This is a genomic window from Mesorhizobium prunaredense (assembly GCF_900156895.1).
GTDB lineage: Bacteria > Pseudomonadota > Alphaproteobacteria > Rhizobiales > Rhizobiaceae > Mesorhizobium > Mesorhizobium prunaredense.
The window spans coordinates 652987-710657 of record NZ_FTPD01000045.1 but is presented as its reverse complement, the minus strand read 5'-3'; the positions used below and the strand labels follow the sequence as shown (position 1 = coordinate 710657).

The window sequence follows — 57671 nt, the reverse complement described above, 5'->3', positions numbered from 1 at the left end:
ACGCCCTTCAGATGTATTTTGCCGTTGGACAGCGTCACGACATTGCCGTTGGCGTCCTCGATGACCAGTGCGCCGAAGCCGTTCGGCCCGCGCTCCTCATCGATCATGCGGATGGTGTGGCCGTTGAAGGATCTGATCATGCGCTCGCGCGGATGCGTCGACGGCGGCGCATCCTTGCCGTTCCAAGTGGCGCCGACGATGACCGGCTGCTCCGGGTCGCCGCCGAGATAGGCGACGATGACCTCGTCCTCCAGTTCCGGCATGAACCAGGCGCCACGGCCGCCGCCGGCCATCAGCGAGGCGACCGGCGCCCAGGTGGTGCGGCTGCGGCCGGTGAGCGCGGCGATGTCGACCTTGATGCGGCCCTGGCCGTCCGGATCCTCGACGCTCTTGACCACGCCGACCATCATCCCGTTGTTGCGGCTCATCGCGTCATCTCCGTTTGTTTGCTGGCGGCTCGACCCGGCGGGCGGTGAAGTTCGTCCGATAGCCGGAGGAATCGAGCGTGTGGGTCGAGGACAGCACCGTGTAGAGGCCGTCGAACTGGACGCCGGTGCGCGTGATGCTGACCGACTTGCCGCCGCGCAGGTCCGGCAGGCCGACCGTGGTGCCGGTCGCCTCGACCATGCGGCCAATGCTCTTCTTCAGCACCTCGTCGGCGCGCTTCTTCGCTTCTTCGACAGTGCGCGCCGGTGGGTCGGTGATGACCTCCTCGCGGTTGGCGGTCCTGGCGACGACGATGTGATCGCGGTTCGGCGCTACGTCCTTGAGGTCGTCCAGCGTGCGGCGTTCCTCGATGCGCTTCTTGGCGGTGCGGTCCCAGCCGCAGACCTTGACGGCGAAAATCTGCTGGGCGCTGGCGAAGGTCGGATGGAAGGAGACCAGGGACTTGCCCCATTCCAGCTCGTAGGTGACGTCGCGCAGCGAATTGGTCGGACCGAAATAGAGGTAGCTGTGGGGTTCCGATCCGCCGCGGTCCTCCTCGCCGGCCAGCACCTCGTAGCCGCAGCGCCTTGCCCGCTCCATCAGGAAGATGATCGGGAACTGGTTGTTCATGTAGATGTTGGGCAGCAGCGGCTCCTTGCCAGCCGCCGCCTTGTCGGTGCGGACCTCGACGCCCAGCCCCGGCCGCCCGGCCTTGTCGTCGGGCTGGCGCTCGAGCAGCTTGGCAACCTCGCTGTCGCGAATGCCTTCCTTCTTTTCCTCCGGCCAGGACCAGGTGTACTGGGTGCGGCGGAAGCGCTCGAGCACATTGAGCCCGCTGACGACGATGCGCGAGGAGCCGCTCTCGGGAAACTGCACGTCGATCGAGGTGATCAGACCGGTCATCATCAGGCGCAGATCGCCCTGATAGCCCATGTAGAGCCTGATCTTGTTGCCCGGCACGAAGATGCCGGCATTAGCCTCGTGGCCGTAGTAAAGCGGCTTCTGGGTGACCGTGTCCCAGTTGTTGACGGTCAGCGTAAAGCCGTCGATCTTCTCGATGCCGTCCTCGTAGCGGACCTCGATGACGTCGCGCACCGGCACCGGACGGCCCTTCACATGCAGCTCGAAGGCCGGCACGTAGAAGGGCTGCGTTTCCTTGTGCAGCGGGATGATCTTGGCGGCGGCGCTCATCTGTTATGGTCCTATCGGGCCGGTACTTCGAGGATCGATCCGGGAGCGAGATCGAACGGGTTCTCGATGCCGTTGTGCTCGGCGATGCGGCGCCAGTCGGCGCCGTCGCCAGCGGTCAGTTCGGCAATGCGGGTAATGGTCTGGCCGGCCTGCACGGCATGCGCCTTTGTGCGGTCGGGCGACAGCAGGCCGAGCTCGGCCAGCTGCTCGGGCAAGGTCTTGTATTCCTTGATGACCAGCGACAGCGTGGCGCGCAGCGGCAGGCCAAGCGAGGAGAACATGGTGTAGCGCTGGCGCACGCTCTCGATGACGCCCTTGAAGCCGTAGCGCGCCTGGCCACCTTGCGCGGCATTGGTGCGGTGGCCGGGAAAGGCGTCGCCACCCCAAGTGAACAATACGATGGGTGGCGCGTGCGTCTCGCTCTCGATCTTGATCAGCTTGTAGAAAGGATCGGTCTTTTCCGTCACCGACTTGGCGTCGGCGCCGGTGCCGCCGTCGGTCGAGTCGAAGAACAGCTCTACCGTCATCGTCTCGGTCTGGCCGCGCACGAACTGCAGCAGCGGCGAGTCCAGCCCCGGAATGGCGATCTCGGCGATCTGGTTCGACTTGGCGAGCGTGTATTCGGTCGGGTTGTAGAGCACGTCGAGCGCGGCGCCGACCGCGGTGCCGTCGGCACGCAGGCGCTGGATCTGTGCCTTGGCCAACCAGCTCATGTCATGCCACTCCGTCCGGGCGGTCGTAGGCGGTGCGGCGCAAGCGGGTCTCGTCGTCGCGGCGCTGGCGCTGGCGCTGCTCGTCGTCGAGGCGCGCCATCACCGTGCGCACGATCTGCGCCTGCATCTGCTCGACGTCGAACAGTGTGACCTTGGTGTTGACCTCCTCGACATGCACGTCCATCGCAACGCTCCTCAGGAAAACAGGTTGGACACCGCTGAAACCAGATTGCCGCCGCCGGCGCCGGTGGCGCGGATGCCTTCATGCGCGATCTCGATTTCCTCGACCGCGATCTGCGACTGCATGGCATTGAGCGACGGGCCGACCCAGCGCACCGGCAGGCCGCGCTTGAAGCGCCAGCTGCGCACCGCCTTGCCGCGCTCGTCCTGAAGGGTGATAACACCGTCGCGGCGCTTGCCGTGTCCCTCGATGAAGTCGTAGTGCCACTGCCACAGATGCGCGGCGGTCACGATCCCGCGCTTCAGGCGGATGTTCGACCACGAGGCGCGGCCGGTGAATTTCAGCAGCGCGCCGTTGTTGCCGCCTTCGGCATAGGTCTCCGGCTGCAAGGTCACATCGAGGCCGCTGCATTCGCTGAATCCCGCCTGGGCCGGAGCGACGCCGAAGGTCGCCTGGATGGTGGCGCCGGCGCTCGCCGTCTCGACCAGTGAGACGGTGAAGTTGAAGCCAAGAACGGGATCCGGACGGGAGCGTGTCATGCCGCGCCTCCTGCCGCCGTGTCCTCGGCGATCCCCAGCCGGTCTTCGGTGCGCGACAGGCGCAGCACGACGAATTCGGCGGGAATGACCGGCGCGACGCCGATCTCGAGGATGAACTCGCCGTGGTCGTAGGAACCTTCGGTGACGATCTGGCGGACGTAGAACGCCTCGTCGGCGGTGCGGCCGGCCAGCCGCCTTTCGTCCCATTCCGTCTCCAGGAACCCTTCGACCTGGGCGAAGACGGCATCGACGAAAATCTGGTTGTTCGGCTCGAGCACCGCCCATTGCAGGCCGCGATAGAGCGAGCGCTTCAGCCGGATGACCAGGCGCCGCACATTGAGGAAACGCCATTGTGGGTCGCTGGACAGTGCGCGCGCGCCATAGATGCGGATGCCGCGGCCAGAAAAGGTGCGGATGCAATTGATGCCGGCGGGATTGAGCCCTTCCTGTTCGGCGGCATCGATCGAACGCGGCAGCGCCGCCGCCCATTGCAGCGCGAGATTGGCGGGCGCCGCCTGCGTTCCGCGGGCGAAATCGGTCCAGGCAAAGCAGCCGGCAGCGTGGCCCGAGGGCGGCACGGCTCGCGGCTTGCCACTTGGCAAGGTGAGCGGGTCGGTCAGCTCGATCCAGGGGAAATACAGCGCCGCGTAGGAGCTGTCGAAACGCTGCCGCCATGCCGTCAAGGCGTCGAGATCGTAGGCGTCGGGACGGTCGCGCCAGCGCGGCACGTCGAGCAAAGCGACGCGGTCGCCACGCGCCTCGCAGTGGGTCACGAGACCGGACTGCATGAAGAAGATGTCGTCGGGTGAGAAGTCGGGCGTCGCTTCGACGACCGGCGGCGGCGGCAGTTCGGCGACGGGCGGCAGCGCCGGACACAGGCTGCACGGGTCGGGTTCTTCCTTGGGCAGCGGCGCGAAGGCGACTGCCGGCATCGGCTCGATCATTGCGTCTGGGACGGCCAGCGCCGCCGGCTCGTCGACCGCCTCGAAGACGCGGACACCGCGCCGTTCCTGCGCGGACGCGTCGCCGACGATCCTTTCAGGCTTCAGCATGGCGATGCCGTCGCGCCCGCCGGACAGGCTACACACGCCATTGCGCAGCAAGGGGAGCAGCGGATCGGGCAGCGCATAGGCGGGGCCGGCGATGCGGCCGATACGGATCAGCTTCGACCGTTCGTTGACCGGCGACAGGTCCGGATCGGCCAGGGTGGGCAGGTCGAGATCGGAGAAGGTCTCCGCCAGCCTGCCCTTCAGCCGTACCGACAGCGCCATGGCGTGCCGGCGCACCCGGATCGGCTTCGTCCCGTTGGCGGCGGCGGCCAGATCGAAGGCGGGCGTGGGCAGGTCCGCGTCCCAAACCAGCCTGCGTTCGCGGATATCGACCAGCTCGATGCGGCGGCGGATGATCGGCGCTCCGTCCTGCAGCACTTCGACGATCGCATCCTTGGCGAACCCGACGATGCGCCCGACCGACAGGAGCCCCGGCAAATCGGCGGCGGGACGCGGTCTGGAGCTTGTCTCGGCGCTGCGCGTATGCCGGACCGAAACCGCCAGGGCATCGCCCCATTGGCCGGGGCTGGATGCCTTGAGCGACAGGAGCGGGTTGCCATCCTCGTCATAGATCGTGCCGTCGGCCGTGCCGGCGCCGGCGGCGAAGGTCATCGCCTTGGTTGGATCGAAGGCGGCATCCAGCGGCGAACGCCAGACGAGTTCGTTGCCAGCGACCGACTGCACCAGCCGGCGGCAGCGATGGCTGGTCGACAAGGTGACCGCCAGTGTCAGGTTGAGCGCCGCGTCGAGCGGCTCGCGCCAGCGGATTTCCTTGGCGACGGAATCGACCAGCACCGGCATGGCAAAGCCGATCTTCCTGCCGGGCTGGGTGACGGCGACGAGACGTCCGGCGGCGAAGCCGCCCGTGTCGGTGACGATGGAGGAGCGTCGATCGGCCGGCTGGGCGCCGGCGGTCGTCGTGGCGACAGACTGGTCAACGATGACGAGACTGCCCTTCACGATGCCAGCAGCCGACAGCACGAAGGAGGACGATCTGTCGGCCGGTTGGGCAAGCGCCAGGTCGAGCCCGGTGCGGACCTCGTCGGCGGCGACGCGCACGACATGACAGCGACGACCGCCATTTTCGAAGAAAGCGCGCACCGCATAGGCAAGGTAAGCGTTCGGCAGGAAATTGCCGAACGTATCGAGGAAGGCAGGCCAGCCGTCCAAGGCGACAGCCTTGTCCACCGGACCCTTTTCGGCGATGCCCACGAAGCCCGCGATATCCATACGCACGCCGACGAGCACGTCCCTGGGGCGGGGCCGCTCGACATAGACGCCGGGTGCGTAGTGGATCACCATGGCGGCCTACCCTGTGACCGTCATTTCGACGCGGTCGACGGCGATCTCGATCATCTCGACGGCGATGTCGTTCGAGGTGGCGTTGAGGCCAGGCCCTTCCCACTTGGTAATGAAGCCGTTCTTGAAACTCCAGCGCAGCTTGTCGGCCTGCAATTCGTCGGTCAGCACCACCGCGCCGTCGCGCAGCTTGGCGCCGCCGTTGAGCACCTCCTTGTACCAGTCGTAGAGATGGTGGTCGGTGGTGATGCCGCGCTTCAGCTGGATGTTGGTGAACTTGCGCAGACCGAAGGTCTTGCGCACGTGCAGGTTCTTCTCGTCGCCCTCGCGGTACTCGACCGGGTCGGTCTCGAAGGTCAGGCCGCTGCATTCGCGGAACGCCGCGCCGGCCACGCCGTCGATCTCGACGCGGAAATTGTAGCCACGGAACGGATCGGGTCTCTCTCGCTCAGCCATAGGCCGCCTCCTTGATCATCACACTTCTTCGGTGAAGGATCCGCCGGCCCACTGGCCGATGCGGATGATGACGAACTCGGCAGGCTTAACCGGCGCTATGCCTATCTCCATGATAAGCCTGCCATTATCGATGTCGTCCAAGCTCATCGTCTCGTAGCCGCAGTCGATGTAGAAGGCGTGCTCCTTCTTGTCGCCGAACAGTGCGCCCTCGCGCCAAAGTCCGCTGAGGAAGGAATCGACGCTGTCCTTGAGCTTGGACCACAGGCGCTGGTCGTTCGGCTCCAGCACCGCCCATTGCGTGCCGATCTCCAGCGACCGCTCGATGAAGATGAACAGCCGGCGCACCGACAGGTATTTCCAGTCGGCGAAGGAGGTGATGCAGCGCGCGCCATAGATGCGCAGCCCCCTGCCCTCGTTGCGGAAATCGCGGAAGACGTTGATGTTGTTGGGCTGCGGATTGAGCACTTCATGCTCGCCCTTTGTGACGATCATCTCCAGGTCGAGGATGTTGCGAACCGTCTCGTTGCCCGGCGCCTTCCAGACGCCGCGCTCGTTGTCGACGCGGGCGCAGACGCCGGCCATGTGGCCGCTCGGGCCGACGGGTCGCCGATTGCCGGCGGCATCGCGCACGATGACGCGGGGGTAGTAGATCGCCGCGTATTTGCTGTCGAACTGCAGGCGCTGCGCCTGGATGTCGTTCAGCGTCGGGGGCGTGCCGCCGGCGACGAGCGGGTCGAGCAGCGCAACGCGGTATTTCAGCCGCTCGCACTGCTCGATCATGGCTTCCTGCACGGCCTGGTCGCCCCAGCCGGGCACGGCGATGATCGAGATGTCCTCGATCTCCTCCAGCGCCTTCAGGCCGGTCCGCTGGCCGGGGCCGAGATCCTGACCGATGAGATTGATGGCCGCCGGTGGCGCGTCGACACCCGGCGTGGTCACGGTCAGGTTCAGGCCATTGTCGCCGGACGGATAGAAGAACGGATTGGTGGTGGCCGGGACGGTGTCGACATGGATCAGCCGCGAGCGCGAATTCACCACGTCGGTGACGAACCTGCCCTGGACGTTCTCCAGCGTCAGGCCGCGATAGGCCTCCAGCATCCCGTCATAGGCAACGCTCAGCGAAAATTCGCACACAGTGATGATGGTCTTGGTGGCCGGGGCAAGCGGGTTGAGGCCGTTTGCCGGGATCACGGCGCCGTCCAGCACGATGATGTTGCCGCTGGCCGAAACGACCTGGCGGTAGAGCTTGGAATTGGCGCCGTTGCCGCGGTCGATCTCTATCCAGGCCTTCTCATAGAAGCCGGCGCCGGATTTCAACTGGATGCGGTTGCTGCCGAGATTGGCGTCGTATTCGGCGCGCACGCCATCGGTATGCGCGGCCTGCACGACAAGCTCGTTACCCCAGGCGCCGGCATCGACGGCGGAGAGCAGGACGCTGGCGGGACGCGGCGTGCCTTCCGCCGCCTGGAAAGCCTGGATGCGGTCGATGCGGGTGACCAACGCCGTCGACCGCGTCAGGAAGGACGCCTTGCCGGCCGGCGTGATGGTGATGTTGGCGTCGAGCGTGACTTCGCCGGTGGCGCGATTGATGCCGCTGGCTGTGACATGCAGCACATTGGACAAATAGGTGACGCCATCCTCCACCATCTGCAGCCGGATTTCCTTGCCGGCTGACAGGCCGCGCAGGCTGACCGGCTTTATGATGGGCTGGCCGACCAGGGCATCGGAACCGGGCGCCAGGCGCGTGACCATGCCGCCCCGCGTCTGCGACGCCGCGTTGACCGCGCCGGCGCCGACAGCGCGAGTGACATAGAGCCGCCGTCCGCCGTTTGCGAAGAACCCCTCGGCGGCCAGGAAAAGCTCCTCCTTGCCGAGCACGGTCGGGTCCGAGGTTAGGAACGGCCGGCCGAAGTTCTGGCGGAACTGCAGCATGTTGGTCACCAGTACCGGCCGCCCCTTCGTCGGGCCGCGGGTGGTGTACCCCACCATGCCGGTGGTGCTGGTCGACACGCCCTCGATGGAAGGCGCCTTCAGGTCCACTTCTTCCAGGAATACGCCTGGCGCGAGATATTCAGGCATGGGCTGGCTCTCCTTCAGTCGAGGCTCGGCGCGTCATGGCGTCATCCTCCAATCAAGTGGCGAAACGGGCTGCGCCCACCGCATCGGCACGGCGCGAGACAGGGCGGCGAAGCCGGCGGCGGTGATGCGCAGCAATGGGCGCTGCAGCCGGCTGAGGCCCTGGATCAGGTAGCGGCCGGAGGCATCGGCGACGATGCCACGGGCGTGGAAGGCCAGAGGGTTCGGCGCATCGGTGACGACGAGGACATCGCCGGCCACGAGATCGTCAAGGATCAGCACCGCTTCGCCGGCAAAGGCGTCGCCCACCGGAGCGGCGGATGGCCCGGCATTGGCGCCTAGCGTGAACGGTGCCGCCGCGTCGCCGCGGCGCACCCCGCGCGCCAGCGGCGCCGTCAGCGTCATCGTTCCGGAGAGCGCCAGGTTGGCGGGATCGTTCGAGACCGACTGGATCTGGGCGAAATGCGCTCGGTGCGCCGGGCCGAAACGCAGCAATTGGCCCGGCGCCAGACCCTGCCGATCGTCGAGCAGCAGGCGGACCGCGCCGGCCGGCGCTTCGTCGCGCGCGGTCTTGACCGGCACGGCGGAAGCGACGGCCGCAAGAGCCTTGCCCCGCACCGTCGCCGCGGCAGTGAGCGCCCGCGCGAGCGGCGAGGACAGGAGAACGGCGCGGCGCGGCGCTGGCAGTGCCGGACCTAAAAGGTCGATGCGCGCGCCGGGAACCGGGTCGCCGGTCGCCAGTGTCATTATTCGGCCCTGCAGGGATACCGGCACGCGGCGCATCGCGACATCGGCGGCGACGACCGGAAACACCGGCGCCGCCGGGACCGTCACCGAAACATGCCGGTCGCGGAAGCCGACGGCGGACAGATCGACTTCCAGGGTGTGCGCGACCGTATGGTCATGGAGCGCGACGTCGGGATCGCCGGCAAGGGCGTAACCCGCGTCATGGCCGGAGGCGCGTAGCAACGCGTCGTCGACCGACACGTCGAACGGCGCCGCCACCGGCGCCGGCTGATCCTCGCAGTCGTCGATGACGGCGCCGTGCACCAGTACCTGCCAGAGCATCACGCGGTCGTAGGTGACGTCGTAGACATGGCCGTTGGTGACGACGCGCGCGTCCATGGCCAGCCTCAACTCACGGCGCCGATCGCGGCGTAGCGATCGGTCTTGACCAGCACGGGCGCGCCGTCGATCACATCGCGATGCGAGACGATCGGCACGTATTGCACGACATAGGCGGCCGACAGCTCGTAAGGCTCCTGCAGCGCATGCCAGATGCGCGTCAGCTCTTCCAGAGAATGCGGCTCCAGATGCACCGACAGCGTGCGCGTGCCGCTGTCGACCAGTTGCGGGACAAGGAAATCGGCACCGAGCAGCGCGTTGTCGTGCATGGCCTGCATGGCCAGGCCGAGCAGCCGCTGCTCGGTCAGCGTATCCTTGGCGAGCGGTGTGACCAGATAGGTGAGGTTGAGCGGCAGCGGCCGCTGCACGAGCCGGTTGGGCGGAATGCGCACCGGCGGCGCATTGACGAGATCCTCGACCCGGCTGGCCCGGTAGAGCCAAAGCGAAACGACGGCCTGCTGCACGCCGGCCAGGCGCAATTCCTTCGGCGAGCGCAGGTCGATCTGCGTGCCGACGAATGGCCCGGCATCGGTGATCACCGAGCGCAGAAGGTTCTGCAGGCTCTGGCTGACGAAACCGATTCCAGACGCGTCCGCCATCGCATCAGGCCTCCATCTGCCGAGGTGTGCAGGTCTGCGCAAGCGCGGCACGCAGGCTCTCCGACGACAGTTCGCCGATCTCGATCACATGCGGCTTCAGCCAATGGATGAAGGCTTTGCCGTCGTTCGACGTCACCGCGAGAACCCGCAGCGCCGGCCGCGACAGCAGAAGACGGACGAAGCGACCCGGTCCGTTATCCTGTGCCGGATGCATGACGATCAGCATGTCGGGAGCGATTTCCGCGACCTGTCCCTCGAGCGGCGCCTGTTTGTCGGCGGGCTCGACGACATGACAGGCCGGGTGGGAGGCGAGGACACCTTCGACAGTGGTGCGGAGCATCGATGGCATTTCCTTGTCAAACAGGATGCGAACGCGTTCCACGGGCGGTGCAGCCTTTCCAAGAGCGCCGCATGCGGCCTTTCCGATACGGTGGGCAACGCTAGGCTTGGCAATGCGCGGCTGTGAATGGACCGAGCGGCTCCGATTTCGATCCAGGCCGGCCGGTCCGTGGATCTGGACCGTTCCTCCTATACCGAACGGGCCGGCCACTTGCGGACACATCAACCAAACGGTCCAGGCCATTAAGACCGTCGGGCTCGTCGCCACGCCGGAACTGTCGGTGATGCGTTGAAGACCGGCCGGGCCGGCCAGATCAGGCCAAGATTACTTACGAGGGCGAGATTTCCGGGTGTTAGTCGGACCGTCGCTCACCCATCTCCCGATATGCTCATGCCGCGTGAGTGAATGGTTCAACCGGCAGCCGACGGAGGCCCGAATTCCTGATCCCCAGATTCGGAAGTAACAAGGGGCCGACCGGTAGCGGAACGTTCCCTCAGGTGACGGTTCGTCGAACAGTTTTCGATAGCCGGACTTCCTTCTCGTGCGGAGACGCGTTGCGTTTCACCAGCAGCGTCAATGCTACGCTTGATTGAGCGCCTGGAACAAGCCTGCTGGAAAATCGGTATTCTTCCTGAGGAGACTTTCTCCGCAATAGGTCTGGCTAGCCGATCATGCGTGACACGGTAAGTTCGTAGCGTAACATATTGATTTAGCTATATTTTTGTGTCGTAGCCCGTCCAACACCTCGTTGGGATGACAGAGCAATTTGGCAAGAAGCGTGCGCCCAAATGTAACCCAATCTACGATTATGCCGCCAAAATCGAATGCCTTTGGCCAGTTCCATCACGCCATCGCCTCGACATCAGGTCGGCCGCTTCATCTTCTTCTCGCCGCTGTTGCTTGGCTACAAAGAGTCTGCAAAAGGTCAAATTTCACCCTCCTTGGCGATGCGGATCGCCTCGTCCTCGTCGCGATAGCCGATGATCGACAGCACCGGCCCGAACACCTCCTCGCGCGCGATCGCCATGTCGGGCGTGACATGGGAAAACACCGTCGGCCGCACGAGATAGCCACTGTCGAGCCCGTCAGGGCGGTCCCGACCGCCGGCAGCAAGCGTGGCTCCTTCGGCGATCGCCGCCTCGATCAGGGCCCGGATGCGCGCCTACTGGCTCTTGTTCACCACCGGTCCAAGCGTCGCCAGCCTCGGGATTGCCGACCTAGAAGCCATCGGCGACTTTCGCGGCGATCGCGGCGGTCTCGTCCATCCGCACCAAGGGCACCAGCATGCGGGTCACCCTGCGGTCCCGTTCGTATGTCTGGGCGGCAAACGCTGACGCGATGGGTGTGCCGAGGGAGAGTGAAATCTCTCGATGCTCGATGGCGTCCAGAACTATGCGCGTAAGGGCATATGGCAACCAACTGGCGCGCTCGAAACCGTGATCCTTCGGGACGCGTTTTAGGCGCTAGGTGGATGCCGCTGACATACTTTGGGAGACACCCCGCCGTCTCCCGCGGTCTCTCCGAATAGTCACCTAGGCCGCTTGGCCCGGGCTACGTCGGCAATGGGAACGCATGGGAATGCGACGCCTCCCGCAAGCGCCGTCGATGACACAGCCTTCGCGTTCGGAGAGCCGCTGGTTGCATCCCCTTCCGCGGGCCGTCAGACTCATGGTCGCGCCTTCCCTCCGGCCTTTTTCTAGCCGGCAGCCCGAGACGGTCCTACCGCGGTCAGAACCCGCTTCAGTCTTGAGGCGAAGTCGCCGTAGAGGTGCGTGACGCGCCGGCATCGACAGACGCTCTCAGTGAAACTCGACTTGTCGATCCCCAAGCCCAGGAGGTCGTCTCCGTCTTCACGATTCGCGGACCCGATCATCCCGACGGAGACTTGATTTGAGGTGCAAGATGACGGAACCACTGTATCTGACGCCGGAGGAAGTGCACCGAACGATTTCGTGGCGCAATCCCAGCCGGGACATTGGCCAACTGGCGAGCAATGCGCGTCGGGCCAGCTTTCGTGAAGATCGGAAAGTCCATCGTCTATCCCGTGGCCGACCTCAACGAATGGGCAAGTCAGCAAACCGTTAGGTGCCATGCGACAAATCGACTCAACGGGAAGGAACGTGAGCAACCGTGAACTTGCTCGAATGGAGGTCGCAAACGCACCCCAGAAACCGCCCTCACTAACGTCGAAATAGGACTTTTATGTTACAATATCAATTAGATACAGAGTTGCAACGGATGGCGCACAATCCCATCCGTCAGGCGACCCGACGCCGTCGCGCGCCGACATCGAGATGACCAAGCTGGTCATCGAGACGGCCAAACCGCTCGGCATCGCCGTGCACGATCACATCATCATCGGCAAAAAGGGTCATGCCAGCATGAAGGGCCGGCTGCTGATCTGACCCCCTGTTTGGACAAGCATCGGCCCCAAAAGCGCCCTGTCTCGTGTTATGACACGCCAGGCAGCGACGGGCGTGCCGCGACAGCGCGGCCTCCGACCGCGACGGCGAGCGCCCTCGAACAACATGGCGCATTGAGAAAGACCCGACTTAAGTCATCCGTCTCTTCGCAAGTGCTGTGATCGCCACCCGGCCACCCCGCTAAAGGGACACTAACCAGGTAACTCAGTCGTTTTCGACGTTCGTGATTCGTTGGTTTAGTGCCGCCACCAGCCGGCGACATCATGTGCCGTGCGGAACAATTGGAAGAGGGTCTTGCCTTTATCGAGCTCCGCTACGCCCGGCGTCATCCGCTGTAGCAGGTTAAGGACCGTTGCCCGGTCCTCGCGATTCGCCGCGAGGCAGGCGTCTTTCCAGGCATCGAGACTGTCTGACAAACGACCGCTCTCTTGCAGTATCAACGCGAGGTCGCCGAGACGCTTGACCAACTCCCCGCCGAATGTCGTGGCACGCAACTCGTCCTTGAACTCAGCAAGCGCCCGAGCAGTAGTCAGCGCTTGCATTGCGCGCTCCCGGAAACCTGGATCCTCCTCCATGACATCGACGCCGCGCAGAATTTCCTCATAATCATTGAGCACAACAGGGCCTTGGCTCGCCAATGCCGCCAGACTAGTTTTCGCAGATTCGCCCAGGGTTTCGGCACAGGACTCTAGCAATTCGACAGTCTGATCTTCCGACATGTTGGAGTAGAGACTCAATTCTCCGGCGATAGCCTGGCAAGCAATGTGAAACACCCTTTCATCGTCCACCTCCTGTGCGAGTTGCATGGCGCGTGCCGGCATTTGCGACCGCGTGAGCACCCGCGCAACGAGGTTCATCACCTCCCCGTGCCGCCCATAGAGCTTCACGAGGATACTCCATGATTCCACCGAGAGAGAACTGCGGACGCGCGGCCCCCTTGGATTGGCCTCCATCCATGCGGCAAGGGCAACCTCAACCGCTTTCTCGGTCCGCCCGATCCGCGCTAGCGTCAAGGCAACCTGCGCGGTGGCCACCGCTTTTTGTCCGTTTGCCCCGATATCTTCACTCAGTGTCTCCGCAACCATCGATCGCGTGCCATGCAGAGCCTCGATCGCGACTGTCTCCGCCTCTTGCACCGCACCGAGAAGAGCGAGGTGATGGGCAATGCGGCTCAGCGATATGGCTTCGGCATTGTGGAACGAAAGCCTCTCCGCTTCTGCCAGCACCTTATCGACAAGATCATGCGCCAGTACGCTGTGGCCACCGTCGAAGGCCGCTTGGGCAATGCGCACCTGGCCGCTCAACTCGTGCTCCGCAGCCAATAGAAGGGCCCCCGCGACGTCGCCGGCCTTTGCAAGCTCCTCCACGATGGTGCCGAGGGCCTGGTAGCGGAAAGTGCGGTCGTCGAGACGTGATACGGCGGCAATCGCTAACTCCAGCTCGGCACGATCGCCTGCCGGGACCAGGATACGCACAGCACTCTGCAGGGCCGCCGGACCGTACAGCGGATCGCACAGCGTCCAAGGATCGGCAAGCGCCCCCCGTACGACGCCCAAGGCCTCGGCATGAAGACCGACCTCCCAGCCAAATTCGCCGGCGCTAAGCAATGTTTCCATTGAATTATGAATGTCGTCGAAGTCGATAAGTCTCGCCTGTGCCAAGGCACGGGACGCGATATCGCGCGCAAGCTGCGAGTCGGATGCTCCAACGGCGATCCTGCCTAGCGATATTAGACCCTTCGCGCGTGGTATACACTCCCGCATGGATTCAATCGTCTCGAAGCTTCGTTCGAAACTGTGGAGATGCGCCCATGCCTCGGCAATATGGCGCAATCCGTAGTCGGAAACCTCGTCCTCAAAACGCCCGCCGTCCCATACCGCACTGAGCACCGACTCGGCTTTTGCTGGCTCGCCGAGACGAACGTAGGCGTGAGCAACGCTAGCATGGATCGCGATTGCGGTATCGATCGAGGATGCGCGATCAACAGCCTCCATCATCGATTCGACACCGGCCACGCAGCCGGATGCAGCGAAGGCGTCGATCAGCCCCGTCAGCAGTCGAATTTCCCCGTTTCTGTCCGAAGGCCTCGACAGAGCGAAGTCCCGTATTTCCGCTATTTCAGCGGGCATGCCCAGCCGTCCCATCGCGCCGGCTATTGCCGCCAAGGCCTCTGCTTCTTCACCGGCGAGGTTTGCGTCGTCCTCAGGGAAGGTGCGCGCGATCGCAAGCAGTGTTTCGAGCACCTCACGCTGTCCGGTGCGGCCGGCCGCTGCCGCAAGCTCCGCGAGGATTCGGCCCATCCAATGACCCATGCTCCCTTTCGATAGAAGGTCCAGCGCTGAGCCGAGCAATTTATGGTCGCCCATTTCCAGTGCGCGCGCGCCGACCGCCCCTAGAGCCTCCGCGCGCGACACCACGGAATCCTCGACCATTGCGGCCTCCAGAGCGTGCTGCAATGCCTCTGCTGCGGTTGCCGCTTCATGCCTATTGCTAGCCGCTTCAGCCAGTCCGGAGAAGGCGATCGATCGCATGAAGGCATCCGGAATGAGGAACGCAATCTCCATGGCCTCCTTGATGCGTCCCGCGCGTGCGAGGAGCCGCGTCAAACCGGGCGGGTAAAGTCCGGTCGTGCTGCGCAGGCAAGCTGAGACATAAGCACCGCGCCAGACCTGCAGAATACCGTAGGAACGGTCCGGGGCCCGCTCATGTGAGCTTCGCGTCGCTATCGAGACGTCCCGCAGAAATGCATTCTTTCCCTGACCCTGGGAAACCTGCAGATCGAGCCAGAACTTCGTCACTAGTTGCTCGAGTTCCCGACCCATTCCGGCGGCATCGAGATGATAGGCGAGGTGTGCGAACGTGTACTGCAGTTCGGCCTCGGACGATCCCGCGGATTGCGGCGCTACCTCGGTCGACATGGAAGCGGCGCAAATTCCGGCTTGGCGTGGGCCAATGTCATCGGGAACCTGGTTCGGAAAGCGTGTTCTGGGGGAAACCTTTAACCTTGCTCAACGCCACTTCAGCGATGCGGCGGTGCATCGGAATGAGGCCCATTCCCTCTTCCGCCAGAAAGTCCTGGAAGCTCGCGTGATAGATGCGGTAGCGCCGCTCCTGGTCCGGCACGGCTTCCTCGTTCAAGAACTGGCGCCATTCACGGATGACGTCGCGGATTCTGGGGGGATCCACTCTCGACCATTCTTGCAGGGCCGAGACCGCAACCGGCTCCCGAACAGTCGCGAGGAACCGCAGGACTGGCTCGTAGATCGCTTCGAACCGCGCCTGGTCGTGGTCACGCATGGCGCGCCAGTGGCGTTGATAGTATTCGCGTAGGCCCCGTGGCAAACTGGCAACAGACTCGACGGTCTCCGGCGAGATCCGTCCAGTGCGGATATCCTCCAACACGTGAACCAGGTACATGAAATTACCCTGGCTCTTCTCCGTCAGCTGTTCGGCGAGTTCTGTCTCGGAGACCTTCCATGCAGCGAGCGCGCCACCCATCTCGGCCCTGTGGGATTCCAGAAAATCGCGGACATAGTGGCCGACGTCTGCGAGGTTCCTGGGATCGTCGTCCCGCAAGTAGATGTCTTCGCGGTTCCGTACGTCCAGTCGGTAATCCATCTGCTCGCGCGACGTCACGACGAAGAAAACGCCCCTCGGGAGAGATTGCGGTAAATAGAGGCGGTTGGCCGAGGGCGTTAATCCGGCATCCTCGGCCTCATCGAGCGCGTCGACCAGCACCACGATGGGTGTTCCTTCGGCCTTTTGCGCCGCCTCCGAAAGCAATTGGCTGAGATAGGCGCTGTCCTGGCTGGCCTCGGGGGGCAAGGAGTTGTGGCCGAGCTGGTAGCGAATGATCAATTGGGCGCAGACGTTCTCTAGGAATGCACGGGCCGAGCGGATGTTCTGCGGTCCCACATTGAAATGGTGGACGTAGCCCCGGGTCCTCACCAGTTGGCTGACCAGGGCGGTCTTCCCGATCCCGGGCTCGCCGCGGACCAGGATGTACCCGGACTCGAACTTCGGATCTTCGAGCAGGTCATCGATCGCGCGAAAAACAAATTCGCGGCCGACAAAATGCAGGGTCCGCTCCTCCACCAACCGCTCGAAGTTGAGAGCCTTAAGGGCCGGTGACGAAAGAGGCGGCACCTTGTCGAGCAGCCTAAAAATGTTGGTGACCCATGCGCCGGGGCTGGAATCCAAGGCATATGGCTCAATGCGCCAGCCGTAATGGGCGATAGCGAGGTCCAGCGCAAAACGGAAGGGCTTGTCGCGCCGCTCCAGTTGCGCGCGCCCCGTGGCGACGGCTTGGTCGAATGAGAGCAACCCATCGGTCCGGTGCTGCATTTCAAGCGGACCGGCCAGGTCGTTGAACTGCGCGCTCTGTGCGAAACCCGTGCATTCGACGGCGAGAAAATCCCCGGCGTCGACCAGGCTGCGAAGCGCTTCCGCGTCGGTGACTGGCTGTTCCTCGAATAGATTGGCCCCCGGCCGGTAACCGTTCCAGTCGCGCAAGCCATGCGTCAGCGAAACGGCGGCCAGGGCATGACCCTCGATGACGACTAAGACCGGCAGCAGCTCGGAGGCAAGGCACAACCCGCAGAACAGCAAGGAAAGGTCAAGGCATGTCGCCTCGCGCGGTTTTATGAGTATCTCTTGCGGCGTACGAATAGTCTGCAGCGCTTGCGACGGATGGTATTGCTCCAAAGCATATCGGATGGAACGTTCCTTCAGCGCATCGTAAATGGCCCGAATGACCTTGGCTTGCCACCCGGCCTCTTGGCTCAGATCGAAACGGTTTACCGGCAGCGATAGAAGGCGGCCGGCGAGCGGCGTGGCGTATCGTGCCAAACCGCGATCATCCTTGCGCGACCACTGTGGCCAGCTCCCAAAGCCTCCGGTTTCCTCCGTCATCTGCCAGCTCCTGCCACCTCGAAAAGGTCGCGCACGGGCTGCGGGGCCAAGGGGCCGCCCTCGGCCGTGCGCACCTGGATCCGGTAGAGTCCAGGCGGCAAGCCATCGAGCGTGACGGCCCAGCCGTCTTCGGATTCATTAAAATCGATAGTTTGCTGCGATGCCAGCGCGTCGACCGGTTCGATCAGCCCCTGCACCTTCCCGAATACCTGCTTGGCGTCGAGCAATTTCGCTCGAAACGTGACAGGTTCGTCGGCCAGATACAAATCCTCCAAATCGAGGGAGAGGGCAGCCTGCCCTGTGGTCGTGATCTTGTCCTCCGGTCCCCTGATGTTGCGCATGCCCCGCACCTGCGTCTGCTCGAGCCGCCCCTGCAGGTCGTCCAGTACCGACCGGTTGCATTGCAGCGAGCCGTGCCGCTCCGGCACGAAGCTATTGTGGTGGGCGTCGGAGAGTTCAATCGGAATTGCCGAAGCGCGCGGGACGGTACCATCGCCGCCGTCCAATCCGGCGTCGATCCATGAAGGCATCGCGAACTCGACGGTGACTTTCCCATCCTTGAGAATTGCGGACTGCTTGGTGGGCTGCCGCGTGCCAACGACGGGCATAGTCACGTATCCGCTGTCCCTGTAAGTCGGATTTTGCTGGTGCTCCTCCACTTTCTTCTCGATCTCCCTGTGGAATCGGAGTGCGTCGGCCGCCAGGACGGGGTCGATCCCCGGGAGATGGCCGGCTTCGGCAACGCGCACGTATTTGTCACCACTCCACAGTGCTTCGTAGATCGGCAGCAGCTGGTAGACCGATGGAAACGAGCGCATCGCTTCAGTGAGGTCAAGAAAGAGTCTCTTGTAACCGTTCGCCAGGAAGTCGAGGGCGTTGAAGGAGCCGCGATAGGGCGTTCCGAAGGTGATCAGCGCCCGGCAATTTTTCCAGCCTTCCAGCACTTCGAGATAATATCGGGCCACCAGACCACCCATGCTGTGGGCCACGAAGATGACGCGAGCGTTCGGGTTATGGCTGTACTCGCGCCACCGGCGCAGGCGATCGTTCACCAACTGCTCGAGCCGGCGTGCATTTACGCGGTTGTCCAACCGCCAGTCATACGGAAACTCAATATAGTTGGCCGCATGATCCTCCGTCACACTGCCGCCCACCACCTCAAATGCTTTCCCGATCATTCGCGAAATGGAGGTGTATCCGTCGATCTTGACGAGCCCCGGGACGATGTGGGCATCGTCGATCACACGCGTAGCGACTATGCTGTCCGGCTCGCCGCTTTTGAGTCGGAGATCCTGCAGGCTGCGCCCACCGCTCGTCAGCGCACGCCAAGCCGCTTGCCCGGACACGGCCCAGACATCCCGGCCTCCCTCCTGCAGCACGCTGCCGGTGATTCCGGGCAACATGACGATCATGTCGCTGAGCTTTCGGACCATAGTCTGCGCCCCCGGGTAATCGGCTGAACTATCAACTTAGGACGTAAGAAGGTCGGTCGGCAACGCCCTTCGAGATTGTTGCGGAAGATGCGACCCTGACATAGAATCAGGCCTCGCGCGAGGGTGGCACTGCCAATATTTGAAGGCCGGAATTGGAATGTCCTGCTCCGGTGGGGATCATGCGATTATGAGAATTTTCGCCCTTGCGGACCGCGACGACCGAGTACCACAGCAGCTGATCGACCTTCCCTCAGGGGTTCCTTCATGCCAGAAATCGATCCGCCCACCCGTCAGGTTACCCCTCCGGTAGAGAGCGACACCGAAGGGAACCCTAATCCCTACAAAGAGCTGACCGACTACGAACTCTCTCATCTCTCGCACCACCTCTGCGCGCTGGAGGCCTGGGCTCCGCTCGAGCGGTTGCTCACCGATCTCCTGTTCCTCTCCGCAAAGACCGAAGCCGGAATGGTCGATGGATTGCTGCAGGACTATGAAATAACCCGCCTCGCGCTCGGAAGTCGCTGGCATGAGGATCAACCGATCGCGGTCTTCGATCGGTTCGTTTCGCGCGAAGCGCATTTCCTCCGAACAGCGCCAGAGACCCTATACCAGCAGGCTGCCAATACCAGCGACGTAGCCATACAGGAGGCCGCGGCACTACTGCCGTTAGTAGCGATTGCGCGGCCATCGTGGCTGCGCAAGACCAGAGGCGCGCCGCACCCCCAGCACACCGCACAGGTCATCTCGCTGGCCTTTTGGCGCGAAGACCGGTACCTGGCAGTCTCCAGCCTTGGACGTGAAGTGTGGATCTGGGATTTGGTCCGAGGAGAGCTTTCACGACGCTGCCAAACGCCGCCCTCCGCCGCGAAGTCACTGGTGGTCTCTCCGGACGGCAGGTTCCTTGCCGCCGGTTTCGGCGCCGCTGAGCCCACACCGCATGCATCCGGGGCGATCGTCTGGGACCAGACCGGTCGAGCGCACAGATTGTATGGCCTTGGCGACTTCGTTTATCACGTACGCTGGCGATCCGATGACCATCTGATCCTCGGAGCCGGCTTGCCGACGGGTTCGGAGGCGGCCGGCACACTTTGGCTGGCAAGCCTTTCCACGGGAGCCTGCACCGAAATCGGCCAGCAACTGGCCTCGCGTCCTCTGGTATTGACCTGGGATCCGGTTCCCGGGCGGGACGACCATGTTATGATGCTCAGCATGGATGGTGTCGTTTGCTATCTGACGCCAGATCACGTTCCGATAACCCAGGAAAAGACCAGCGAGATCTTTTCCGAAATCCATCTCGAGAGGAAGCACGATCCGGACCAGACTCATGCCCGCATGGTCGAATTCGACGACCGCATCGACGCCCTGCGCCCGATCGTGTCCAAGATATGCGCCCCCTGTACGGGGACGTTCGGATTTTCCCACGCCGCGCAAGCCGTCGGCCGGAATGCGATCTGTGTCCTCGGCGAACCTCCGATTCCTCCCGAGATGACACCGTTCCACCAGTCGGTACCTGACGGGATCTATCTTTACGACTTCGACCGAGGAACGGGCGGCAGCCTTGGGTTCAATCCAGAGGCGTTGGACCGCGGCTTCCGCGTCAATTGTCTCGCGGTCGAACCCGGCGATTCCGACCGGGTGTGCTTGGGCACCGCCCATGGCGTGGCAGAGCTCATATCGATCGCCGAAGATGGCGGTTCTCCGAAGCAGATCCACAAGGCAGACTATGCCGTGACGGCGATCTGCTTTTCACAATCGGGCAAGCTGGTCGCAGTTGGCGACAGTTCCGGCCAGATCTCGGTCTATGACCAGCGAAGCTCTTCGCTCGTTTTCGAGAGCCGGCGCCGAGAAGAACCGAGCGCCGCACGCATCGTCGAGAATGATTTGCTGCTGCTTTACCAGAACCGACTGGTCGCCGTCCCTCTCAATCGTGCCGATGATGTAGTTGAGAGCATCGCGCTGCCAGACGGAGAAGTCGGGGTCGACTTCGACGCGCAAGGCTCGCTCGCCGTAATTCTCTCCGGCCGTGTCCTGGGCGAAACGCGAACGTTGAAATTTTTCGTTCACATCGTGGATCTGGACAGCCGAAAAATCATCCTTTCTCAGAACATCCCGGGCGACATTCCACTCCCACCCCGCTCCCTGACCGACGCCGACCAATCGGACTACCCAAACCGGATTCTCCTGCGGGTGAGCGATGGCGCCGTCAATCTTCTGGTCGGCTCGCCCAGAGGTTTGATCGAATACCCACTCTTCGCGCCGATCACCGCGAACAGCCGCTCCTTCTTGCTGCCGTACGACCGCAACTCCATGCCAAAGCGGACGATCACCGTGATGCGCGTCGGCATGCTGAAAGCGCCCCTTGAATCGGCCGCTATCGCACCCGGCGGAACCGCACTGTTCTGTGGATACGCGGATACGGAAGACCATCCTCGTGTCAGCGGTAAGATCTGTCTCTGGGATTGCGAAACCGCCGAACACTCGATTGAGCAACGGTTCAGCGGCTCGGTCCACGCGCTTTGTACAACGCTAAATGGCGTCGTGATCGTCGGGACGGACGACAACGAAGCCAGTGCCTGGCGCTTCGACGGAGGCTGGCAGCGGATCGCAGGGTTACGGCACGAAGTCGCCGTGATGGCGGTCGCATGTGCTGAGGAACAAGGGCTGGTCTGTTCGGTCTCGCGCGATGGCATGTTGATCGTGTGGCGCCTTCTGACCGGCGAGCCGCTGCTAAGAACGTTCGTCGATGTTGAGCCCAAATTCGCGGGATTTCTGGCGGACGGAAAGGCCGTTTGCGTCATCGATCGTTCCGGTGAGATACATATGTGGAAGATCGAGGGGTATGACCAACTCAATGCCGGCGGAGTGACACCTAAATCCGCTTCCAGGAAGAACCTATACCCGCTAGCGCAGCAATGCCTTCATGTCGCCGCGCATTTGAAGCGCATACAAACGATCGGTGAACACGGCGATCGCGAATCCGCACTCGCGCTCCTTAAAGCGCTACCCGATATTGCCAATCGCGATCAGATATATGCGCATTGGCGTGCCGGCATTTTCCAAGCATAAATGAGCTGAGAACCGCGATAGCCGTACGCCACCCGCTGGCCCTGATCTACGTGGAGTTTGCGTTGGCGCAAGGAAACTCGACGGATTGCCGACAAAAAGTCAGCGGCGAGCGCAACGCCATGGTGCACAAGGCGCATAAAACTCGCTGCATGCCCGGCAGACGCCGACATAGACTGAGGACGAAAAGTGCCTGTCACTGGCGCCGACTAACGAATGGTCGAGATGGAAAATCCATTTCATTCATTGTCTGCCAACGAGAGGAGAAACCTCCTCTACCATTGTCGCGAGGGTGGACTGCTGGACGCCATCCACAACGTGCTTCATACAACAAATAGAGGCTCTAGCGCGTGGTTTGAACTACACGATCGTCTGGGTACTCTTGCGGATTATTTGCAAGATTTGTCATTAGGGTATGAGATATTGAAAGGTCGACCAGCGGAGGCATGGCATGGCAACTTTGAACATATGTCCTTATACACTCTTGCCGCATCCAGTATTCGTAACTTATCTGAAAATATACCAATAGGACTTATCGCGGCTCTCATTGATACCAGGGAGTGGAGCTCAAGCCAATGTTTGGATCACGCAAGATCCGTCACTAATAAGTATCAGAGCCCGATCGCCCTGGCGGTCGCTATAAATTACGTTCCCGAAGCCGAAACCAAGGGACTTATCACCGAGATTGTAGACCGCGTTCAACGTATAACTATAGCTGTAGACAGAAGGTTTTACGAAGAGCGACCCCCTGACGACCCCCGTTTGCCAGTGTTGATTGCAGTGATCAGAGCTATGGATGAGAGGTTCGTCCAAGGCGTGATCCCACTCCTGAAACTGATACCCCGATGGCAGATAGACATCGCCGCAGCAGAATTGGCTTCAGCTCTTCCGGTATCATACCTCCCCAGCATACTCAGGTGGCTACCAGAAATGGAACCATGGCACGCAGCAGATCTTCTGCTCGAAGTGTCAGCGCGGCTCCAAACTCCGAGCGTCAGGAAACTGGCCTTCGATGTAGCGTTGCGTAACATCACTTCGGAGCAATCATGCGGCGAAAAGCAAGTCATTGAGTTGCTGATGCTTTTAGGAAGGGCTGGACGACGCGAATTGCGAACGAGATTGATGGCAATGGACGCTAAGACGCGAATACAGCCAGGTGGGCTATTCGCGCTTCTGAGATTTTACCGAGAGATCACCAGCGATGATTTGGACAAGCTGCGGCGAAAATGCGTGCTCGAAACGAGCGAAACAAACGCATTGGAGTTTACACTCCAAGTATGTTCTCGAGACACCGATCTTGGTCATGCTGTAGAAGCGATCCGTCAGCTGCCAACTTCGACGAAGTTTGGGCCGGAGGATGCCTTTGATATACTTAAGCGCGTCGGAACAATCGCGGACGGCGCCATCAGGTCGAATGCAATCCTGGCGGCGGAGGAGATAGCGTTTACGACCCTTGACTGCACCTGGCGGAGCCGCGCTCACGTCTTGGTCGAGCTGAGCAGCGCAGCCTCACCTCGGCAAAAGCAGCGGCTGTTGCAACGTGCGCTTGAAGAGGTTCCAAAGGTAGAAGATGGGAAGAAACGCGCATATGCCTTGCGTAGCGTCATGCCGCACTTGACAGAAGGCACCTTTGAGTCCTGCCTCAGAATATTCAACACGTTGCCAGACGAAGACAAAGCGCCTGCTTTCGACCCACAGCACCATGCCAAGTTCTCCGCGTCGGCGACAAGAGATGAACCTGATGGCATCGTTGCGCAAATGGTAAGGCTCGCTGGCTCGGAGCGAGTCGAGATGCTTGTTGACGAACTACTAAGTATTCGCAACCCGGCGAACCGTTCGATGGCGCTGCTGCCGGTGCTTCCCCATCTGTCCATGCCGGTCAAGGAGAAGGTAGCGACTGCTGCATTGGAGGCGTCTAGGGCAGTAAACGACGGGGAAGAAAGGGATCACCTCATTGCATGGCTTCGACTATTCGAGCCGGACCCCCGTAACACTCGGGACGATATCGCCTTGCCATTCGAGTCCTACAGTTCGTGGTCGGGGAAACTTGTGAGGAATTATGACGGTGCGGTCGAGTGGCTTCGAGCGCTGCCTGAGCGTGGGCCGCAAAGGGAGAACCTAGCTAAGTGCTATCTAAGGAGTTTTGTCCGAAAGGGAACGTTCTTCTTGGAGGGGCGAGACGGCAAACCAGCGTCAAACCACCGCCTCCTCGAACTGATTCCGTACTTGGGTCGCCATGCGCAATTGGCGGTTTGTCGTATGCTCCGGGCGAAACTTAGAACAGTGCCAAAAACAGCAAGGCCAGGACTAACTGCCGAGTACCTCGAGTACATTCCGCCAGCCGTGAAAGCTCAGGTTCATAATTTGGCTGCCGCGCGTAAGCGGGTTTCCGTTGCTTTGCCCAGCTCGTCACAACTAGCTGAGAGCGTTGGGTTGTCATTTCGCACGCTGGTGCGTGAATATAGGATTATGCTTCAGAATGTGGTCGCGACGAAGGACAATTCCTCAGACTGGACAATGAGAGAGAGCGTCCTTCGCGCGGCCAGATCTGCGGGCGAACTTGGGCAACAACGAGCATTCGCGGAGGCTCTTTGCGCAGAGCTCAGCAAAACAGGACGTTTGGAAGATTTCCCCGATCACCTGAGAACACACATTTCGATGAAGCGCCGCAAGCAGATTGCGGTGGCGGCGCTGAAGCAAGCTCGCGAGGAGTACGAGGACGAATATGCCGAGACTGATGAAGCGAGAGCTGCCGAGTATTTTGCTAGCGCAGGAATGTTCGATCAGTCGTATAAGGTAATCCGTGCAATGAATCGTGAAAATGTACAAGCTAAAATGCTGGCGGTGATTGCTCCGCACTGCGACCCATCTAAGAGATTATCTCTGATTCAAGAAGCATTGCTCATCATCGACACCATTGACGAAGAGGATGACAGACGTACGCCCCTGCAACACATCGCGATATCGTTTGGTTTCCTTGCTGAAAATGAAAAGTCAACTCTTCTGGAATTTTGGTTAGAAAGGCTGTGGCTACACAGCAGAGAAGTCGTTCTTGCAGAGTTCCGGATCGTTGCCGCCCTCGCGTATGAACTGTGCGGAATAGAGGCAGTGAGGAGCGCCCTTCGGTCCGTGAAGACCGCGACCAACTGGTGGCCGTGAGTTCCGTTGCGAACAGCTTCGCTTGGTTGTGCACGCGACGCTTTAGACAAGCATGACCGACGATCCGCTCGTTGGCAAAGCCGCTGCCCCATCATGCTGTCCGATCGGTTCGCGATACGCGCCCTTTCGCAGCTTCGGCTCGACGCGGGCCTCCACCTTCGGAGGGCTTGGTGGGTACATCCCCTGCCCCGCCCGATCCGACCAATGGTCGCCCCTTCCCCCGACCTTTTTCTAACCGGCAGCCCGAGACGATCCTACCGTGGTCAGAAGCCGCTTCTGTCTTGAGGCGAAGTCGCCGTAGAGGTGCGTGACGCGCCGGTATCGACTGATTTTCTCAATGAAGATCGCCTTGTCGCCCCCGAGCGCGGGAGGTCGTCTCCGTCCCACCATTCGTGGACTCGACCATCCCGACCGAGCCTTGATTTGAGGTGCAAGATGATGGAACCACTGTATCTGACGCCGGAGGAAGTGACAGAACGATTTCGCGGCGCAATCTCGACCGGGACATTGGCTAACTGGCGCGCGATGCGCATCGGGCCAGCTTTCGTGAAAATTGGGAAGTCAATCGTCTATCCCGTGGCCGACCTCAACGAATGGGCAAGGCTGCAAACCGTTGCATGCCGTGCGACAAATCGACTCAACGGGGAGGAACATGAACAATCGTGAACCTGCTCAAATAGAGCTCGCACACGCACCCAAAAACCGCCCTCACCAATGTCGGAGTTGCTTTTTTATTATGCAATATCAACTAGATAATGAGGCTCGACGGATGACGCATAATCATCCGTCAGGCGACCCGACGCCGTCGCGCGCCGACATCGAGATGACCAAGCTGGTCATCGAGACGGCCAAACCGCTCGGCATCGCCGTCCACGACCACATCATCATCGGCAAGAAGGGTCATGCCAGCATGAAGGGCCTGCTGCTGATCTGACGCCCTGTTTGAACAAGCATCGGCCCGAAAGCGTCCCGTCTGGTGTCATGACACACCAGGCAGCGACGGGCGTGCCGCGAGAGCGCGGCCTCCGACCGCGACGGCGAGCGCACCGACAATCAGTATTGCCGCGACCGCAAACGTGATGCGCATACCGGTGGCGACGGCGTCGGGCCGCGCCGTTGCGATGTCGATGGCCTCTGAGGCGAATGCGAACACAGCGCCCATGACGGATGCGCCGGTGACGAACCCGAGATTGCGCGACGAGTTGAGCAAGCCGGAAATGACGCCCCGCTGGTCCGGGCTGATATCCGACATGACAGCGGTGTTGTTTGCCGTTTGAAACAGCGCATAGCCAGATGTGATGACGGCGATCGGGACGATGTAGCCAGGGATGCCTGACATCGCCGGCATCATGGATAGGATGAAGCAGCCGGCGGCTATTGCGATGAGCCCGACGATGGTCATGCGCCCAGCGCCAAAACGGTCGGCTATGCGACCAGCCGGCACACCGGTCAGCGCGGCGACAAGCGGACCGACCGACATGACGATGCCCACAACAGCCGCGTCGAGCCCGAGCGCGCGAGACAGATAGAACGGCCCGATCACCAGCGTCGCCATCATCACCGTCGCAACGAGCGCGCTCATGGCGAGGCTCGCACTCAGCATCGCATTGCCGAACGCGGCCAATCGGATCAAAGGCGACGCCACTCTCGCCTCGACAAGCACAAAAAAGCCGGCCGCGAAGACTGCAGCCACCAACAGAGCCAGGTTGAGCGGACCAAAACTGCCACGTCCGATCGTCATTGCGAGCGCATAGGCGCCAAGCGTCAGGGCAAGCAGCAGCGTGCCGACAACGTCGAAGCCGGCCCGATCCGTTTTCAGCCCGCGGCAATCAGCCGGCAGATAGCGATAGGCGAGACAAAATGCCAGCAAGCCCAGCGGCACGTTGACGAGGAAGATCGCCCGCCAACCGGCTCCGGCAATCAGCAGACCGCAGAGCGAGGGACCGAGAGCGGTGCCGATCGCCGACATCGTTCCGAGCAGCCCCATGGCGCTGCCGGTCCTTGCCTTCGGCACTATCTCACCGACAAAAGCCATGGTGAGGACCATCATGATGGCCGCCGCCAAGCCCTGGGCCGCCCGGGCTGCAATCAGCAGCCAGAGCGTCGGCGCCACGCCACACAGGACCGAGGCCACCGTAAACAGGAACAGCCCGGCCAGCAGCAGCCGCCGGCGACCGGTGATGTCACCAAGCCGTCCGACGCTGACGATCAGGGTGGTGATGGCGAGGAGGTAAGCCAGCACTATCCACTGGACCGCCTGGAACGAGGCGTCGAACGCCTGCGCCAACGTCGGCAAGGCGACATTGGCGATGCTGATGCCGAGCGAGGACAGCAACATCGATAGCGAAAGGCTGGCGAGCGCCCACCGAACCGCAGGTGCCCGTTCTGGATTTCCGGCGACGGCCCGTCCTGCATCGATTGGCTTCAACATGAACTCCGTTTTCTGGCGCGACTCCCGCAACGGAGCTGGCAGACAGGTAGTCCTTTGCTTGATATGGCGGAAGGCGCATCATTTGCACTTGACCATTGCGTTTGACGCCATGTCAGATCGTGCCGGCCATGCTACGATCAGCATGTGTCACATCCCGATCTCAATCTGCTTGCCACGCTTGACGTGTTGCTGACGGAAGGCAGCGTGGCGCGCGCCGCCAGAAGGCTGCAGCTGAGCCCGTCGGCGATGAGCCGGGCGCTGGCGCGATTGCGTGAGACGACGGGCGATCCGCTGCTGGTCAGGGCCGGACGCGGCCTCGTTCCGACACCTCGGGCCCTCGAGCTCCGCGAGCGCGTCGGTCGGCTTGTGCAGGACGCCGAAGCCGTTTTGCGCCCTGTTGAGATGCTCGACCTGAAACGGCTTGTGCGGACCTTCACGCTCAGAAATCAGGACGGCTTTGTCGAGAATTTCGGGCCGGATCTCATTGCGCGCGTCGGCGAACAGGCACCGGGCGTGCGCCTGCGTTTTGTATTGAAGCCGGACAAGGACAGCACGCCTCTGCGCGACGGCAGCGTAGACCTGGAAACCGGCGTTGTCGGAAAGACCACGGGACCGGAAATGCGCGCGCAAGCGCTGTTCCGTGATCGTTTCGTCGGCGTCGTGCGGACGGGACATCCGTTGTGCGAGGTGACGATCACCCCTGCCCGCTACGCAGCTGGCCGGCACATCCTCATCTCCCGTCGCGGGCTCGACAGGGGACCGATCGACGATGCCCTTGCGCCGTTGGGGTTGAAACGGGAGATCGTGACGGTCGTCGGCGGCTTTTCGGAAGCTCTGGCTTTAGCGCGTGCCTCGGACCTGATCGCCAGTGCTCCCGAACGCTATACGGGAAACCTGCGCGATGGAATGTTCTGGTTCCCTCTGCCGTTTCCCCTGCCGGAAATCACGGTCTCACTTTTGTGGCACCCGCGGCTGGATGCAGATCCGGCGCACCGTTGGTTGCGCGGCTGCGTTCGAGACGTTTGCGCCGGAACAACCCACTGGATCGCTTAAAGCGCAGCGGTCAAGGCGAGCGTTGCTGATCCGATCACCGGCAACTAGGGATTGCAGGTGCCGGCGATCCGGCCGGCCGCCTTGCTGAACCCGGTAAGGTCGAAATCGGCCTCGTCTCGCCCGACAGCAGCCCAAACCGCCAGGACAGCAAGCCGGTCTGCGAAAACCAATCGCCTGATCCCGTCGGCACCATCCCGAACCAGCCTCCTCGCCCGCGAGGGGGCGGCTTTCACTATTCGGCAGGAAGCCGTGTTGTTCGGCGCCCCAGCAGGTTTTTTCTTCGCGGCAGCCTTCTTCTTCTTGGGTTCTTCCACATCATCGCCCTTGCGTTTTCGGCTGACGGGAAGACCGCACTAGAATTTCGACTGGAAATCGAGCTATGATGCATTTGGCATTTCCTGAGACGGATTCGCGCCCTTGGAATGCCGGGAGGAACGGGATATGGCCATAGCGCTTGTACTCGTTTTGGTAGTTGTGGGCTCAGTGTTGTTCCACTTCCTGAGCCCATGGTGGTGGACGCCGATTGCCTCTAACTGGGACTATATCGACAACACCATCATCATCACCTTCTGGATTACCGGCGTCGTCTTCGCCGCCGTCGTCCTATTCATGGCTTATTGCGTCTTCCGCTTCCGTCATCGGGAAGGCAACCAGGCGGCATACGAACCCGAGAACAAGCGGCTCGAATGGTGGCTGACGATCGTCACCGCGATCGGCGTCACCGCCATGCTGGTTCCCGGCCTGTTCGTCTGGAACCAGTTCGTCAGCGTCCCGAGCGACGCAACAGTGGTCGAAGTCGTCGGCCAGCAATGGCAGTGGAGTTTCCGCTTGCCCGGCAAGGACGGCAAGCTCGGCACGTCCGACACCCGCAACGTCAGCCCTGAAAATCCCCTCGGCGTGAACGCCAGTGATGCCAACGGCCAGGACGATGTCGTCGTCGAAGCCGCCGATCTGCATCTGCCGGTCGGCAAGCCGGTCAAGATGCTGCTCCGCTCGATCGACGTGCTGCACGATTTCTACGTGCCGGAATTCCGCGCCAAGATGGACATGATCCCGGGCTCGGTCACCTATTTCTGGTTCACCCCGACCAAGACCGGAACTTTTCAGGTCCTGTGTGCCGAACTTTGTGGCCAGGGGCACCCGTTGATGAATGGCGTGGTCATGGTCGACACGCCGGAAGACTATCTGGCGTGGCTCGGCGAACAGCAGACTTTTGCGCAATTGTCGGCCCCCCAGCAGGTGGGCTCGGCAGAGTAGACGCCGGCAAAGACGGCGATCTGGGTTGAAATTGCGGCACGGCTCGAAACTGTCGAGTCAGGCCGAAAAGGGCACGGAGGTGTTCCTATATGGTCGATGTCACACCTGCAGATGCGGTACCGCCGGCCGAAGTCGCGGAGATGGAACTCTATCATCCGCACAGCTGGTGGACGAAGTACGTCTTTTCGCAGGACGCCAAGGTCATCGCCATCCAGTATTCGGCGACGGCCACGGCAATCGGCATGGTGGCGCTGGTGCTGTCCTGGATGATGCGACTGCAGCTCGGCTTCCCCGGCACGTTCGACTTCATCACCCCGGAAGCCTACTACCAGTTCATCACCATGCACGGCATGATCATGGTAATCTACCTGCTCACGGCACTCTTCCTCGGCGGCTTCGGCAACTACCTGATCCCGCTGATGGTCGGCGCGCGCGACATGGTCTTTCCCTATGTCAACATGCTGAGCTACTGGATCTACCTGCTCGCCGTGCTGGTTTTGGTGTCGAGCTTCTTTGCGCCCGGCGGACCGACCGGCGCCGGCTGGACGCTCTACCCGCCGCAAGCGATCATGACCGGCACACCGGGCGGCCAGGACTGGGGCATCATCCTGATGCTCGTCTCGCTGATCCTGTTCATCATCGGCTTCACCATGGGCGGCTTGAACTACGTCGTGACGGTGCTGCAGGCCCGCACACGCGGCATGACGCTGATGCGCCTGCCGCTGACCGTCTGGGGTATCTTCACCGCGACGGTCATGGCGCTGCTCGCCTTCCCGGCGCTGTTTGTCGCCTGCGTGATGATGCTGTTCGACCGTGCGCTCGGCACCAGCTTCTTCATGCCGGCCATCGTCGAGATGGGCGAACAACTGCAGCACGGCGGCGGCAGCCCGATCCTGTTCCAGCATCTGTTCTGGTTCTTCGGCCACCCTGAGGTCTACATCGTGGCGCTGCCGGCCTTCGGCATCGTGTCAGATCTGATCAGCACCCATGCGCGCAAGAACATCTTCGGCTACCGGATGATGGTCTGGGCCATCGTCGGCATCGGCGCGCTGAGCTTCGTGGTCTGGGCGCACCACATGTATGTCAGCGGCATGCATCCCTATTTCGGCTTCTTCTTCGCCACCACGACGTTGATCATTGCCGTCCCGACCGCGATCAAGGTCTACAATTGGGTGCTGACGCTGTGGCGCGGCGACATCCACCTCACCGTGCCGATGCTTTTTGCCCTGGCCTTCATCGTCACCTTCGTCAATGGCGGGCTGACCGGACTGTTTCTCGGCAACGTCGTCGTCGACGTTCCGCTGTCGGACACGATGTTCGTCGTTGCCCATTTCCATATGGTCATGGGCGTTGCCCCGATTCTGGTGATCTGCGGGGCGATTTATCACTGGTACCCGAAGGTCACTGGCCGGATGCTGAACGAGGCGATGGGCCAGTTCCATTTCTGGGTCACCTTCCTCGGCGCCTACCTGATTTTCTTTCCTATGCACTACATCGGCCTGATGGGCGTGCCGCGCCGCTACAACGAACTGACCGCCACGACGGTGATGACCGAGTCGGCCCACGACCTGAACGCGTTCATCAGCATCATGGCGTTCCTCGTCGGCTTCGCCCAAATCGTGTTCCTGTTCAATCTGATCTGGAGCATCCGCCACGGCCGCGAGGCCGGCGGCAATCCGTGGCGCGCCACGACACTCGAATGGCAGACGTCCGAAACACCGCCCGCCCATGGCAATTTCGGCAAGGAACTGCCGATCGTCTATCGCTGGGCCTATGACTACAGCGTGCCGGGCGCCAAGGAGGACTTTATCCCGCAAAACATGCCGGGCTCCTTCGGATCCTCCAGGGAGCCGGCATGAGCGTCATTCTGGTCTTCCTCCTCGTCATCGTCGGCTTTGCCGGATGGTGGCTTTCCCATCAGCGGCTGATGGCCAAGCCATGGCTCGAGCAAGGTGTGATCGGGGATATTATCGGCCCGGAAGGATCAGCGCTGCCGACCGCCAAGATCGGCCTCGGCGTCTTCCTCGCCGTCGTCGGCTGCCTGTTTGCGCTTTTCACCAGCGCCTATTTCATGCGCATGGCGCTGTCGGACTGGCAGGCGCTGCCGCTGCCGCGCGTGCTCTGGTTCAACACCGGCGTGCTGGTCCTGAGCAGCATCGCGTTGCAATGCGCCTCGGTCGCTGCGCGCCGGGGCGAGATCGACGCGGTCAGGCTCGGCCTCGTCACGGCTGGGCTCACCGCACTTGCCTTCCTGGTTGGACAAATTGTGGCTTGGCGGGAACTGACCGCCGACGGCTACTTGCTGACCGCCAACCCAGCCAACAGTTTTTTCTACCTGATAACCGGGATGCACGGCCTGCACATACTGGGCGGGCTGGTGGGCCTGGGCAGAACGACCGCCGGCGCCTGGAACGGAGCACGGCCGGAGCGGCTTCGCCTCGGTGTCGAACTGTGCGCCATGTACTGGCATTTCCTGCTTTTCGTCTGGCTCGCCATTTTTGCACTTTTGGCCGGCTGGGCCGCGACTTTTATCGAGATTTGCCGACAGTTGCTGACCTAGGAGGGCCGGACGGATGGCAGACGCGACACTGACGCATACCGGCCAAGCACAGCCGCGACCGGCGGGCTTGCAAGGCGTCGCCGCCGACTGGTCCTCGGATCAGCGCGCCTTCAAGAACGTGTCCTGGGGCAAGGCCATGATGTGGATCTTCCTGCTCAGCGACACCTTTGTCTTCGGCTGCTTCCTGCTCTCCTACATGACCGCGCGCATGTCCACCCGAGTGCCGTGGCCCAATCCGAGCGAGGTCTTTGCGCTTCACATTGGCGGCTCGAATATTCCACTGATCCTTATCGCGATCATGACCTTCGTGCTGATCTCGAGCAGCGGAACGATGGCCATGGCGGTGAATTTCGGCTACCGCCACGACCGTCGCAAGACGGCGATCCTGATGCTTTTGACCGCAGCGCTCGGCGCAACCTTCGTCGGCATGCAGGCCTTCGAATGGACCAAGCTGATCACCGAAGGGGTACGGCCCTGGGGCAATCCGTGGGGTGCGGCGCAGTTCGGGTCATCCTTCTTCATGATCACCGGCTTTCACGGCACCCATGTGACGTTCGGGGTGATCTTCCTGATCATCGTGGCGCGAAAGGTCTGGCGCGGAGATTACGAAACCGGGCGGCCCGGGTTCTTCACCAGTCGCAGGGGCCGCTACGAGCACGTCGAGATCATGGGGCTCTACTGGCATTTCGTCGACCTGGTTTGGGTGTTCATTTTCGCATTCTTCTATCTTTGGTGAGAGGCAGACATGGCTTTGGTGAGAGGCAGATATGGCTGAAGCAACCGCAAACGGCCTGGGGCAACATACGCTGCACGGAGTTCAAGCGCATGATCCGGCAGCAACCGGCATCGCGCCTGCGGAGGTTCATCAGGAGCACCCGATCAAGCTCTATCTGGTGGTCTGGGCATGGCTGTTCATCCTCAGCGCCTGCTCCTATCTGGTCGACTATGTCGGCCTCCAGGGCTATCTCAGATGGTCGCTGATCCTGATCTTCATGATGCTCAAGGCTGGGCTGATCGTCGCGGTCTTCATGCACATGGCCTGGGAACGGCTGGCGCTGACCTATGCGATCATATTGCCGCCGATCCTGGTGCTGGTATTCGTGGCAATGATGGTCTTCGAATCGGAGTACACGCTTTTCACCCGGACGCTGTTTTTTGGGACCGAGCCCTGACGCGCAAATCCGGGTTCGGGCGGCATTTCCCGTCAAGGACAGGAGGGGCTGTTCGCGGCCCGCTCTGCCTTGCCTTGAAACGGTCGACAGCTGGCCCATTTTTGTCACCACCGGAAAACGACAGAAGGAGAACGATTTTCGTCGTTTCTCCGTCGCGAACTCCAGGAAGGGAGGCCCAAGATGACGATCGCAAACAGATTGAAGGACTTTATCGACGAGAAAGGAGTTTCCTACGACACCGTCGAGCACCACCGCACGTCGACAAGCAGGCAGTCCGCCTTAGCGGCGCATGTGCCCGGCAGCATAATGGCCAAATCGGTGGTGGTGCACCACGACGGTGGCTATGCGCTGGCCGTGGTCCCCAGTACGCACAGGATCGAGCTCGGCACGTTGCAGGACGTGATGCACCAGCGTATCGGGCTCGCCTCCGAGGACGAGGTGGTTTCGCTCTTCGAGGATTGCGACACCGGCGCCATCCCGCCGATCGGCGCGGCCTACGATGTGCCGGTGATTGTCGATGAAAGCCTCGGCAATGCCGGCGATATCTATTTCGAGGGTGGCGACCACAGGACGCTCGTCCATGTCAGCGGCAAGGATTTCCGCAACCTGACCAGCGACGCACAACAAGCCCGCTTTAGCTACCCGGCTTACTAAGCGCTCTTGCCAACCTGCCGCAGCGGCCTCTCGCCGGTGCGGCAGGGCAGAATTTTTTCAGTCCGCCGGTCTGGTGGAGGCCGGCGATTCCACGACTTTCCGATAGACGTGCCAGGTGGCGTGGCCGAGGATCGGCAGCACCACCGCCAGCCCGGCAAACACCGGCAGCGAGCCTATGATCAGGGCGACGGCGACAATCAGGCCCCAGACAGCCATCACGATCGGGTTCGCCAGCACCACCCGCACCGAGGTATGGATGGCTTCGTAGGCGCCGACGTCGCGGTCGAGCAACAACGGGAACGCGACGACCGTGGTGCACAACACGACCGCGGCGAAGACGAAGCCGATCGCGTGGCCAACGATAATCAGCGTCCAGCCGCGTCCGGTGGCGAATATTTCACTGATGAAGCTGGACAGTGATTCCGGCGGGGCCGAGCCGAACACCTGCTGATAAAATATCTGCGCGGTCAACAGCCAGGCGATAAAGATCGCAAGCAGCATGATCCCGACCGCCGCGATGGCCGGCAGCGCTGGAGAATTCCTGACCTCGAAAGCGTGGCTCCATGAGGCGTCGAGCCCGGCCTCTCTCCGCCGGCTGATCTCATAGAGGCCGAGCGCCGCGAATGGACCGATCAGCGCAAAACCAGACACCAGCGGAAACAACAGCGGCAACGCGTTGTTGCCCGACGTCCAGACAGCGAGCACGACGCCGACAAGCGGATAGATCAGGCAGAGGAAAACGATGTGCGACGGTTTGACCATGAAGTCGTCGACACCACGCTTGAGCGCGTCGAAAAGGTCGGAAACGCCGATCTTTCGAATTCTGGTGTGCTCCAGCGTCTCGCTGGCGCCTGCAATCACGTGAAAACTTGCCATGACCATTCCTCCAGACAGGTCCGGTAAGGTCGCGATTTCACGGTGCGTTCAGCGTGACTGGCCACGCAAAATCGCAACCTGCACCATGATCAACATACGCTCTTGCATGGGATTTGTCGCTGCCCTTTATCCGGGAGGACGGCCTCGGTGATCAGGCTAGTGGTCGAAGACTGGCGCTTAGTACCGGCGTCGTAAGCCCGCTCAGGGTGGTTTCTGCCGTACTTCTCGTCTCTGCGAGATGCATCATTTGGAACATCCAGTCACGACAAACTTATGTTATGCTTATTTCTCCGGCAGCCCGGCAGCAATGAGATCGGCGATCTGGCGGTTGAGGATGGCTGGGTCGCTGGCGAAGGCGATTTCATGCCAGCGATGGGCGGTGAAGCCGGGGATCATTCTCAAGGCCTTCCCGATCTCAGCCTTCGCCTCATCGGGCAAGCCGAGCCGCACCGCATTGATGGCCCGCAGCAGCGGTGCATTGACGAAGACATCGCCTATTTCTTTCATGGTCTCGCGCGACTCGACGTATCGTTCCGCAGCGGTCTCCGCCCAGCCTTTGTACATCGCGTACATGGCAATGAGCGCTGGGTCGTTCCTGATCGCGAAGTCGGCCCAGTCGATAGCCTTGTCATAGTTTCCCACAAATGTGTGAAACTGCGAACAGTCGCCGCGCAGAAAGGCGTCGTTCGGAGCCAGGGCCACTGCAAGTTCCGCTTCCTGCACCGCGGCTTGCAAATCGCCTTCGAGGGTGTGGACATAGGCAAACAAATAATGAGCCAGCTTCTTCTCCAAGGGAGAGAGCCCCTTGATCGCGAAGGCTTCGCGAACGAGTTGGCCTGCCCGGCGGATATCGTCGGTCGGTGCACCGCTCCAACCATTGACGACTTCAAAGGTGTGATAAAAGCCGAGCTTGATACGGAGCAGTGCCGAATCGGGAAATTCGGCAAGGCCCTGGGTCCAGATGCGGCCAGCTTCGGTATTTCCCTCGGGCGTGAGTTGCATCAGCAGATCGTGGCCGCGCAGATAATAGTCATACTCCCGAAGATTGGCCGTATCCTGGCCCCAGGCTTCGCGGTATTGGGCCCGCTTGAGTTGTCCCTTCTCGCCGGTCAGCGCGCCGATGATCTTGCCCGTCACCTCGTCCTGCAGCGCCCATGGATCGGTGCCGGTCTTGTCGAAACGCTCGGCCCAGACATGCTCGCCGGACTTGGCGTCGACAAGCTGCGCGACAATGCGAACCTTGTCGGCGTCCTTTCGGACACTGCCTTCTAGCACGTAGCCGACGCCGAGCTCCTTGCCGACCTGCCGGATATCGGTGGCCCTGCCCTTGTAGGTGAAGGACGAATTGCGGGCGATCACCGAAAGATCTGGCGCGCGGGCCAGCATCGAGATGATGTCTTCGGCAACGCCGTCGCCGAAATAGGTGAGGGCTGGATCGCCGCCCATGTTGTCGAAGGGCAGCACCGCGATCGAGGGAATGGTGGCCGAGGCCGTTGGCGCATCAGCAGGCGTAGTCCCGACGAACCACATCGCCGCCAATGCCGCAATCGCGGCGAGCGCGGCGGCCCATGGCGCCAGTCGCCGGGCGGAGACGGGTGCGCGGCGCTTCACCAGTGCGCCGTCGAGCTTGGCCCTGAAGGCCTGGATCGGCTCCGCAATGTTTTTGACCCGTTGCGGGCCCATCGGCTCGAAGCCGAAGGCGAGTTTCTTCTCCACCTCCTTGGCGACCTTCCCGGAAACCCAAATGCCGCCCGGCTCGGCGAGCTGCTCCAGACGCGTGGCAATGTTGACGCCCTCGCCGAAGCGGTCGTCTCCCTCAACAATCATCTCGCCTAGATTGATGCCGATGCGCACCTGGATGCGCTGATCGTCCGGCACCTCGGCGTTGCGCTCCGCCAGTCCGCGCTGGAGCGAGGCCGCGCATTCGACTGCATCGACCACCGAACCGAATTCGGCCAGCATGCCGTCGCCCATGAGCTTGAACACGCGCCCGTGGTGCCTCGCGATTTCGGGTTCGAACAGCTGCTCGCGCCCGGCTTTGAGCCGCTCATAGGTGCCCTTCTCGTCGCGCTCCATGAGCGCCGAGTAGCCAACCACATCGGCAGCAAAAATGGCGGCGAGCTTGCGATCCACAATCGCGTTCTCCAGTCGGGCCATGCCGGACAAGGGCACCATAGCAGAATTCAGAAGCTTTGTGTTGCCGCAAGGACCCTTGCTGTGGATGCACCGGAAGGTCTGGAATGGGGTCATGGGCGTGAGTTCGGCCGAGGACGAGCAAACTTCCGCAAAGGGTCACAGAACAGGTATTCCGCACCGGGTACCGGGCGTCAGATTTTTGCCACGTGGTTCCCGCCTGACATAAGAGTCCGGCTTGGGGTTCCCCTTTGCGACTGGGCATGCGAGCCTGACTCAACCGTCATCAGCGGTTCGCCTTCCACTTCACACCGACCTCATGCTCGTGGCTCAACGCGGTCGAGGGCTTCTTGCAAAACTGTCGAAACGTCGCCTCAAGCGGGGCGTCCTTCCACTCCGTCGTCGACCTCCAGGCCGCGATCAACCGCTTCCTCGCAGAGCACAACCAGCAGCCCAGCCCTTCTCTTGGACTGCCGACCCCGACAAGATCATTGCTGCCGTCAAACGCTGGCACCAAGTGTCAGATTCCATCCACTAGCCCTAACGGCCTTTGTTCGATAGTCTCAAACTGGGTTGAAGGGGGTGAAGGTCATGGATGGAAAGACCGTTCTCATACTCGGCCTTGGCGTCGTTATTCTGCTGTTTTTGGGATTTTGTGCACTGCCGACGTGAGGCCTGAGCAGGTCATTTCGTCAATTTCCGGCCATCAAATTTCCGGCTGACATGACGGCACGCATTGCAACGGTATCGGCAAGCAGCACGGCAAAGATCGCGAAAAGATAGAATATCGAATAGGCAAACAGCGCCTTTGCGCGTTTCATCTCCCATCCTTCAGCCCACCTTTTGTCGACCAGAAGCTTCCAGGCATGCCAGATGAAACCCGCGCCCAATGCGGCCGAAACAATCCCGTACAATCCGCTCGCGAATCCGAAAGCCCAAGGGAGCACGCCGATTGGTGCCAGGATCAGCGAATAGACGAAGATTTGTTTCCTGGTCGAAACCTGGCCGGCCACGTTCGGCATCATGGGAATGCCGGCCGCGGCATAGTCGCCGATCTTGAACAGCGCGAGCGCCCAGAAATGCGGCGGCGTCCAGAGGAAAATGATCATAAACAGGACGAGACTTTCAACCCCGACAGCGCCGGTGGCGGCCGCCCACCCGATGACAGGAGGAAGGGCCCCTGCGGCGCCGCCTATGACGATGTTCTGCGGCGTCGAGCGTTTCAGCCACATCGTGTAGATGACGACGTAAAAGAAGATGGTGAAGGCCAGCAGCGATGCGGCGAGCCACCCCACCAGCACGCCGAGCGTCATGATCGCAAGTACGGAAAGCACCAGGCCGAAGCCGAGCGCTTCGCCTGGCGTGACCCGGCCTGACGGAACCGGCCGCTTTGACGTGCGCGACATCAACGCGTCAATATCGGCATCGTACCACATGTTGAGTGCCCCGGCCGCTCCCGCTCCAACCGCAATTGCACCAATTGCAATCACGGCGATGACCGGATTCATCGCCCCGGGCGCCACCATCAGGCCGACGAAAGCGGTAAAAACAGCAAGGGCCATGACGCGTGGTTTCAGAAGCGCGAAGAAATCACTGACCGTCGCTTCCGAAATTGGGATACCGGTATCCTTGAGGCCGCTTTCCCGAGCCGACATCTCAGGCGACTACCGATTGGCACACGCAATCTGGCCGGCCCATCGGCCGGCGGAAGAGCCAGGCTACTTCCTGGTGGAAGAACCGGGTTACTTCCTGGTGGAAGAACCGGGTTACTTCCTGGTGGAAGAACCTGGTTACTTCCTGGAGGAAGAACCAGGTCATTTGGAGAATTGCTTCAGATAGGCGATGACGTTGGCAAGATCCTCGTCCTTCTTGAGACCGGGAAACGCCATCTTCCCACCTTTGATCATGGCCTTGGGATCGCGAAGATAATTCGTCAGCGTGGCGTCGTCCCATTTGACGCCGGATTTACCCGCCTCGGTCATGGCTTTGGAATACTTGAACCCCGGATGCGTGCCGGCCGTCCGGCCGATGACGCCGCTCAGCGACGGCCCGACCTTGTTCTGATCCTTGTCAACGACGTGACAAACCTTGCATTTGGCAAAGACCTTCTCACCCGCGGCGGCATCCTGTGCCTGGGATTGGCTCGTGACGAAGATCGCAACGGACACGACTGCGAAAAACGCGATTGCACGCATGGCATATCCTCCCCGATCGCCAAATCTGCTGGACGATCTGCGCGTGCCGACACGGCATGCGCCCCTTCACGACAGAGCGGAATATCCGCGTCTCCCGCATGGAATTGCGGCATTTACATACCACAGAATCTGGCCAGCAGATAGAAGAAGTCGATCCGCACGATCGCCGCTGAGGCGACGAGGCAGGCCGATCGGCGTCGAGCGCAACCGGAACGCATACCGGGTAAAGGCGTTAGACCAGTTACGGTCAAACATCTGGAAGACAAAAAAATCAGAGAAGTGTCGATGAACGACAGGAGCGACCTGGAGGTGCGCCACGGCACCCGGACGATCGACGGGGACACCGTCTTTTACAGAGAAGCGGGTCCTGAAACCGCGCCGGTGTTGCTGCTTCCGCATGGCTATCCCTGCTCATCCTTCCAATATCGCCGGCTGATGGCGGCGCTCGCCGATCGGTGGCGGACGGTCGCGCCGGATTTCCCCGGCTTTGGCTACAGTGGCGATCCGGCACGGTTCGGTTATGATTTTGATGCCTATGCAATTTTCCTGGAGCGGTTCACCGACGCGCTGGAGCTCGGCAGCTACGCGCTATGGCTGCACGACTACGGCTCGCAGATCGGCCTGCGCCACGCCATAGCGCACCCATCGCGGATCAGGGCCCTGATCATCCAGAATGGCGACATCTACGCCGATGCTCTTGGCCCGAAATACGAAACGATCCGGCGCTTCTGGCGCGATCCTTCACCAGCCAACCGTGCACCGCTCGAACAGGCGGTGAGCGAAGACGGCTTTCGCGCCGAGTTCGTAGGCGAAGTCGATGACGACGTCGCTCGACGTGTCCCGCCCGATCTGTGGAAGTTGCATTGGCCGCTGATGGATACGCCTGTGCGCCGTGCGCTTTCAGTCGGACTGATGGAGAAGCTCAAGGCTAATCTCGACTGGTTCCCTCGTTACCAGGCATACCTGCGCGAGCAGCGGCCACCGGCAATCATCCTTTGGGGACCGAAGGACGAATACATGCCCGAGCCGGCAGCGCGCGCCTATCTGCGCGATCTCCCCGAGGCCGAGCTGCATTTGCTGGACGACGCCGGGCACTGGCTGCTGGAGACACACTTCGAGGTCGCCCTGCCACTGGTGCGACGGTTTCTGGGCAAGGTCCTGCATTAATCGCCCGCACAACACCGCAGCGGATTCCGCCCCATCCTCATGACAACCCATCGAGAGGAGCGCACTCCATGATCGACAACGCCACAATCGCCCGGATCTGGCGGGGAAGGACACGCCGTGATCTGGCTGACGCCTACGAGCCATATCTACGCCGCGAAGGCATTCCGCCGCTTCAGGAGAAGGCACTGGGCGTGCAGTTGTTTCGCGAGGATCGCGAAGAAGAGACAGAGTTCGTGACGATCTCGTTCTGGCCTGATGTCGAAGCAATGGCGAGCTTCACCGGCGGTGACCCGCATAAGATCCATCACCTGCCGCGTGACGAAGAGTTTCTCGTCGAGCTGCCCAAACGGGTCACCGTGATGCGGATCCTCGTCAATCAATTGCCGCGCGAATAGGGCGGCAGCGGTGGCGGCAACGGCCTTGCGACGTCGGCGGCACACCCAAAAAAGGCCGCCTCGAGGGCGGCCTTTCACATCCAGCAGAATGCCGTGTTATTCGGCGTCCTTGGCAGCTTTCTTCTTCGGCGCGGGCTTCTTCTTGGGCTCTTCCGCATCGTCGGCCTTGTTGGCGTCGGCCTTCTTTGCTGCGGCTTTCTTCGCCGGCTTCGCCTTGGCCGTCTCGCTGTCCTCGTCGTCGTCGGCCATCAGTTCTTCCTTGCTGACCTTGACGTCGGTGACCGAAATCTGGCTGAGCAGATGGTCGACCACCTTCTCCTCGAACAGCGGCGCGCGCAACGTGTTCAGCGCTTCGGGATTGCTGCGGTAGAATTCGAAGGCTTCCTGCTGCTGGTTGGCCGGATAGCGGCGCACCTGCTCGAGCAGGCCACGCTGCAGTTCCTCGTCCGACACGGTGACGCCGGCCTTCTCGCCGATTTCGGCGAGAACCAGGCCGAGACGCACACGGCGCTCGGCAAGCCGCATATATTCGGCGCGCGCCTCTTCTTCCGTCGTCTCCTCGTCGGCGAAGGTGCGGCCGGCGGCTTCCAGATCGCGGTTGACCTGGTTCCAGATGTTGTTGAACTCGGCCTCGACGAGCTTCGACGGCGCCTCGAACGAATAGGCGGCGTCGAGCTGGTCGAGCAGCTGGCGCTTGATTTTCTGGCGCGTCATCGAGCCGAACTGGTTCTCGATCTGGCCGCGCACCACCTCACGCAGGCGCTCCAGCGACTCCAGGCCGAGATTCTTGGCCATTTCGTCGTTGATCTCCAACGCCCCGGGCTGGGACACTTCCTTGACGGTGACGTCGAAGGTGGCTTCCTTGCCGGCCAGATGCGCCGCCTGGTAGTTTTCCGGGAACGTGACCGTGACCTGCCTCTCGTCGCCGGCCTTGCTGCCGATGAGCTGATCCTCGAAGCCGGGAATGAATTCCTTGGAGCCGAGCACCAGCGGCTGGTCCGTGCCGGCGCCGCCGCTGAAGGCTTCGCCGTCGATCTTGCCGACATAGTCGATCGTCACGCGGTCGCCCTCGGCGGCCTTGCCGGTCTTCGGTTCGTAGGTGCGCGCCGATTCGGCGACACGCTTGACCTGCTCGTCGATTTCCGAATCCGGCACGTCGAACACCTGACGCGTCACCTTGATGTCGGAGAAATCCTTGATCTCGATCGGCGGAATGATCTCGTAGTTCAGGCGGAACTCGAAGTCGGCGCCGCCGGCCAGGATCTTCTCGGCCTCCTTCTCGTCCTCGGTCATGATCACTTCGGGCTGCATGGCAGCCTTTTCGCCGCGGCCGGTAATGATCGATCGGGTCGAATCGTTGAGGATCTCGTTGACCACTTCGGCCATGAACGACTTGCCGTAGACCTTGCGCAGGTGCTGCACCGGCACCTTGCCGGGGCGAAAGCCGTTGATGCGGACCTTGCTCCTGGCATCGGAAAGCCGCGCCATCAGCTTGGCTTCCATGTCACCGGCCGGCACGGTGATCTTGATCTCGCGCTTGAGACCGGAGTTGAGCGTTTCGGTGACCTGCATCATAGAACCTTCGTTTCCACCAATGAGGCAGCCAAACGGCTCTTGCCGTTTACAGCCTGCCGGTATGATCTTGCCGGGAATGGCTTTTGGTGCGGGACTTGGCGATCTGTCCACTCAACGCGGCTCAAATCGTCCAGAAACACGCTCCAAAATGTGAATAAGTCTTTGTTTTTCCGACTTCTTATCACATTCTGCAGAAGTGGATCGTCGCATCCCGTCACGTTCGACACGCCTTTTGTCACAGGCGCGGCCGATTTTCAACCATCTTCGCGTCTACAGCGCCGCGCGTCATCTTGGACGCGCACAGGATGCTGGAGCACCTTGATTTTGGCGCATGATCCCCAAAAATACGATTTTTCGTTTTTCGGGATCATGCGCCGGCGAACGGCCGCTATTTTGACCGCGACATTGACAGAATGATGGCTGCCTGCCGGGCAACGCGGATGCGGCGGAATTGCTGGACGCGCTGGCTTCAGGTTCCACTCCCTCTTGGCTCCCGCTGGTTTAGCCACCCCGAAGTCGTCAGCCGCTCAGCGCAGCGGTCCTGATGCAGAGAAGCCCGCCACCTTACGAGTGACGGGCCGGCCGCGAGGCCAGGAGAGTGTTGTCAAAGCCTGCACGGCCGATGCGACACTCCCGTTTGCGCAACAGTCTTCTCAGCGGCGTGCGATCAGCAAGCAAAGCTCACGTAGGTCGCGATCGTATGTGCCGCTGCTCCCGAGCACGTCGACGCAGCGCTTCTTCATCCGTGTCAACTGGCTGCTGGACATCTGCGCGACCAGGCTCACTCCGGGAGCGCCGGGGGTTCCAGTAGTCCCGGATGTTCCAGCAAGGGTCCCGCCGCCGACGCCTACACCGACGCCGACGCCGCTCGTCCCACCAACATTGGCACCCACACCCGCTGCAACGATGCCGGTGCCGCCTACATTTGCGCCTGCGCCAGCAGTGATACCACCGGTGCCGCCGGCATTGGCGCCCAGGCCGGCCGTGACGCCACGCGTGCCGCCGACATTGGCACCCAGGCCAGCCGTGACGCCACGCGTGCCGCCGACATTGGCGCCGGCACCAGCGCTAACGCCCCTGCTGCCGCCGATCGAGGCGCCGGCGCCGGCATTCACCCCGCTTCGGCCGCCGATCGAAGCGCCGACACCCGCGATAATGCGTTTCTTGCCGCCGATCGATTTGCCGGCTCCCGTATTTAGCCCGCTGCTACCGCCGATCGAAGCGCCGACTCCCGCATTGACGCCGCCACTGCCGCCAATCGAGGCGCCGAGACCGGCGTTTACGCCGCCTCGGCCGCCAACCGATGCGCCGGCGCCGACGGTAATGCCGCCTGCGCTGGAGGGAAGAGAAAGAGATAAAACAAGTGCGCCACAGGCCAAAGCTGCGGCGAAGCTGTTAACGACGTTTGCCATGACACTCTCCTTTGGTGATTACCTCGCAGCAGCAGTTTCAAGGCCACTACTTTAGCAATAACGAACCCACAGGGTGTTTGAATCGCTAACACGAAACAATGTTTGCGGTCGTGACTTACGGGTAGAAAAATATTCCGAATCAATTTGAAAGAATTTGAATACATCCTTGGGCAGGAAGACCGGCCGCCGACGAGTTCGTTCGCGCCGCCGTCGCCTACTTTGGACAGAAAGTCCGCGCCGTGGCCGCCGACGGCACCATTCGGTGTTCATCTTGGTGTTCAGCTTGCGAGGAGACTGAATGTCCGCCACAACTTTGTGCTCCAGCGGCAGACATTATATGACCGTCAGTTGAGCGCGATGCCGATGCACGGCGCGGCGTTTGCCCACGGTCCACGGGCTGGGACTTGCCCAAGCGACCGGCGTGGACGCCAACGCGAGGCCCAAAAACCTCGAAAATCTAAGTGTTGAACTTGTGACATGGGTTGTGACATAGACATGTCACGGTGACACGAAGCCAGCGGGTATGGCGGAATTGGTAGACGCACCAGATTTAGGTTCTGGCGTGAGAACGTGGGGGTTCGAGTCCCTCTACCCGCACCACTGCTCCCCTCGAACAGTGGATTAAGGTCCACTACCGCAAGGCGTTGGGGGTCGAATCCGCCTGCGAGGCGATCACCGCCGGCATCGCCATCGCGGCATCGAGGCAGCGGTCACGAGAATCGTCATGTTTGATGCTGTCCGAGCCGGCCACGCTTTGCCAATTCCAATCCGGGCCAATACTAATAGAGCGGTTCCTCGAACAGCGTCTTGTCGCCGTCCATCAGCGCCTTGATCTGCGCGGCGCCATCGGCTGCGATTGCGACGCGGACGCCGAACGGCCGCACCCGCATGTCGTTCTGGATCGCCATCCCCTCGCCTTCCGGCAGATAAAAGCGTTCGATGCCGTAATCCGGCGCGATCGTCGTGGCTGCGCTGAAATCCCACCCTTCTGACACATGCCCGACGATATCGACTTCATCGGATACTGCCGGCGCAGGCGCTTGCCCGAACCGGGCCGTGGTTGCGCCCCAATAGCCGTCGGCGCCCTGCTTCAGCCTGACCACGATCGGCGTATCGTCGCTCGTCAGTTTGCCGGCCGGAATGTTGGCGATCAGCTTCACCGGTAGGCGCGAAATATCATAGCTGAGCATAATATAGTCGCCGCGCAGGAGATCGCGCGGATCGATCGGTTCGACCCTCAGCAACACTTGCTTGCCGTCGCGCAGGATTGCCGCCCGGCCGGCGATGATCCAGCTCAGGAAGCCGATCTGGACGAGCGCCAGCACCAGCGCTGAAATGATCAGTTTTTTGCCGGTCATCATGCCGCCGCTCCTTCTATGTCGGGGGCCCTCATGCGCTTTTCCACGCGGAGGATGACAAGGGCAAGCAGGCCAAGAAGCACAGCGGCTGCAAGGAAGAAGCCTGCCGTGTCGAGCATCGACTGCAGCATCACCACATAGATGATGGCGAGTTCGAAGGCGAAGCCGGCATAGGCAACCCAGCGCAAGCCCCTGCTCTCGCGGCCGCCCAGCACGATTGCCGCGACAATGCCGGCAAGCGCAACGGCCGAGGCAATGCCGAAGCCGCTGTTATTGCTTTCACCGGCCAGCTCGAACTGGATCATCGCCAGGCCGGTGAGAAACCCGATCAGCGCGTGCAAGGGCAGACGGCCGCCAAGCTGCAATATCCGGTCGACGGGCCCGGCAGCGAAGATCGCAGCCGCGAAAAGCAGCGCCGACACGATAATGAGCGGGACGGCGACCTGCAGCGTTTCGTATTCCGTAAACAGCAGCACGAGATAGAAGATGATCGACAGGATGATCAGATGCCGCGCCGCCTGGCTGCGGGTCCAGAACGAAATGGCGAACAACACGATCGCCATGACGACGAAGTGGTGCGGAAATTCCGTGCGCCTGAAATAGTCGAACCCTCTCAGGAACAGCCATGCGTCGGCAATGCCGACAGACGCGACGGTCAGCGGGTTCGAGCGCAGCGCAACTGCCGCCACGGCGGTGCCCGCGCCCCAGGTGATCAAGGCCGACGCTTCGTCGCCTGACAAATGATACATCTGGCCGATCAGCGCGATCGATCCGCCGAATGCCGCTGCGGCGACGATCCAGAGTGCCTCGCCGATTGCAGCATGGTCGCGTGTCTTCAGCACGGCGCCGCCGACATAGCCGGCAAAGATGATAGCGAAGAGCGCTGCCACCCGCGCCAGCCGCGGGATGGCTTCCCAGTTGGCGGCGACGAAGATCAGGACGGCGGCGCCAAAAAGCAACGCCGCCATCATCGCCAGAATCGAGCCGAAGCTCAGTGATTTGCGCTCATTGGCCTCGACGTCGCGCGTCAGCGCGTCGGCCGTCGAGGTGTCGATCAGTCCAGCCTGCAGCCATCGTGCGATATCGGTCCTGACGCGTGACGAATAACTCGCCATGCCTTTCTCCCCCAGCTTGCTCTTTTTTTCAGCCGACCCGGCCAAACCGTTGACGCTACGGCATTTTCCGATTCGGGCCTATCTATGTCGAAGACGTGATTTGGCGGCGATGGTGCATTGCACAATTTGCATTGCTGCTATGCACCAATAGCGCTTTTAAATCGATATGACCCGACCTATCTTCAGGCCGTAGACAAAGACGGAATGATCCGGAAGAAAGACGAAACGAGAAATACCATGAACCTCATCCGCAACTACCGCAACTGGCGCCGCTACCGGGACACCGTTTCCGAGCTGAGCCGCCTGAACAACCGCGAACTGACCGACCTCGGCATCAGCCGCAGCGACATCCACTACGTCGCCCGCAAGGCGGTCTAATCCTCTTCGGACCGCAAATGGTCCGAACCAGTTTGACTTGAAAAGAGAACGACAATGAACCTGATCCGCAACTATCGTAACTGGCGCGTTTATCGCTCGACGGTTACCGAGCTGGGTCGCCTTTCGAACCGCCAGCTGCATGATCTCGGCATCGTCCGCGAAGAGATCAAGAGCATCGCCCGCAAGGCGATCTAGTCAGAATTTCGCCAGGGTCGACCTCCTCCCCGACCCTGACGGATACGGTCAGCCTTCACCTCCTCCCGAGGGTTGACCACAAAAACGGCGCCCGCCGCACCTCCTCCCGCGGCGGGCGCTGTTTCCCCGGGGCGAATTGATTTCCTCCCCAGGGCGAAACAAATTTGGTCCCAGGGCGAAACAAATTTCGTCCAATAGGGTTTCGCCCCCTTTCATCAGGCGAAAGGAATTTCGTCAAAGCCGACCTCCTCCCCGGCGATGACGAATACGGTCGATCTTCACCTCCTCCCGAGGATCGACCAGCAAAACGACACCCGCCGGATCCTCCCCCGGCGGGTGTTGTTGTTTTTCAGGGGCGACGCACTCTCTGAGAATCGTTCTGCGAAAATCGTTCTGGCGGGGAAGTCCCTGTCGTCAGTCGAGCGCACCGCTTTCCAGCACGCCCCGCTTCTTCCACTGGCTCAGCGGAAAAATGTCCGGTGCGCCGCCCATCGGCGCATACCAGGAATCCACCACCCACTCGGTGCCCCTGTGGTCGCTGATCACCGCCGTCCAATGGGGATAGCGCCCGTCGACAAACAAGCCTCGCGAGGCCCTGTCCTCGACCTTGTGGAACCTGAGCAATTTTCGCTCGGCAAGATACACCAGCAGCGCATGCGTATTGGTCGATTCGTCGACACAATCCATCTGGCCCCTGATGCGCGATGCGCCGAATTCCGACTGCGGCAGATCGCGAATGCCGGTGGCCCGGAGAATGCGCTGTTCGAAATAGCGAACAGCCTTCGAAATAGCGGCACGCTCGGCTTGCGGCGAACCGGCGCCGGCACGCAGGATAGAGCGGAAACGCGCGCCGTCACCGGGGCCAAGCGCCAGCATCGTGCGATAGTTGCAGCTGTATCCGTGGCAGATGGGGATCCGCTTGGAAGCCGTCGCGGCCAGTTCGCCGGCGGCCGCTGATCCGCCCACGGCGATCACGACTGTCAGAAATGTCGCTCTGGCAAAGATCCCAAGCATCCCATCCATTCTCCGACAGTAGACGATTGCAGCACTTGGCGGCAACAACGCGGCCGGCTCGTGTAATTGCAATCGCAGCTACAAAGGATTATTTCGGCGCTCATGAACAAGAACCCCATTCACGTCATCGGCGGTGGCCTGGCCGGTTCTGAAGCCGCCTGGCAGGCGGCCGAAGCCGGCGTTCCCGTCGTGCTGCATGAAATGCGTCCCATCCGCGGCACCGACGCGCACAAGACGGATGGATTGGCCGAACTCGTCTGTTCCAATTCCTTCCGCTCCGACGATGCGCAGACCAACGCCGTCGGCCTGCTGCACGCCGAAATGCGGCTGGCCGGTTCGCTGATCATGAGCGCCGGCGACGCCCACCAGGTGCCGGCCGGCGGTGCGCTGGCTGTCGACCGCGACGGGTTTTCCGGAGCGGTGACAAAAAAGCTCGAAGCGCACCCGCTCATCACCATCCAGCGCGAGGAAGTGCCCGGCCTGCCGCCGGCGGATTGGGACCAGGCGATCATCGCCACCGGACCGCTGACCGCACCTGGGCTCGCCCAATCGATCGCGGAAGTGACCGGCGCCGATGCGCTCGCCTTCTTCGATGCCATCGCGCCAATCGTCCATTTCGACACGATCGACATGGACATCTGCTGGTTCCAGTCACGCTACGACAAGGTCGGACCCGGCGGCACCGGCAAGGATTACATCAACTGTCCGATGGACAAGGACCAATATCTCGCCTTCGTAGGGGCGCTTCTCGAGGGCCAAAAGACCGAATTCAAGCAGTGGGAAGGCACGCCCTATTTCGACGGCTGCCTGCCGATCGAGATCATGGCCGAGCGCGGCGTCGAGACGCTGCGCCATGGGCCAATGAAGCCGATGGGGCTGACCAATGCGCACAATCCGTCGGTAAAGGCCTATGCCGTCGTGCAGCTTCGCCAGGACAATGCGCTGGGCACGCTCTACAACATGGTCGGCTTCCAGACCAAGCTGAAGCACGCCGAGCAGGTGCGCGTGTTCCGCACCATCCCGGGCCTCGAAAACGCCGAGTTTGCCCGCCTCGGCGGCCTGCACCGCAACACCTATATCAATTCGCCGACGTTGCTTGACCACTCGCTGCAGTTGAAATCACGGCCCGGCCTGCGCTTCGCCGGCCAGATTACTGGCTGCGAGGGCTATGTCGAAAGTGCCGCCATCGGCCTGCTTGCCGGGCGTTTTGCCGCCGCCGAGCGGCTGGGCCACGCGCCGGCGCTGCCGCCGATGACCACAGCCTTTGGCGCGCTGCTCAACCATATTACCGGCGGTCACATCGTTTCCGACGACGAGCCGGGAAAGCGCTCATTCCAGCCGATGAACATCAATTTCGGCTTGTTCCCTCCGGTGGAAGCTCCGAAAGCCGAGGGAAAACGCCTGCGCGGCAAGGACAAGACCGTCACCAAGCGGCGTGCGGTGACATCACGCGCGCTGGCCGACTGCCGCAAATGGCTGGGGCTGGCATCATCGGCGGCGGAAGCGGCGGAATAGTCCGCCTGTCTGTTCTTGTCGAGGATAGTAGGATACTATCCTACTATCCGTCAAAGGGAGCAATTTCATGGAGCCCGCCGAGAAACTGTCCGTCACCGTCACGCCCGCTATGGCGCGCATGATCCGCGAAAAAGTCGAGGATGGCACCTTTGGATCGGCGAGCGAGGTGATCCGCGCAGCACTTCGCGCGTTCCAGCGCGAAGAGGAAGAACACGCCCAGCGTATGGCGTCGATCAGGGCGCGTGTGAAAGCGTCGATCGAGGACACGAGGCCCGCTGTTCCGCTCGAAGAAGCAATCGACAGGGTAAAGAGCCGGATTTCGCAACGCGCGCGAGACAATGATGATACAGCGTCTCGCCGTCGTTCTTAGCGAAGAAGCTATTACCGATCTCAAAGCGATGGCTGCCTATATCCTTGAGAGCAGCGGCAGCGAAAGCATCGCAGATGGTTTTGTCGATCGGATTAAACAACGCTGCCAGAGCATCGGCAATGCGCCTCGCGGCGGCCGGTCGCGCGACGACATTGCGCCGGGATTGCGAACGGTTCCGTTCGAGCACTCCGCCATCATCGCCTACATTGTCAGCGACGATCTCGTCCGCATCGTCAACATCTTCTATGGCGGTCGCGACTATGAGGCGCTGATGCGCGATGGCGGGTCGAGCGACCCATCGTGACAGACGGCTGCCGTGATAGTTCCGGCTTTCCGGATCCTTCATGCTTGTCAGCTTTCAGGCGTCCGGCCAGCCTCGCGTTGCGCGGCGCAACAGCAGCCAATGCCGGCGCCAGGCCGAGAGCCGCGCCGTGTCGTTCAGAGGTGACTGACGAGAACTTTCCATCTTGCCGAGATAGGCGCGCGACAAGGCCAGCGGCAAAAATGCTGGTCTGAGCGAAACCGGCAACGCCGACGCGCCCTGCTCGAATGCCGCAAGATGTTCTTGCGCCAGCGCGATCATCGCGGCGACGGCGCGTTGTGCTCCAGGCCCGTCATCGCCCGCAACGAACTCCTCGGACGACGACCCTGCCGCAGCCAGAATGTCGGCCGGGACAAAGCATTGCCCACGCTTGCGATGCAGCGGCAGCAGCAGCAAAAGGCCGGTCATCGCTTGTGCGCAACCTGCCCTGCCCGCAAGTTCGGCAAACTGCGGTGCTGCGACGGGATCGAGCACCATCGCTGCAAGCTGGATGAGCGCCGCCGCGGTCTCGCCGCAATAGCCTTCCAGATCGGTGCGCGACGGCATGGGGTCGTCATAGAGATCGAAAATACGGGCTTCGAGCATGTTCTCGAAGGCAGGCTTCGGCAGGTGGTGGGTGGAAATCGTCGCCTTCAACGCGTCGGCGACGGGATGGCCGGTGCCTGCCCCGGTGTCCTCGGCTGCGATGACATCGCGCCACCATTGCAGTCGCACCTCGCCCGGCAGGGCCTCCCGGATACGGTCGCGAATGCCTGATATCTCGGCATTGAAGGCGTAGAGCGAAAACAGCGCGTCACGCTTGTCCTCGGGCGCATAGAGCGCGCAGACATAGCGATCACGATCGGCGGCGCGCACCGTTTCCATGACGATTTTGGCGTTTTCGCTCACGTCACTCGACGGCAATCAGTGCGGCGGCCACTGCACGGTTTTCCGCCAGGAGAACATTGTAGGTCCGCACGGCAGCACCAGTCGACATCGGATCGGCCGCAATGCCCACCGCCTTCAGCGCAGCACGCAGCGCCGCCGGCAACGGCCTGAGTTCCTTGCCGGCGCCGACCAGCAGGATCTCGACCTGGTCAGCCTCGTTGAGCAGCTTGGCGAAATCCGCCGGCGTCAGTGCCAGGGGATCAGCCGGCTCCCAGCCATAGATGCCCGACGGCAGGCACAGGAGCGAGCCGCGATGCGACATGTCGGCGAAGCGAAACCCGCCATTGCCATAGGCCTCGATCGGCGCACGGCCGGGGAAATGCGCTTCACGGATGACAATGCCTTTGGTCATCCCGTTGGCCGCCCGTCAGGTTGCTATGGCTTTGCCGCCGCTCACCGGCTTCTCCACATCGGCCGTCGCGGTCTCCGGCCGCAGCTTGAACAGGATGAGCAATGGCGCGGCGATGAAGATCGACGAATAGGTTCCGAAGACGACGCCGAACAGCATCGCCAGCGTGAACGAGCGGATCACCTCGCCGCCGAACAGCACCAGCGCCAGGAGCGCGAGCATTGTCGTCACCGAGGTCAGCGTCGTTCGCGACAGCGTCTCGTTGATGGCGTTGTTCAACAATTGCGGCAGCGGCATCCTCTTATATTTTCGCAAGTCTTCGCGAACACGGTCATAGACGACGATCGTGTCATTGAGCGAATAGCCGATGATGGTGAGTATCGCTGCAAGCGACGATTGGTTGAATTCGAGACCGGTGATGACGAAGAAGCCGATCGTCATGACCACATCGTGGACCGTGGCGATGATGGCGCCGACCGCGAACTGCCATTCGAAGCGAAACCAGACATAGACCAGGATTCCGAGCAGTGCGACCAGCATGGCGATGGTGCCTTGCTTGGCGAGCTCGCCGGAAACCGTCGGTCCCACCACCTCGACGCGGCGGAAATCATAATGGTCCTGCAACTCGCCACGCACCTTGTCGATGACGGTCTGTTCGGCGTTCTCGCCGCCCTCCTGCGTACCGACGCGAATCAAGACGTCGTTCGGGTCGCCGAACTGCTGCACCTGCACTTCACCGATGTTGAGTTCCGAAAGCCTGCCGCGGATGTCGGCAATATCGGCGGTGCCATCCTTGGCCTGAACCTCGATCAGCGAACCGCCCTTGAAGTCGATGCCGTAATTGATGTCGACGGTCATGAACAACACGACCGCCAGGATCGACAGCACGCTGGACAGCGCGAATGTCCAGCGGCGGATGCCCATGAACGGAATTCGCGTGCCCGGCGGGACGAAGGTCACCGGCGCGCGCGGCAATTCCTTCGGGCGGGCGCGGCGAAGCCAGATCGACACCAGCAGGCGGGTGAAGGTGAAGGCGGTGAAGACGGTGGTCAGAATGCCGATGGCGAAGGTTACGGCAAAGCCCTTCACCGGCCCGGTCCCCAGCCAGAACAGCACCACGGTCGCGATCAGCGAGGTGACGTTCGAATCGACGATGGTCGCCAGCGCTTTGGAAAAGCCCGTGTCGATCGCCTGGATTACCGAGCGACCGTTTCGTCGCTCCTCGCGGATGCGCTCGTAGATGAGAACGTTTGAATCGACCGCCATGCCGATGGTCAGCACGATGCCGGCGATGCCGGGCAATGTCAGTGTCGCGCCAAGCAACGACAATAACCCGATGATCATCGCCACATGCACCGCCAGCGCGATGTTGGCAATGAAGCCGAGAAAGCCATAGGCCACGAACATGAACACGACGACGAGGATGGAGCCGATCACGCCGGCGACCTTGCCGGCGTGAATGGAATCCTCGCCGAGCCCAGGGCCTACCGTGCGCTCTTCGATCACCGTCAGCGTCGCCGGCAGCGCGCCGGCACGCAACAGCACGGCGAGGTCGTTGGCGCTCTCGGCGGTGAAATTGCCTGAGATCTGGCCGCTGCCGCCAAGGATCGGTTCGCGGATCTGCGGCGCCGAAATCACCTGATTGTCGAGGATGATGGCAAACAGCTTGCCGACATTCTGCGAGGTGGCCTGGCCGAAACGCGCCGCTCCCTTGGAATCGAAGGTGAACGAAACCACCGGCTCACTGGTCTGGGAATTGTACGTCGCCTGCGCATCGACGAGATTTTCGCCAGAAACGATGACCCGGTTCTCGATCAGATAGGGAACCGGCGGATCATCCTGCGAATACAACACCGAGGATCCGGCCGGCGGACGACCGTTGAGCGCGTCCTGCACCGGCATCGACTGGTCGACCATCTGGAAGGTCAGCTTGGCGGTCTGGCCTAGAATGTCCTTCAGCCGTTGCGGATCCTGCAGGCCCGGCACCTGGACCAGAATGCGGTCGTCGCCTTGGCGTTGCACGATCGGCTCGGTGGTGCCGAGTTCATTGACGCGGCGCTCGACGACTTCGAGCGACTGCGCCAGCGCCGTCGACGTGCGATATTTGATGCCGGCATCGGTGAAGGCGAATTTGAGCAGACCGGGCTCGGAATCGTCCAGCGACATTTCCTGGACGGAGCCGCCGCTGAACAGGCCGGCGGCCACCGGGTCGGTCAATGTCTTCAGCGCCGTCTTGGCGGCTTCGACCTGACCGGGATCGGTGATGCGGACCTGCACGGCCCGGCCTGATCCGGCAAGGCCGGTATAACCGATCTTGGCATCGCGCAGCCGCGTCCTGATTTCGTCGCGCGTCGTCTCCAGCCGATCCTTGATCAGATCGTTCGGATCCATCCTGAGCAGGATATGCGAGCCGCCCTGCAGATCGAGGCCGAGCGTCATCTGGCGCTTCGGCACCCAGTCGGGAAGCCTGGCGAGCGTGCTTGCCGAAAAAAGATTGGGCGCAGCGAGGATCACTGTGGCGGCCACCGCCAGCCAGATCAGGATCATCTTGAAGCGCGAGAAGTAAAGCATATGGCGTCGTCCGTCACGGCGTTCGGGCGGATCGTTCCGCCTGGAATTGGGTTATTTCTAGGCGCTCTGGTTCGCGACTGGCTCGCCGTGGTCCGCACATAGGTTGATGTCGAGCACAAGACAGTTCACTTTGATGCTGCCATCGGGCTTTCTTCAACTATTGTCAATCTTGCCGGCATGGGACCAGCGCGCAATGGCATCACGAGATCGTTGGCGCCCCGTGATACGGGCGGCCAGCCAGATCTGAGTTGTCCTGAAGCGCGAAAATACAGCAAATGGCGTTTGTCGGTCTGGGTGTATCCGCAGATCGTTCGCCGACAATCGGTTTATTTCTTGGCGTTCTGGTTCGCCACTGGCTCGCCCTTTACGCGCACATCGGCGATCGTCGAGCGCAGCGCCGTTACCTTGGTGCCACCGCCGAGATCGATCTCGAGCTCGTTGTCGTCGATCACCTTGGTCACCTTGCCGACGAAACCGCCGCCAGTGACGACCGTATCGCCGCGGCGCACCGCCGCCAGCATCTCGCCGCGCTTCTTCAACTGCGTGCGCTGCGGCCGGATGATCAGAAAATACATGATCACGAAAATCAGGACAAACGGCAAAATGCTGATGAACATATCCGGGGAGGTGCCGACGCCTTGGGCATATGCCGGTGTCACGAACATCGAAGTACTCCTGAATTTTGAAAAACAGCCGCCAAACGGGTAATTTGGCGGCCCCGTGAAATTTGGCCGGAATATAGTCGGTAAAGTTGCCAATGCAACTGCGGCCGAGCATTTCAGCTGCTTTTCCGGCTGGTTGAGCCGTGTTAGAGCATGGTCCCGAAAGATGAAGCGCGGTTCTCGGAAAAGATCGTGCCCTAACAAAAGGTTGGAGCCGGTTCCGAAACCGCCGTAATCGATAGGTTCCGTTGCTTCCTGAATGCCAGAACAAAAGACAAGAATGACCGACAGCACCATCGAAGCCCTGAACAAGAAGCTCGACCGCCTGATCGAGGCGGTCGCCCGCCTCGCCCCGCCCCCAGTGCCGGAAACCGATCTCGGCGGGGCCGACTGCTTCGTCTGGCAGGCTGATCCCGGCTATCTGGAGCCGGTGCGCAAGGTCAACCGCGTCGACATCGGTCTGATCCGCGGCGTCGACCGCGTCCGCGACATACTGGTCGACAACACCGAGCGTTTCGCCTCCGGTTACGCAGCCAACAACGTGCTGTTGTGGGGCGCACGCGGCATGGGAAAATCCTCGCTGGTCAAGGCCGTCCATGCGGCTGTCAACGCATCGGCAAAGCTGGATTTGCCGCTCAAGCTCATCGAGATCCACCGTGAGGACATCGACACGCTGCCGAAGCTGATGGCGCTGCTGAAGGCAGCGCCTTACCGTTTCATCCTGTTTTGCGACGACCTCTCCTTCGACCACGACGACACGTCCTACAAGTCGCTGAAGGCGGCGCTCGAAGGCGGAGTCGAGGGGCGCCCGGCCAATGTGATCTTCTACGCCACGTCGAACCGGCGCCACCTTTTGCCGCGCGACATGATCGACAATGAGCGCTCGACCGCCATCAACCCGTCGGAAGCGGTCGAGGAAAAAGTCTCGCTCTCCGACCGTTTCGGCCTCTGGCTCGGCTTCCACAAATGCTCGCAGGACGAGTATCTCGACATGATCGACGGATATGTCCGCCATCACGGACTCGCCATCGATCCCGAGACGCTGCGCGCCGAGGCGCTGGAATGGGCGACGACGCGCGGCAGCCGATCGGGCCGCGTCGCCTGGCAGTACACCCAGGATCTGGCAGGCCGGCTCGGCAAGTCGCTCCAAGATTAGACCATGATCCCGAACCGAAGGTCAGCGTAGCAAAAAGTGGAGCCCGGTTTTCGGACAAGATCATGGTCCGGAAAAGCCACTGAAAAAGCCCGCCCCTTGCGGAGCGGGCTGAGCCGGCGGGCCGGACTGGAGGTCAGGCGGACCGCAATCGCTTTTCTTGTTCTACTCTATTCAAGATAGGTCGAAGGATCGTCTTGCCTACTCCAGATAGGTCGAAGGATCGACCGGCGCCGAATTCTTGCGCACTTCGAAATGCAGTTTCGGCGAGTCGGTGGTGCCGCTCATGCCGGACTGCGCGATTTCCTGGCCGCGCTTGACCTTCTGGCCGCGCTGGACCTCGATCGAACGGGCGTGGCCATAGACTGTGACCAAACCGTTCTCGTGGCGCACCAGCACCGTATTGCCGAATTCCTTGAGGCCATCGCCGGCATAGATGACGACGCCGTTCTCGGCCGCCTTGACTGGCGTTCCTTCCGGCACGGCGATGTCGACACCGTCCTTGCCGCCGCCGAAACTGGAGATCACGCGACCGCGCACCGGCCAACGCATCTTGCCGATACCGGTGGCGTTCGGCGCGACTGCACCGTCGTCCTCGGCCTGCTGGATGACCTTTTCCTTCTTCGGCGGCGTGTAGGCGGCGAGCGTTTCCGACGGCGTGGTCTTTGCCGCAGGCGGGGTGGTGGCAGTCGTTACCGGATCGACCTTTGCCGGCTTGGCATTTGCCACCGTCGCGGTGCCGCCGGTCGGCACCTTCAATGTCTGGCCGATCTTGAGCAGACCGTCCTGCATACCGTTCGCCTGCTTCAACGCAACCACGCCGACGCCGGTCTTCCTGGCGATGGCCGACAGCGTATCACCCTGCTGGACGGTGTAGGAGCCACCGGCACCAGCCGCCTTGGGTGCGGTATCCTTCGGCTGGCTTGCTGCGGCCGATGCTTCCACCTGCGCGGCGGACTTGCCCTCCTTGAGCTTGGGCTGCTGCGGCAGCACGGCGACCATCTCCGGCGCCTTGGCCGGCACATCGTGTTTTGTGTCGTTCGCAGGCTTGGCGTCGGCAAGCTTCGGCGCCGGTTTCTTGCCCGAATAGGCATAGGCCGGGATGACGATCTTCTGGCCGGTCTTCAGCCCGTTGGTCGCGCTTAGCCCATTGACCTTCATAAGCGCGTCGGCGGGCACGCCGTAGCGCCGCGACAGGCCGGAAATGGTCTCGCCTTCCTTGACGATGATCTCGGTGGCACGCGGCTCGCCGCCCGCCGTCGCCATGCGCGGAGCATCGGGCCGTGACTCTTTGAACGGCTTTGCCACAGTTCCGGTCGCAGTCCGGTCGACCCGGGGAGCGGCTGGCGCCGAATCGGTGCGGGCCGGACTGGCGGCGGGCGCCGACGCAGTGGCCGGCTGCGCCTGCTCGACCGGCGGCAATTGCTGTGTCGTGACCGGCTCGAGGCTTGAACGGCTTACCGACTGGCTGTGGCTGCCGTCGAGCGGCGCGGCTGAAACCGCGGCGGCATCGCCGGGATAAGGCTGGGCGGCGTCCTGCTTGTCGATGATGGCGCGCTGGTTGTTTGTCGACGACGTGAAGACGTCATCGACGCTGTTGAACCGCGAGACCTGGGAACTGCATCCCGCCGCGGTGCCCGCAACCATCAGGACGGCGATACCCCGCGCCAGGTTGCGTCCGTTTGCCTTCAAAATACTGAATTGCATCGCATTTACCCGCAGATACCCGGTACAGACTGACCGTGATTAAAGCGCGTTAATGTTACCGGCCGGTTAAACCTCTAGAATCAGACGCAAATTTTCTTAAAATATTTAAAGCTGCTCGGACGGGGCGCGATTCAGCTCAGGTAAGCCGGAGACGGACCAGACAGGTGAGTTG

At 61.7% G+C, this 57671-nt stretch carries 50 protein-coding genes, 1 tRNA gene and 3 pseudogenes (1 of these 54 running past the window's edge); 23 read left to right on the top strand and 31 right to left on the bottom strand.

Annotated features, from left to right (window positions below):
• From BQ8794_RS27185 to BQ8794_RS36815, 12 genes are all read right to left on the bottom strand, one after another.
• On the bottom strand, positions 1-428 hold the 5' portion of the coding sequence (locus tag BQ8794_RS27185; RefSeq protein WP_077381621.1) for a phage baseplate assembly protein V. The gene continues 88 nt to the left of window position 1, outside the view; only the first 428 of its 516 coding nucleotides appear in the window; it begins with the start codon at positions 426-428; its stop codon lies beyond the left edge, outside the window.
• Between the two features lie 4 nt (positions 429-432).
• Positions 433-1617, bottom strand: a complete 1185-nt coding sequence (locus tag BQ8794_RS27180) for a phage late control D family protein (protein ID WP_077381620.1) — start codon at positions 1615-1617, stop codon at positions 433-435.
• 11 nt (positions 1618-1628) lie between these two features.
• Complete coding sequence (locus BQ8794_RS27175; RefSeq protein ID WP_077381619.1) at positions 1629-2330, bottom strand: CIS tube protein; 702 nt, start codon at positions 2328-2330, stop codon at positions 1629-1631.
• Position 2331: 1 nt separating this feature from the next.
• The gene (locus BQ8794_RS27170; protein WP_077381618.1) at positions 2332-2514 is read right to left on the bottom strand and encodes a hypothetical protein; all 183 of its coding nucleotides are present in this window, start codon (positions 2512-2514) and stop codon (positions 2332-2334) included.
• A gap of 11 nt (positions 2515-2525) precedes the next feature.
• On the bottom strand, positions 2526-3050 hold the full coding sequence (locus BQ8794_RS27165; RefSeq protein WP_077381617.1) for a phage tail protein: 525 nt from the start codon (positions 3048-3050) through the stop codon (positions 2526-2528).
• Positions 3047-5401 carry a phage tail sheath family protein gene (locus BQ8794_RS27160; protein ID WP_077381616.1) on the bottom strand — a complete coding sequence of 785 codons (2355 nt, stop codon included), beginning with the start codon at positions 5399-5401 and terminating at the stop codon, positions 3047-3049. The genes BQ8794_RS27165 and BQ8794_RS27160 overlap by 4 nt, the downstream gene beginning before the upstream one ends.
• A 6-nt stretch (positions 5402-5407) precedes the next feature.
• On the bottom strand, positions 5408-5854 hold the full coding sequence (locus BQ8794_RS27155; protein ID WP_077381615.1) for a phage tail protein: 447 nt from the start codon (positions 5852-5854) through the stop codon (positions 5408-5410).
• 18 nt (positions 5855-5872) lie between these two features.
• Positions 5873-7933, bottom strand: a complete 2061-nt coding sequence (locus BQ8794_RS27150; protein ID WP_077381614.1) for a phage tail sheath subtilisin-like domain-containing protein — start codon at positions 7931-7933, stop codon at positions 5873-5875.
• 33 nt (positions 7934-7966) lie between these two features.
• Complete coding sequence (locus BQ8794_RS27145; protein ID WP_077381613.1) at positions 7967-9055, bottom strand: hypothetical protein; 1089 nt, start codon at positions 9053-9055, stop codon at positions 7967-7969.
• Between the two features lie 8 nt (positions 9056-9063).
• Positions 9064-9654, bottom strand: coding sequence for a Pvc16 family protein (locus BQ8794_RS27140; RefSeq protein WP_077381612.1), 591 nt, complete (start codon positions 9652-9654; stop codon positions 9064-9066).
• A gap of 4 nt (positions 9655-9658) precedes the next feature.
• The gene (locus BQ8794_RS35155) at positions 9659-9994 is read right to left on the bottom strand and encodes a hypothetical protein (protein ID WP_143744693.1); all 336 of its coding nucleotides are present in this window, start codon (positions 9992-9994) and stop codon (positions 9659-9661) included.
• A 925-nt stretch (positions 9995-10919) separates the two neighbouring features.
• Positions 10920-11126 (bottom strand): aldehyde dehydrogenase family protein, encoded by a 207-nt coding sequence (locus tag BQ8794_RS36815; protein ID WP_244555121.1) that lies wholly within the window; start codon positions 11124-11126, stop codon positions 10920-10922.
• Between BQ8794_RS36815 and BQ8794_RS36810 the strand changes: the two genes are divergently transcribed.
• Together BQ8794_RS36810 and BQ8794_RS27120 are read left to right on the top strand one after the other, a co-directional pair.
• Complete coding sequence (locus tag BQ8794_RS36810) at positions 11110-11328, top strand: hypothetical protein (protein ID WP_244555109.1); 219 nt, start codon at positions 11110-11112, stop codon at positions 11326-11328. The genes BQ8794_RS36815 and BQ8794_RS36810 overlap by 17 nt on opposite strands.
• A 915-nt stretch (positions 11329-12243) precedes the next feature.
• Positions 12244-12399, top strand: a pseudogene (locus BQ8794_RS27120) (JAB domain-containing protein); the annotation flags it as partial.
• Between the two features lie 254 nt (positions 12400-12653).
• Here BQ8794_RS27120 and BQ8794_RS27115 read toward each other — a convergent pair.
• Genes BQ8794_RS27115 through BQ8794_RS27105 form a run of 3 tightly spaced genes read right to left on the bottom strand, consistent with a single transcriptional unit; the run spans position 12654 to position 18761 of the window.
• Complete coding sequence (locus BQ8794_RS27115; protein WP_077381610.1) at positions 12654-15335, bottom strand: ATP-binding protein; 2682 nt, start codon at positions 15333-15335, stop codon at positions 12654-12656.
• Positions 15336-15372: 37 nt separating this feature from the next.
• Complete coding sequence (locus tag BQ8794_RS27110; protein WP_077381609.1) at positions 15373-17328, bottom strand: ATP-binding protein; 1956 nt, start codon at positions 17326-17328, stop codon at positions 15373-15375.
• On the bottom strand, positions 17325-18761 hold the full coding sequence (locus tag BQ8794_RS27105; RefSeq protein ID WP_077381608.1) for a lipase/acyltransferase domain-containing protein: 1437 nt from the start codon (positions 18759-18761) through the stop codon (positions 17325-17327). Before BQ8794_RS27105 ends, BQ8794_RS27110 begins: the two co-directional genes overlap by 4 nt.
• 264 nt (positions 18762-19025) lie before the next feature.
• On the opposite strand from BQ8794_RS27105, the gene BQ8794_RS27100 reads away from it, so the two are divergent.
• The 4 genes and pseudogenes from BQ8794_RS27100 to BQ8794_RS37555 all read left to right on the top strand — a co-directional run.
• On the top strand, positions 19026-21827 hold the full coding sequence (locus tag BQ8794_RS27100; protein WP_077381607.1) for a WD40 repeat domain-containing protein: 2802 nt from the start codon (positions 19026-19028) through the stop codon (positions 21825-21827).
• 213 nt (positions 21828-22040) lie between these two features.
• Positions 22041-24983, top strand: a complete 2943-nt coding sequence (locus BQ8794_RS27095) for a hypothetical protein (protein WP_143744692.1) — start codon at positions 22041-22043, stop codon at positions 24981-24983.
• A gap of 435 nt (positions 24984-25418) precedes the next feature.
• Positions 25419-25649: a helix-turn-helix domain-containing protein gene (locus BQ8794_RS27090; protein ID WP_077381605.1), complete on the top strand. Its 231-nt coding sequence runs from the start codon at positions 25419-25421 to the stop codon at positions 25647-25649.
• Between the two features lie 103 nt (positions 25650-25752).
• A pseudogene (locus tag BQ8794_RS37555) lies at positions 25753-25917 on the top strand (JAB domain-containing protein); the annotation flags it as partial.
• 45 nt (positions 25918-25962) lie between these two features.
• On the opposite strand, the gene BQ8794_RS27080 reads toward BQ8794_RS37555, so the two are convergent.
• Entirely contained in the window at positions 25963-27414 is a 1452-nt protein-coding gene (locus BQ8794_RS27080) for an MFS transporter (protein ID WP_077381604.1), read from the bottom strand.
• 144 nt (positions 27415-27558) lie between these two features.
• On the opposite strand from BQ8794_RS27080, the gene BQ8794_RS27075 reads away from it, so the two are divergent.
• Positions 27559-28467: a LysR family transcriptional regulator gene (locus BQ8794_RS27075; protein ID WP_077381603.1), complete on the top strand. Its 909-nt coding sequence runs from the start codon at positions 27559-27561 to the stop codon at positions 28465-28467.
• 44 nt (positions 28468-28511) lie between these two features.
• Here BQ8794_RS27075 and BQ8794_RS37100 read toward each other — a convergent pair whose 3' ends face one another.
• Positions 28512-28637 carry a hypothetical protein gene (locus tag BQ8794_RS37100; protein ID WP_280174618.1) on the bottom strand — a complete coding sequence of 42 codons (126 nt, stop codon included), beginning with the start codon at positions 28635-28637 and terminating at the stop codon, positions 28512-28514.
• Positions 28638-28908: 271 nt separating this feature from the next.
• Here BQ8794_RS37100 and coxB point away from each other — a divergent pair, with 271 nt between their 5' ends.
• The 6 genes from coxB to BQ8794_RS27045 all read left to right on the top strand — a co-directional run bounded on the left by coxB (position 28909) and on the right by BQ8794_RS27045 (position 34110).
• Positions 28909-29724, top strand: coding sequence for a cytochrome c oxidase subunit II (gene coxB, locus BQ8794_RS27070; RefSeq protein WP_077381602.1), 816 nt, complete (start codon positions 28909-28911; stop codon positions 29722-29724).
• Positions 29725-29813: 89 nt separating this feature from the next.
• A complete protein-coding gene (gene ctaD / locus BQ8794_RS27065) occupies positions 29814-31583 on the top strand; it encodes a cytochrome c oxidase subunit I (RefSeq protein WP_077381601.1) in 1770 nt (589 codons plus the stop codon).
• Positions 31580-32284: a cytochrome c oxidase subunit 3 gene (locus tag BQ8794_RS27060; RefSeq protein WP_077381600.1), complete on the top strand. Its 705-nt coding sequence runs from the start codon at positions 31580-31582 to the stop codon at positions 32282-32284. The genes ctaD and BQ8794_RS27060 overlap by 4 nt, the downstream gene beginning before the upstream one ends.
• Positions 32285-32297: 13 nt before the next feature.
• Positions 32298-33020 (top strand): heme-copper oxidase subunit III family protein, encoded by a 723-nt coding sequence (locus BQ8794_RS27055; RefSeq protein WP_077381599.1) that lies wholly within the window; start codon positions 32298-32300, stop codon positions 33018-33020.
• A gap of 31 nt (positions 33021-33051) precedes the next feature.
• Positions 33052-33456, top strand: a complete 405-nt coding sequence (locus BQ8794_RS27050; protein WP_077381598.1) for a cytochrome C oxidase subunit IV family protein — start codon at positions 33052-33054, stop codon at positions 33454-33456.
• 180 nt (positions 33457-33636) lie between these two features.
• Positions 33637-34110 (top strand): aminoacyl-tRNA deacylase, encoded by a 474-nt coding sequence (locus BQ8794_RS27045; RefSeq protein WP_077381597.1) that lies wholly within the window; start codon positions 33637-33639, stop codon positions 34108-34110.
• 57 nt (positions 34111-34167) lie between these two features.
• Here BQ8794_RS27045 and BQ8794_RS27040 read toward each other — a convergent pair whose 3' ends face one another.
• A complete protein-coding gene (locus tag BQ8794_RS27040; protein ID WP_077381723.1) occupies positions 34168-34986 on the bottom strand; it encodes a DUF2189 domain-containing protein in 819 nt (272 codons plus the stop codon).
• Between the two features lie 282 nt (positions 34987-35268).
• The gene (locus BQ8794_RS27035; RefSeq protein WP_077381722.1) at positions 35269-37119 is read right to left on the bottom strand and encodes an adenylate/guanylate cyclase domain-containing protein; all 1851 of its coding nucleotides are present in this window, start codon (positions 37117-37119) and stop codon (positions 35269-35271) included.
• 275 nt (positions 37120-37394) lie between these two features.
• On the opposite strand from BQ8794_RS27035, the pseudogene BQ8794_RS27030 reads away from it, so the two are divergent.
• Positions 37395-37657, top strand: a pseudogene (locus BQ8794_RS27030) (IS630 family transposase); the annotation flags it as partial.
• 154 nt (positions 37658-37811) lie between these two features.
• On the opposite strand, the gene BQ8794_RS27025 reads toward BQ8794_RS27030, so the two are convergent.
• Both BQ8794_RS27025 and BQ8794_RS27020 read right to left on the bottom strand, forming a co-directional pair.
• Positions 37812-38774, bottom strand: a complete 963-nt coding sequence (locus BQ8794_RS27025; protein WP_077381596.1) for a heme o synthase — start codon at positions 38772-38774, stop codon at positions 37812-37814.
• A 159-nt stretch (positions 38775-38933) separates the two neighbouring features.
• Positions 38934-39314, bottom strand: a complete 381-nt coding sequence (locus BQ8794_RS27020; RefSeq protein WP_077381595.1) for a c-type cytochrome — start codon at positions 39312-39314, stop codon at positions 38934-38936.
• 285 nt (positions 39315-39599) lie between these two features.
• Here BQ8794_RS27020 and BQ8794_RS27015 point away from each other — a divergent pair, with 285 nt between their 5' ends.
• Together BQ8794_RS27015 and BQ8794_RS27010 are read left to right on the top strand one after the other, a co-directional pair.
• Positions 39600-40481, top strand: a complete 882-nt coding sequence (locus tag BQ8794_RS27015) for an alpha/beta fold hydrolase (protein ID WP_077381594.1) — start codon at positions 39600-39602, stop codon at positions 40479-40481.
• 68 nt (positions 40482-40549) lie between these two features.
• Positions 40550-40876: an antibiotic biosynthesis monooxygenase family protein gene (locus tag BQ8794_RS27010; RefSeq protein WP_077381593.1), complete on the top strand. Its 327-nt coding sequence runs from the start codon at positions 40550-40552 to the stop codon at positions 40874-40876.
• 96 nt (positions 40877-40972) lie between these two features.
• Here BQ8794_RS27010 and tig read toward each other — a convergent pair whose 3' ends face one another.
• Together tig and BQ8794_RS35150 are read right to left on the bottom strand one after the other, a co-directional pair.
• Complete coding sequence (tig, locus tag BQ8794_RS27005) at positions 40973-42448, bottom strand: trigger factor (protein ID WP_077381721.1); 1476 nt, start codon at positions 42446-42448, stop codon at positions 40973-40975.
• Positions 42449-43104: 656 nt separating this feature from the next.
• On the bottom strand, positions 43105-43863 hold the full coding sequence (locus BQ8794_RS35150) for a hypothetical protein (RefSeq protein WP_143744691.1): 759 nt from the start codon (positions 43861-43863) through the stop codon (positions 43105-43107).
• A gap of 517 nt (positions 43864-44380) precedes the next feature.
• On the opposite strand from BQ8794_RS35150, the gene BQ8794_RS26995 reads away from it, so the two are divergent.
• Positions 44381-44463, top strand: a tRNA-Leu gene (locus BQ8794_RS26995).
• A 179-nt stretch (positions 44464-44642) separates the two neighbouring features.
• Here BQ8794_RS26995 and BQ8794_RS26990 read toward each other — a convergent pair.
• The gene (locus tag BQ8794_RS26990) at positions 44643-45224 is read right to left on the bottom strand and encodes a GDYXXLXY domain-containing protein (RefSeq protein ID WP_077381591.1); all 582 of its coding nucleotides are present in this window, start codon (positions 45222-45224) and stop codon (positions 44643-44645) included.
• Positions 45221-46336, bottom strand: a complete 1116-nt coding sequence (locus BQ8794_RS26985) for a DUF2157 domain-containing protein (protein ID WP_077381720.1) — start codon at positions 46334-46336, stop codon at positions 45221-45223. Before BQ8794_RS26985 ends, BQ8794_RS26990 begins: the two co-directional genes overlap by 4 nt.
• A gap of 237 nt (positions 46337-46573) precedes the next feature.
• Here BQ8794_RS26985 and BQ8794_RS26980 point away from each other — a divergent pair, with 237 nt between their 5' ends.
• A complete protein-coding gene (locus BQ8794_RS26980; RefSeq protein WP_077381719.1) occupies positions 46574-46714 on the top strand; it encodes a DUF1127 domain-containing protein in 141 nt (46 codons plus the stop codon).
• A gap of 54 nt (positions 46715-46768) precedes the next feature.
• Entirely contained in the window at positions 46769-46909 is a 141-nt protein-coding gene (locus tag BQ8794_RS26975) for a DUF1127 domain-containing protein (protein WP_023802557.1), read from the top strand.
• A gap of 414 nt (positions 46910-47323) precedes the next feature.
• On the opposite strand, the gene BQ8794_RS26970 is transcribed toward BQ8794_RS26975, so the two are convergent.
• Positions 47324-47923, bottom strand: coding sequence for a hypothetical protein (locus BQ8794_RS26970; RefSeq protein ID WP_244555108.1), 600 nt, complete (start codon positions 47921-47923; stop codon positions 47324-47326).
• A 102-nt stretch (positions 47924-48025) separates the two neighbouring features.
• Here BQ8794_RS26970 and trmFO point away from each other — a divergent pair, with 102 nt between their 5' ends.
• The 3 genes from trmFO (at position 48026) to BQ8794_RS26955 (ending at position 50112) form a co-directional block, all read left to right on the top strand.
• On the top strand, positions 48026-49438 hold the full coding sequence (trmFO, locus tag BQ8794_RS26965) for a methylenetetrahydrofolate--tRNA-(uracil(54)-C(5))-methyltransferase (FADH(2)-oxidizing) TrmFO (protein ID WP_077381590.1): 1413 nt from the start codon (positions 48026-48028) through the stop codon (positions 49436-49438).
• A gap of 67 nt (positions 49439-49505) precedes the next feature.
• Positions 49506-49808 (top strand): type II toxin-antitoxin system ParD family antitoxin, encoded by a 303-nt coding sequence (locus BQ8794_RS26960; protein WP_077381589.1) that lies wholly within the window; start codon positions 49506-49508, stop codon positions 49806-49808.
• Positions 49780-50112, top strand: coding sequence for a type II toxin-antitoxin system RelE/ParE family toxin (locus tag BQ8794_RS26955; protein ID WP_167378849.1), 333 nt, complete (start codon positions 49780-49782; stop codon positions 50110-50112). Before BQ8794_RS26960 ends, BQ8794_RS26955 begins: the two co-directional genes overlap by 29 nt.
• A gap of 54 nt (positions 50113-50166) precedes the next feature.
• Here BQ8794_RS26955 and BQ8794_RS26950 read toward each other — a convergent pair whose 3' ends face one another.
• From BQ8794_RS26950 to yajC, 4 genes are all read right to left on the bottom strand, one after another.
• Positions 50167-51018, bottom strand: coding sequence for a phytoene/squalene synthase family protein (locus BQ8794_RS26950; protein WP_167378848.1), 852 nt, complete (start codon positions 51016-51018; stop codon positions 50167-50169).
• A 1-nt stretch (position 51019) separates the two neighbouring features.
• On the bottom strand, positions 51020-51409 hold the full coding sequence (locus tag BQ8794_RS26945) for an Mth938-like domain-containing protein (protein ID WP_077381587.1): 390 nt from the start codon (positions 51407-51409) through the stop codon (positions 51020-51022).
• A gap of 15 nt (positions 51410-51424) precedes the next feature.
• Positions 51425-53977, bottom strand: coding sequence for a protein translocase subunit SecDF (gene secDF, locus BQ8794_RS26940; RefSeq protein WP_077381586.1), 2553 nt, complete (start codon positions 53975-53977; stop codon positions 51425-51427).
• A 326-nt stretch (positions 53978-54303) separates the two neighbouring features.
• The gene (gene yajC, locus BQ8794_RS26935; protein ID WP_023802565.1) at positions 54304-54642 is read right to left on the bottom strand and encodes a preprotein translocase subunit YajC; all 339 of its coding nucleotides are present in this window, start codon (positions 54640-54642) and stop codon (positions 54304-54306) included.
• 277 nt (positions 54643-54919) lie between these two features.
• Here yajC and BQ8794_RS26930 point away from each other — a divergent pair, with 277 nt between their 5' ends.
• Entirely contained in the window at positions 54920-55795 is an 876-nt protein-coding gene (locus BQ8794_RS26930) for an ATP-binding protein (protein ID WP_077381585.1), read from the top strand.
• A 198-nt stretch (positions 55796-55993) separates the two neighbouring features.
• Here BQ8794_RS26930 and BQ8794_RS26925 read toward each other — a convergent pair whose 3' ends face one another.
• Positions 55994-57499, bottom strand: coding sequence for a peptidoglycan DD-metalloendopeptidase family protein (locus tag BQ8794_RS26925; RefSeq protein WP_077381584.1), 1506 nt, complete (start codon positions 57497-57499; stop codon positions 55994-55996).
• Positions 57500-57671: the final 172 nt, after the last annotated feature.

Excerpts from the sequence above, each read along its gene's own strand:
- BQ8794_RS27180 (WP_077381620.1), bottom strand. The coding sequence starts at position 1,617 with ATGAGCGCCGCCGCCAAGATCATCCCGCTGCACAAGGAAACGCAGCCC.
- BQ8794_RS27175 (WP_077381619.1), bottom strand. The coding sequence starts at position 2,330 with ATGAGCTGGTTGGCCAAGGCACAGATCCAGCGCCTGCGTGCCGACGGC.
- BQ8794_RS27170 (WP_077381618.1), bottom strand. The coding sequence starts at position 2,514 with ATGGACGTGCATGTCGAGGAGGTCAACACCAAGGTCACACTGTTCGAC.
- BQ8794_RS27165 (WP_077381617.1), bottom strand. The coding sequence starts at position 3,050 with ATGACACGCTCCCGTCCGGATCCCGTTCTTGGCTTCAACTTCACCGTC.
- BQ8794_RS27160 (WP_077381616.1), bottom strand. The coding sequence starts at position 5,401 with ATGGTGATCCACTACGCACCCGGCGTCTATGTCGAGCGGCCCCGCCCC.
- BQ8794_RS27155 (WP_077381615.1), bottom strand. The coding sequence starts at position 5,854 with ATGGCTGAGCGAGAGAGACCCGATCCGTTCCGTGGCTACAATTTCCGC.
- BQ8794_RS27150 (WP_077381614.1), bottom strand. The coding sequence starts at position 7,933 with ATGCCTGAATATCTCGCGCCAGGCGTATTCCTGGAAGAAGTGGACCTG.
- BQ8794_RS27145 (WP_077381613.1), bottom strand. The coding sequence starts at position 9,055 with ATGGACGCGCGCGTCGTCACCAACGGCCATGTCTACGACGTCACCTAC.
- BQ8794_RS27140 (WP_077381612.1), bottom strand. The coding sequence starts at position 9,654 with ATGGCGGACGCGTCTGGAATCGGTTTCGTCAGCCAGAGCCTGCAGAAC.
- BQ8794_RS35155 (WP_143744693.1), bottom strand. The coding sequence starts at position 9,994 with ATGCTCCGCACCACTGTCGAAGGTGTCCTCGCCTCCCACCCGGCCTGT.
- BQ8794_RS27115 (WP_077381610.1), bottom strand. The coding sequence starts at position 15,335 with ATGTCGACCGAGGTAGCGCCGCAATCCGCGGGATCGTCCGAGGCCGAA.
- BQ8794_RS27110 (WP_077381609.1), bottom strand. The coding sequence starts at position 17,328 with ATGACGGAGGAAACCGGAGGCTTTGGGAGCTGGCCACAGTGGTCGCGC.
- BQ8794_RS27105 (WP_077381608.1), bottom strand. The coding sequence starts at position 18,761 with ATGGTCCGAAAGCTCAGCGACATGATCGTCATGTTGCCCGGAATCACC.
- BQ8794_RS27100 (WP_077381607.1), top strand. The coding sequence starts at position 19,026 with ATGCCAGAAATCGATCCGCCCACCCGTCAGGTTACCCCTCCGGTAGAG.
- BQ8794_RS27095 (WP_143744692.1), top strand. The coding sequence starts at position 22,041 with ATGGTCGAGATGGAAAATCCATTTCATTCATTGTCTGCCAACGAGAGG.
- BQ8794_RS27090 (WP_077381605.1), top strand. The coding sequence starts at position 25,419 with ATGATGGAACCACTGTATCTGACGCCGGAGGAAGTGACAGAACGATTT.
- BQ8794_RS27080 (WP_077381604.1), bottom strand. The coding sequence starts at position 27,414 with ATGTTGAAGCCAATCGATGCAGGACGGGCCGTCGCCGGAAATCCAGAA.
- coxB (WP_077381602.1), top strand. The coding sequence starts at position 28,909 with ATGGCCATAGCGCTTGTACTCGTTTTGGTAGTTGTGGGCTCAGTGTTG.
- ctaD (WP_077381601.1), top strand. The coding sequence starts at position 29,814 with ATGGTCGATGTCACACCTGCAGATGCGGTACCGCCGGCCGAAGTCGCG.
- BQ8794_RS27060 (WP_077381600.1), top strand. The coding sequence starts at position 31,580 with ATGAGCGTCATTCTGGTCTTCCTCCTCGTCATCGTCGGCTTTGCCGGA.
- BQ8794_RS27055 (WP_077381599.1), top strand. The coding sequence starts at position 32,298 with ATGGCAGACGCGACACTGACGCATACCGGCCAAGCACAGCCGCGACCG.
- BQ8794_RS27050 (WP_077381598.1), top strand. The coding sequence starts at position 33,052 with ATGGCTGAAGCAACCGCAAACGGCCTGGGGCAACATACGCTGCACGGA.
- BQ8794_RS27045 (WP_077381597.1), top strand. The coding sequence starts at position 33,637 with ATGACGATCGCAAACAGATTGAAGGACTTTATCGACGAGAAAGGAGTT.
- BQ8794_RS27040 (WP_077381723.1), bottom strand. The coding sequence starts at position 34,986 with ATGGCAAGTTTTCACGTGATTGCAGGCGCCAGCGAGACGCTGGAGCAC.
- BQ8794_RS27025 (WP_077381596.1), bottom strand. The coding sequence starts at position 38,774 with ATGTCGGCTCGGGAAAGCGGCCTCAAGGATACCGGTATCCCAATTTCG.
- BQ8794_RS27020 (WP_077381595.1), bottom strand. The coding sequence starts at position 39,314 with ATGCGTGCAATCGCGTTTTTCGCAGTCGTGTCCGTTGCGATCTTCGTC.
- BQ8794_RS27015 (WP_077381594.1), top strand. The coding sequence starts at position 39,600 with ATGAACGACAGGAGCGACCTGGAGGTGCGCCACGGCACCCGGACGATC.
- BQ8794_RS27010 (WP_077381593.1), top strand. The coding sequence starts at position 40,550 with ATGATCGACAACGCCACAATCGCCCGGATCTGGCGGGGAAGGACACGC.
- tig (WP_077381721.1), bottom strand. The coding sequence starts at position 42,448 with ATGCAGGTCACCGAAACGCTCAACTCCGGTCTCAAGCGCGAGATCAAG.
- BQ8794_RS35150 (WP_143744691.1), bottom strand. The coding sequence starts at position 43,863 with ATGGCAAACGTCGTTAACAGCTTCGCCGCAGCTTTGGCCTGTGGCGCA.
- BQ8794_RS26990 (WP_077381591.1), bottom strand. The coding sequence starts at position 45,224 with ATGATGACCGGCAAAAAACTGATCATTTCAGCGCTGGTGCTGGCGCTC.
- BQ8794_RS26985 (WP_077381720.1), bottom strand. The coding sequence starts at position 46,336 with ATGGCGAGTTATTCGTCACGCGTCAGGACCGATATCGCACGATGGCTG.
- BQ8794_RS26980 (WP_077381719.1), top strand. The coding sequence starts at position 46,574 with ATGAACCTCATCCGCAACTACCGCAACTGGCGCCGCTACCGGGACACC.
- BQ8794_RS26975 (WP_023802557.1), top strand. The coding sequence starts at position 46,769 with ATGAACCTGATCCGCAACTATCGTAACTGGCGCGTTTATCGCTCGACG.
- BQ8794_RS26970 (WP_244555108.1), bottom strand. The coding sequence starts at position 47,923 with ATGCTTGGGATCTTTGCCAGAGCGACATTTCTGACAGTCGTGATCGCC.
- trmFO (WP_077381590.1), top strand. The coding sequence starts at position 48,026 with ATGAACAAGAACCCCATTCACGTCATCGGCGGTGGCCTGGCCGGTTCT.
- BQ8794_RS26960 (WP_077381589.1), top strand. The coding sequence starts at position 49,506 with ATGGAGCCCGCCGAGAAACTGTCCGTCACCGTCACGCCCGCTATGGCG.
- BQ8794_RS26955 (WP_167378849.1), top strand. The coding sequence starts at position 49,780 with ATGATACAGCGTCTCGCCGTCGTTCTTAGCGAAGAAGCTATTACCGAT.
- BQ8794_RS26945 (WP_077381587.1), bottom strand. The coding sequence starts at position 51,409 with ATGACCAAAGGCATTGTCATCCGTGAAGCGCATTTCCCCGGCCGTGCG.
- secDF (WP_077381586.1), bottom strand. The coding sequence starts at position 53,977 with ATGCTTTACTTCTCGCGCTTCAAGATGATCCTGATCTGGCTGGCGGTG.
- yajC (WP_023802565.1), bottom strand. The coding sequence starts at position 54,642 with ATGTTCGTGACACCGGCATATGCCCAAGGCGTCGGCACCTCCCCGGAT.
- BQ8794_RS26930 (WP_077381585.1), top strand. The coding sequence starts at position 54,920 with ATGACCGACAGCACCATCGAAGCCCTGAACAAGAAGCTCGACCGCCTG.
- BQ8794_RS26925 (WP_077381584.1), bottom strand. The coding sequence starts at position 57,499 with ATGCAATTCAGTATTTTGAAGGCAAACGGACGCAACCTGGCGCGGGGT.